Source organism: Ruegeria sp. CDSA021 (genome assembly GCF_059612325.1).
This window is the reverse complement of record NZ_JBXWQJ010000011.1, coordinates 112,245-168,143: the sequence shown is the minus strand read 5'-3', so window position 1 is coordinate 168,143 and position 55,899 is coordinate 112,245. Positions and strand designations below refer to the sequence as shown.

Genomic DNA, 55,899 nt, shown 5'->3' with positions numbered 1-55,899 from the left:
AATAAAGAGATTGCAGTATCCTTCACCCCGCCCGTGGTATTCTTGCCGGTGTCTCTTGCTCCGGTTTCAGAGGATTTTACCCCGCAAATTACGCAGGTGTCACTTTCAACCTCTGTTGCGCCACAGATTCTCAATCCCAATCACTTGAAAGAAAAAGATTTTTCAAACAAGACCCATGTGGTGTTCGACCCCCTGCCTCATGAAATCACAGTGTCGGCAACCCCACCTTATACTGAGGTTAAGCCACTGATATCGCAGAAGTCTTTTATAGACCTGGACGTGTCCCTGTTCGTGCCAGGCAGGGTCTCGGAGGACGTTAGCAATCGGGTGCTTGAACTATTGACCCGGAGCCAGGCGAACGTGGTTGCGACGGCACGTGTAGGGTATCGGGTCAGAGAAACTCAGGTCCGCTTTTATCACCCCGATGACGCTGAGAATGCCAGCCTTGCGGCCCAAGCGCTTGGTGGTGTTGCGCGGGATTTCACAGCATCGGGCAGCAAAACCCGCCCGGGTCGGATCGAGGTGTACCTTGCTGGTTCAGGCGGAGGTGCAAACCGTACTGCGCAGCAACAGCCAACCGGCATTGAAACCTTCATAGAACGCCTGCTGAACGAGTTTAGATAACGAATGAGGGAAGGCTCTGACGATGCAGAACCTTCCCTACCTCCGCGTGCTCCCTACTCACCACACGCGTATGGAAATGTCTGGTTCTGACCGTCCTGGTCACAGTTTGAACTTAGCCTGACCGCAGTCGGTGATTCAAACATCAAGTGCTTAAATTGCAATTCAAATACGAAGCGCCCGCCGTTGGATCGACGGGCGCTGCATCAATTCACCAAACAATTAACCGTAGACGGCTTCTTTACCGAAGTGCTTGGTCAGCATGTAATAGACCACAGCCCGGTATTTGTTACGTTCGGACATGCCATAGGTTTCCATGGCTTTGTTGATCCCCTCCATCAGTTCCGGACCATCGACAAGGCCCAGCTTCTTGATCAGGAAGTTGTTCTTGACGGTTTCCAGTTCGGACTCCTGGCTGGCTGCAACAGTTGCCGCATCTGCGTCATAGATCGCCGGACCGCAACCGATCGTGACCTTGGTCAACAGGTCCACATCGGGGTCCATCCCACACTTGTCCTTCAGGTCTTCTGCGTATTTGGCGATCAACTCGTCGCGCTTGCCCATGTCCCAATCTCCTTAATGCGTTAATCCGGTCCTTTTCACCGATGGCCGGAAGACTAGCCGCGCCCGAGTGTTTTCCAAAAGGAAAAAAAACTGCAATTCCTCCCCCCTAGTCAGAACCAGGCAGAAACGGGCGGATGTGTCTATCGGCAATACCCCCAACCGGGGCCTTGCAGGTGGAAGTGATCGGCGTGCAAACGGTTGAAATCAGGGCCAAGAACCACACGAAACCAATCGCAGGCACCATACCAGATCTGTCGCAGAAACGCGGCCTCTGGGTCGTTGCCCTGCCAGTCAACCAGCAAGGTAAGCGTCCGACCGTCAGTGGTATCCAGCCCAACGATATCAATCGAGTCTGCGCGGGCGTGGCTGCTCCACCCACTGTTTTCGCCTTGCGCAGTGCGCATACGGCGGCAATTGTAACTGCCAATGTGGCGTATTCGGGCAATTTCAGTCCCAAGATGATCCCGCGCGGCGGGTTGCACCACGTGGTTTTCCCACATGGCCAGACGCAAGGTGGTGGCGCAGCTGGTTTCAACAGGCTGCAACCGCGCCGTGACCAGTTGCGACAGCAAACCTCGCCCGCTGACGCCGCAGTTCTGGTCGACGATCAAATCCTCCATCGCCGGGAATCGAACACCGGCCTCTGCCAAGGCAGCCCGGCACTGCCCCTCATCCGCCAGTGCGCGATCCAACTGCCACTTTGTGACCGGCGTCACCGGTGCGCTGATTTCCAAATCGCGTAAGGGATTCCAATGAATAGGCACTGGCGTCTTGGGATGTGCCAACAGCCACCATCCTCCTCCACCCAGCAGGATCGCCACGACCGCCAGCCTGAAAATGAAAGACGCCGCCGAGTACAGAAATCGGCGGCGTCCAGAGGTCTGCGTCATCGTATTACAGCGCTTAGTAGCGGTAATGTTCCGGCTTGTACGGACCTTCCGGCTTCACACCGATATAAGCGGCCTGATCTGCATCCATCTGGGTCAGCTTTACGCCGATGCGATCCAGATGCAGGCGGGCCACTTTTTCATCCAGATGCTTGGGCAGGATATAGACGTCGTTTTCGTACTGATCACCCTTGGTGAACAGCTCGATTTGCGCCAGAACCTGGTTGGTGAACGAAGCCGACATCACGAACGAGGGGTGCCCGGTGGCGTTGCCGAGGTTCAGCAGACGGCCTTCGGACAGCAGGATGATGCGGTTGCCCGAGGGCAGTTCGATCATGTCCACCTGTTCCTTGATGTTGGTCCATTTGTGGTTCTTCAGGCTGGCGACCTGGATTTCATTGTCAAAGTGACCAATGTTGCCGACGATGGCCATGTCCTTCATCGCACGCATGTGCTCGATGCGGATCACGTCCTTGTTGCCGGTGGTGGTGATGAAGATGTCGGCGCTGTCGATTTCATCTTCCAGCAGGGTCACTTCAAACCCGTCCATCGCGGCTTGCAGCGCGCAGATCGGGTCAACTTCGGTGACTTTCACACGGGCACCCGCGCCGCGCAGCGAAGCGGCCGAACCTTTGCCCACATCGCCGTAACCGCAAACCACGGCAACCTTACCGGCCATCATGGTGTCGGTGGCGCGGCGGATGCCATCGACCAGCGATTCCTTACAGCCGTATTTGTTGTCGAATTTCGACTTGGTGACGCTGTCGTTCACGTTGATCGCCGGGAAGGGCAGTTGGCCGTCCTTAACCAGCTGATACAGGCGGTTTACGCCAGTAGTTGTTTCCTCAGAGACGCCCTGAATCTGGTCACGCATCTTGGTGAACCAGCCCGGCGATGCTTCCATGCGTTTGGCGATCTGCTTCTTGATCACTTCTTCCTCTTCCGAACCCGGAACAGGGATAATGTCTTCGCCCGCTTCCGCGCGGGCACCCAGCAGGATGTACAGCGTCGCGTCGCCGCCATCGTCCAGGATCATGTTCGGGCCGTCTGCGAACAGGAAGGATTTGTCCAGATAATCCCAATGCTCTTCCAGCGTCTGACCTTTAATGGCGAAGACAGGAATGCCAGCCTCGGCAATTGCTGCCGCCGCGTGGTCCTGGGTCGAGAAGATGTTGCACGATGCCCAGCGCACATCCGCGCCCAGCGCAACCAGCGTCTCGATCAGAACAGCAGTCTGGATTGTCATGTGCAGCGATCCAACGATGCGCGCACCTGACAAAGGCTTGCTTTCGCCGTATTCCGCACGCAGGGACATCAGGCCCGGCATTTCGGTTTCAGCAATATCCAATTCCTTGCGACCGAACCCGGCCAGTGAAATGTCCTTAACGATATAGTCCCCGGCCATCAGGCGCTCCATTTTTCCGGTTAAACTCAGTCCCGGCTGCCCCTAGCATTCCTTGGGGCAGGTGGCAATGTCGATGGCTTCGGATCGAAGGTTATGGGCCGCTGTCAGCTTGGGGTGCCTTCAATTTTTACTTTTGGTATCGCTTCGAAAAAATCTGTGCCGACGGCAACAATACAACTAATGCCGTTCGCATTGGTGACCAGTACGGTATAACTTCCGGTTTCTTTTGAGGTCCAGACCTCCATCACCGAATGCGCGCCACGCGTTTTTTGCAGGCCGCCAAAGGCCAATTCCTCGGCGTAATTTTCCTGCAATTTGGCGATAATATCGTCGCGCTCTGCGCAATTCTTGGCAAAGGCGGGCGGGGCTGTGGCAGCCATACCAAAGGTCAATGCAAGGGCGAACAAACGCTTGAACATGACAAACTCCTTTCATTTCGCGTTTCGCTTGTGAGAGGAGCACACCGGGAGAAGCATGTGCCCCCCTCGGTTTTTATGTCGGGATCGGATGATGTTGTTTCAAAGCACGAATGCTCAAGAAAACGTTGGCAGCAAGTGATCCTGACAGGTAGATCATACCATAAAATTACGATTTTAATGTGTTCGACTTCACAAGGCATGGCAAAATGGCAACACAACCCCGAGCATGGCAGAGGATGCTGTCAGGCCGCAGGCTGGACCTGTTGGACCCAACCCCGGTCGATATCGAGATCGAAGATATCGCGCATGGGCTGGCCTTTGTGGCCCGCTGGAACGGGCAGACAAACGGTGAATTCGCCTATTCCGTAGCCGAACATTCTCTGCTGGTCGAAGAGATTTTTGGCCGCATTGCCTCCAAAGCCCCCGCTAAATGGCGATTGGCAGCCTTGTTACATGACGCACCGGAATATGTGATCGGCGATATGATCTCACCCGTCAAATCCGCTGTAGGCCCGGACTATGGCGCACTGGATGACCGGTTGGCGGCGGCGATCCATATCCGATTCGGGTTGCCTGCTGAAGTGCCGAAGACGATCAAACGACAGATCAAGAAAGCCGACAAGATCAGCGCCTGGATGGAGGCCACCCAAATCGCGGGATTCTCTGAGCCAGAAGCGACCAAGTTCTTCGGTCGCCCGGATAAGGCGGTGATGGAGGGGTTGAGGATTACGCTGCGCCCGCCGGTCAAGGTGCGAGAGGCGTATATGGAACGACATGCGGCGTTAATAGCTTTTCTATAGAAAACCAATTTCAACCAATGTCCGGGTTGCACCCAAAGCTACCGAGATGATGCGGGGTAACGATTGACTGTGTTGACGATGTTGCAAGGGGATTCCATCAATACCGTCTAGGGTGATCTGTGGCACGAAGAGCACCACAGATCGTCAATTTCACGCCTAAGTGGCTGCGTTATGCAAACGGTTGGCGAACACGCCTTTGTCGGTCAGATCACGCAAGCTTTTCGCGCCTGCCAGAGCTGCCAGATCGGCCAACGGTTCGATCAGAATGACTAGCAGATACGCCACCCCAAAGCTGGTTACAGCTGTAAGGTTCTCGCTGCCGAAGCCTTGACCGTAAATCGCCCAGAAAGCCACCCAAGCCACAACACCACCCTGATAGACCGCTGACATCTTTAGTACGTCCAAGTACCGCAGATCGACATATGCAGTCGTCGATGGAATAACTTTCTTTGCCAGCGCGTCCACTGCAAAGAGCGGGAACAGCAGAGTGGAGATGTTCACAAAATACATTGGCAAATCAGTTGGGGCGAAAAGGAAACCCTGGATCGCCAAACCACCCGCAAGACCGAGGGCCGCAGGCCCGGAACCAAGTAGCAAAAACAGTGTCGTACCAAGGATTATGTGCACTTCGGAGATTCCAACAGCGAAGTGTGGCAAGATTTCAAAGAAGATGAACACCCCAAAAGCGGCAATGACAGACCGAACGCCAAATGAGACGACGGAGTGGGTTTGGAGATCATCATTGATCACTTTCAAGGAATAGCCCGCAGCGGCAGCAGCCGTCCCATAGGCGAGGGCCATTTTCGCGCCGTCAACGACGCCAGGTTCGATATGCATAGTAGAGTTCCTTTCGCGTCCACCCGACGCAGAAAAAGGGCCAGAAAATTCCGGCGGTTGCGTAAAGATGGTTGGTATCCTGACTCGTAGCCTTGAAAACTATGACTACTTACAGTTGCGGGGGCAGTCCGGGCTTTTACCTGGTTCCCAATTAAGACCTCCTCTCGAAGGTCACCATCGTCGCTACACTACACAAGCTAAGGTTCGGAGCAAGGCTTGATTGCGGCGCTTAGGCATTTGCCAGCGGCAGATGAAGCGGAAATTAGGTTGGTGAATATGAAAATCCGCTTTGCCCCGCAAAGCAGACTTAATCCGTGTCCTCAGAGCAGAATCTTGGTTCAGATTGAAACCAATTCGCCACTCGTCACCGCGGGCTACGCTTCGCCAAAATACGCTGCAACGTCCTGCGATGCATGTTCAGCCGGCGTGCGGTCTCCGACACGTTCCGGTCGCACAGTTCGTAGACCCGCTGAATATGCTCCCAGCGCACGCGATCCGCGCTCATGGGGTTTTCCGGCGGTGGCGGCAGTTCGTCGCCCTTGGCCAGCAGCGCATTGGTGATGTCGGTGGCATCGGCGGGTTTGGACAGGTAATCGGTTGCACCGATCTTGACGGCCGCTACGGCAGTGGCAATCGCGCCATATCCGGTCAGAACAACAACCCGGCTGTCGGGGCGCTTTTCCCGCAGCACTTCGACAACATCCAACCCGTTGCCGTCTTCCAGCCGCAAATCCACAACCGCGTAAGCGGGCGGGCGGGCGGTAGAAATGGCGCGGCCTGCGGCAACGGAACCGGCGGTTTCAACTTCGAATCCGCGCTTTTCCATGGCCTTGGCCAGACGTCTCAGAAACGGCTCGTCATCATCTACCAAAAGCAGGGACTTGTCAGGGCCGATATCAAGCTGAGAACTGTCTGCCATATGTTAGGTCTTTCCGTTATTTCATGCCTTTGGCTTGGGTATGAGTAATAGCAGCGCAGGAACAAAGGTCAAACAACCTTGTCACGATGCGGCCTGATCCAGAAAGCACCCAACCTTGTCCGCCATCTGCTCGGCCGTGTCATCGCGCTTGAAAAACTCAAGAAAACCGTGCTCGGGCGTGACCAGATAGGTGAAGGTGGAATGATCGACCAAATAAAACTCGTCGCTTTTGTCATGGGCCTTGTAATAGGTTTTGTAGGCTTTGCTAGCTGCTTTCACTTGCTCGGGCGAGCCGGTCAGCGCGATGGTTTTGCCGCCGAGGTTGAATGCATAGTCGGCCATCACTTCGGGCGTGTCGCGATCCGGATCAATTGAGATGAACAGCGGCGTCACCGATTGCCCGCGTTCAGCCAGAATATCGACGGCCTCGGCGTTGCGCGACATGTCGAAAGGGCAGACATCGGGGCAGAACGTATAACCGAAATAAACCAGCGTCGGTTCAGTGATCACGTCTGCGTCAGTGACCGTCTCACCCTTGCCGTTGACCAGCTCAAAGGGTCCGCCGATTGCTGCGGTTCCTCCGGCGATCTGGCTGGACCGGCACTGCGCGAACTGATCGCCAGTGCCACCACCACGCGTCAGAAGCCACATGGCCCCAAGGCCAATTACCAGTACAACAGCTGCAAGAATTGCGTATAGACGGGTCATTTCAGTTTTCCGGTCGCAAGGGGGTTGTTGATCGCTTCGGCTGGGACACCTATCAAGATGATCAGCCTTTGCAACAGGACATAAAGAACCGATGGCAGAATCCAATCAGACTTTTTGGCGCGGCCAGGAACGGAGCAGCTGGATTCGCCTGCGCACCCTGATCCTGTTGCGATGGGTGGCCATCATCGGCCAGTTCACTGCCATCACCGTTGCCCAGCAATATTATGACGTGCAGCTGCATCTGGGCCTGTGCTATCTGGCCATCGGCATTTCGGTCATGAGCAATTTTACGGCCATTTTGTTGTTCCCGCAGAACAAGCGCCTGACCGAGTTTGAAAATTTCTTGATGATCCTGTTTGATCTGCTGCAGCTGTCGATACTGCTGTATCTGACGGGGGGCTTGAACAATCCGTTTGCGCTGCTTCTGTTGGGGCCGGTTACAATTTCTGCCAATGTCATGAGCACCCGGTCGACCCTGATCGTTGGGGCTGTGGCGATTGTTCTGACCACGCTGCTGGCCGAGTTTCACCTGCCACTGCGCACCAATCTGGGGCTGGTTCTGGATATTCCGGATATTCTGCTGTTCGGCAATTGGGCCGCAATCGTCATCGCTATCGTTTTTATCGGAGCCTACTCCCACCGCGTCAGCTCTGAAGTTCAGTCCATGTCCGAAGCATTGGCTGCAACGCATATGGCGTTGGCGCGCGAACAGAAGCTTACCGACCTGGGCGGCGTTGTTGCCGCCGCCGCGCATGAGTTGGGCACTCCCTTGGCAACCATAAAACTGACCAGCGCGGAATTGATCGAGGAACTGGATGATCGCCCGGATCTGATAGAAGATGCCGCGCTGATCCGAGAGCAGGCCGACCGCTGCCGCGATATTCTGCGTGATATGGGACGGGCCGGTAAAGATGACCTGCACTTGCGGCAGGCGCCACTGTCGACCGTGGTGAACGAAGCCGCCGAACCACATGTGGGACGTGGCAAAGAGGTTCATTTCTCGGAAGGTCCGGTGCAGGACGGGGATGTGCAGCAGCCTTCGATCCTGCGAAAACCCGAAATCATTCACGGGTTGCGCAATCTGATCCAGAACGCTGTGGATTTTGCGCGGGCCAATGTCTGGGTCGAGGCCGAATGGACCGACAACAGGATCACCGTCAGCATCATGGACGACGGACGTGGATATCCGTCGCATATGATCGGACGCATCGGTGATCCCTTTATGCGGCGCAGGCGAGCGGAAACGGATCAGAAAACCCGCCCTGAATACGAAGGTATGGGCCTTGGCCTGTTCATCGCCAAAACCTTGCTGGAGCGCAGCGGAGCCGAATTGGAATTCGCCAATGGCTCGGACCCCTATCAACACCTGACCGACGACCCGGACCGCAAAGGCGCCATCGTCAAAGTGTCGTGGCCGCGCAACCTGATTGATGCACAAAAGGGCGATACCCCAGTTCCATCGGGTTCAAACAAGCGCATTCAGGTGTGAGTTAAGAGACCATTAACCAATCTTACCCATAGTCCAATCGGGCTTGGGTCTGCTTTGGGGAATTTGATGGCCGATTGGATCATTCTGGCCGCGATCAGCGTTGTATCAGGTTGCTTTGCGGTTCAATGGCTCTTGCCGCGCCGTACGCTGCGGGACCAGACCTTTGGCCTTTTTTCCAACACCTCTTTGTTCGACGCGGTGTTCCTGTTCGACGGAGAGCGGTTGATCAGTCATTCCGACATTGCTCTGGCCGGTTTCGAACATGTAGGAAACTGGACAGATCTGCGCCGATTGCTGCAAAGGGATTTCCCATCCTTTCCTGAAATTCCAGACAAAGTGCGCGATGAAGGCTTTATCGTGGTCTCACCGATAGATTGCACCGTTGAGCGTGATGTGATTTGCGAGTGGATTGATGGAATTGTCCGTGTGCGTCTGCGTGAAGCGGCCAAGACCAAACCCGTGGGATCAGAAGCGTCGATAGATCCCACCCGGCTGGCGATGGATCAAGCCCCGTATCCGGTGTGGTTGCTGGACCGAAACAAACGGGTGCAATGGTGTAATGCTGCCTATGTCACACTTGCCCGCAGGGCACGCGATCAGGACACTGACCTGACCGATCCTTTGTTCCCGGCCCTCGTTGAGGAACGATCCATTGGAAAAACCAGAGTATCGATCGATCTCGCTGACAGCAGCACCAAGCTGTGGTTCGATCTGACTCAGGTAGAGAACGAGGCTGGTCACTTGTGTTACGCTGTCGACATCAACGCCATTGTCGAAGCAGAAACTGCCCAGCGCAAATTCGTTCAAACCATGACCAAGACGTTTGCGCAGCTTTCGATCGGTCTGGCCATCTTTGACCGCAATCGACAACTTGCACTTTTCAACCCCGCTTTGATCGACCTGACCACCCTGCCCCCCGATTTCCTTAGTTGTCGCCCAAGCCTGAGCGGCTTTTTTGACCGTCTTCGGGATCAACACATGATGCCGGAACCCAAGAACTATCGCAGTTGGCGACGTCAGATGAATGACCTTCTCGAGGCGGCAGAAGACGGTAACTACCATGAAACTTGGTCTCTCCCGTCAGGCTCGGTCTATTCCGTCAGCGGTCGACCACACCCGGATGGTGCCGTGGCGTTCTTGTTCGAAGATATTACCGCCGAGATCACTCTGACGCGCCGTTTTCGATCTGAAATGGACCTGATGCAATCCATATTTGACAAGCTCGCAGATGCGATTGCCGTTTTCACCGATGATGGTTCTCTGGCCTTCACGAACTACGCCTATCAAGAGCTTTGGGGGGACACGCAAGACGTTGGGTTCCAGACTGAAACGGTCACAGACGTCACACGGTGCTGGCAAGATCTGTGCATTGCGACCCCTGTGCTTGGCGAAATCCGAGACTTTGTTGAAATGCGCGACAACCGGACCGAATGGACGGCTGAAATTCAGTTGAGATCCGGCATCGCGATCGATTGCACCATCACGCCAGTTCACAACGGCGCAACAATTGTCCGATTTGCAGTTTCTGAAACGCCCACAAAAAGCGCCGCCATCAAACAGATCAGCGCCTGAACCGGGTTGCAGCCCGTCAGGCGCGGGGCCATTGTGGCGCCATGACGACAATGCCCCTATCTCTGACCTTCAAGTCACCGGAAGAAACCACCAAATTCGCCGAGAACGTCGGTGCGATGCTGCAGCCAGGCGATGTTGTGCTGTTGGAGGGCGAGATCGGTAGCGGAAAGACGCATTTTGCGCGCGCGCTCATCCAGTCGCTTATGCCCGAGCCCGAAGATGTCCCCTCGCCTACGTTTACCTTGGTGCAGGCTTACGATACGCCAGCCGGTGAAATCTGGCACTGCGACCTCTATCGCCTGAGCATGGTGGAAGAGGTCGAGGAACTGGGGCTGATCGATGCGTTCGACACTGCAATATGCCTGGTCGAATGGCCGGCCAAACTGGGATCCCTTACGCCGGATGCCGCTTTGCAAATGATACTCAAAACAGACTCTAACAATGAGAATTTGCGCCATTTGACGCTGTCGTGGAACGATCCGAAATGGGAAAGAAAACTGGAGACCGCCAGATGACAAACAGAGCAGTCCTGGCCGAGGCGCTGATTGCACAAACCCCATGGGCCGATGCAGACCGCGCGCCTCTGGCGGGTGATGCTTCAGACCGTCGTTATGAACGGCTAACGGACCCGTCCAGCGGGCGAACTGCCGTTTTGATGGATGCGCCACCTGAAAAATGCGAGGATGTCGAAACATTTGTCCGCGTTGCGAACTACCTGCGATCCGTAGGCTTAAACGCACCCGAGGTTTATGCAGAGGATGCCGAATTTGGTTTTCTGCTGTTGGAAGATCTGGGCGATGACCTTTTCACCCGCGTTCTGGCCAAGGACTCCTCTAAAGAACGCTTGCTGTACGAGGCCGCAACAGATGTGCTGCTTCATCTGCATCAGGCCCCCACCTTGTCTTTGACCTCATTCGACCCGGCGCTGATGACAGAACTGACCACATTGGCCTTCACGAAATATGCGGCGGGCATATGGGGAGAGTTTGACGCGGATGCTTTGGACCGGTTTGAGCACAGGTTTGCGGATATTCTGCACCGTGAAACATCAGGGTCAAAAGCGGTCTCGCTCAGGGATTATCACGCGGAAAACCTGATATGGCTGCCAAATCGCGCAGGGATCAAGCGCGTTGGCCTGCTGGATTTCCAATCCGCGGTTCTGGCCCATCCCGCCTATGATCTGGTGTCTTTGCTGCAGGACATACGCCGAAAGGTCTCACCCGGGATCGAGATGCAGATGATCAATCGGTACATCGCAGCCTCCGGCGTGGACGACCACGATTTTCGAACCGCTTACAGCGTGTTGGGTGCACAACGAAATTTGCGCATTCTTGGTGTATTCGCGCGCCTTGCGACCGACTATGGCAAACCGCACTATGTGGATATGATACCGGCTGTTTGGGCGCATCTGATGCGCGATCTGGATCACCCGGCTCTGGTGTCGATAGCCCCGCTGCTGCACGAGTCTTTGCCCAGCCCAACGCCCGAAAACCTTGACAAGCTGAGAGTGCAATGACCGGATCGCCCTTTGCAGTGATGCTGTTTGCCGCGGGGTTTGGCACCCGTATGGGTGCTTTGACCAAGGACCGGCCCAAGCCGTTGATCAAGGTATCCGGGCGTCCCCTGATTGATCACGCGCTGGATATTGTTCATGAGCTCGACCCCGTGCGCATTGTGGCGAACGTACATTACCACGCAGATCAGCTGCATGAGCATCTCGACCCCAAAGGCGTGGTGATCTCACGCGAAGTGCCCGAAATCCTTGAAACGGGCGGCGGATTAAGGGCCGCCCTGCCCCTGTTGGGCACCAATCCTGTGTTCACGCTGAACACTGATGCGATCTGGTCCGGCCCAAACCCTTTGACCCTGTTGCAAAAAGTGTGGGATCCAACCCGTATGGACGCGCTTTTGATGTGTGTTCCAGTTTCCCAAACCACAGGCCACAATGGGGACGGAGATTTTACGGCCGACCCGGACGGGCGCATCACGCGCGGGCCCGGTTTGGTTTATGGAGGCGCGCAGATTCTCAAAACGGACGGATTACGCGCGTTTTCGCAGTCAGCTTTTTCGCTGAACCTGCTTTGGAACCAGATGCACGAACAAGGCCGCCTGTTTGCTGTCGAGTATCCGGGGCGCTGGTGCGATGTGGGACGTCCCGAGGGGATCACGCTGGCCGAAGGACTGCTGGCTGATGTTTGAACTCAGCGCCCTGCCCCGCGTATTCGCCGTGCTGCCTGGCACGGACTTCCCTAAGGCATTGGTCGATGGTCTGCGGCAGCGCTGCTCTGGCCCGCCTGAAACCTTGGCTCGGGTGGAATTGGTGCTGAACACGCGGCGTATGGAACGGCGCGTCCGCGAGTTGTTCAATCAAGGTCCGCCCTGCCTGCTGCCACGCCTGTCGTTGGTCACCGATTTGGGGGAAAGCGTTGATCTGGCGCAGATTCCCCCTGCCTTTCCACCGCTGCGGCGGCGTCTGGAACTGACTCAGCTGGTGGCCAAACTGCTGGAACAGCAACCGGATCTGGCAGCGCGTTCTTCGGTCTTTGACCTCTCGGACAGTCTGGCCGCGCTCATTGACGAAATGCAGGGCGAAGGTGTTTCGCCCGAGGCCATCCTGCAGTTGGATGTCAGCGACATGTCCGGACATTGGGCACGAGCGCAGGCTTTCATCGGCATTGCCGATCATTTCATCGACACTGGCGCACAGGCGATGGATGCGCAGGCTCGCCAACGTCGCGTTGTCGAAAACCTGATCGCGCGTTGGCAAGGGAATCCTCCGCAGCATCCGGTCATTCTTGCGGGCTCCACCGGTTCGCGCGGAACAACCCTGATGCTAATGGAGGCGATTGCACGCCTGCCACAAGGGGCGCTGGTCCTTCCGGGTTATGATTTCGACCAGCCCAATCATGTCTGGCAAGGTTTGGATGATGCGTTGACATCGGAAGATCATCCGCAATACCGGTTCCGCAAACTGATGCGCGCGCTGGAGCTTGCGCCCGATCAAATCACCCCATGGACAGACTTTTCCTCCCCCTCGCCTTCACGCAACCGATTGGTTTCACTCGCTTTACGCCCGGCGCCTGTAACAAACGCCTGGATGACCGAAGGGCCTAAACTGACCGACTTGGAAGGCGCAACCAAAGACCTGACCCTGGTCGAGGCACAATCGCCTCGAGCCGAAGCCCTGGCCATCGCCTTACGCTTGCGACAAGCTGCTGAAACCGGTCAAACCGCCGCCTTGATCACGCCGGATCGTATGTTGACCCGTCAGGTCAGCGCGGCGTTGGATCGGTGGAACATCCTGCCGGATGACAGTGCGGGCTTGCCTCTGCAACTCTCACCGCCCGGTCGTTTTCTGCGCCATGTGGCCAACCTGTTCACGCGCCGCCTTGAGGGCGAAGCGCTGCTGACCCTGTTGAAACACCCGCTGTGTCATGACGGAGGTGAGCGCGGCAATCACCTGTTGCATACACGTGATCTGGAACTGGACCTGCGCCGCAACGGTCCACCATTCCCGGACAGCATCAGCCTCACGGAATTTGCAGTCCGCAAGGAGGCGCCGGAAAGCTGGGTTAGATGGGTCGTGCATCACTTCTGCAATCAACAGGTCAGTGGCGAATTGCATCTTTCGGACTGGGTGGAACGGCTGACAGCACTGGCCGAGGCGATCTCGGCCGGCAGCACCGGTGAAACCGGCACGCTTTGGGACAAGAACGCAGGTCAAAAGGCGCTGGCGGTGGTGAACTCTCTCAGGGATGAGGCGCAGCATGGTGGCCCGATGACGGCCCATGACTTTGCCGACCTGCTGGGTGCTTTGCTTGCGGGCGAAGAGGTTCGTGATCGCGACGCACCGCATCCGCACATCATGATCTGGGGTACGCTCGAAGCCAGGGTACAGGGGGCCGATCTACTGATTCTCGGGGGGCTGAACGAAGGAAGCTGGCCCGAGGCCCCGGCACCCGACCCCTGGCTGAACCGTCAGATGCGCGACAAGGCGGGGTTGCTGCTGCCTGAACGCCGGATCGGCCTGTCTGCGCATGATTTCCAGCAGGCCATCGGCGCGCCCGAGGTTTGGCTGACCCGCGCGACCCGCTCGGATGATGCGGAAACGGTGCCGTCGCGTTGGCTGAACCGCCTGACAAACCTGCTGCAAGGCTTGCCGGGGCAGGGTGGCCGTGACGCTCTGGAAGGGATGCGCGCCCGCGGTCAGCGCTGGCTGAACTGGTCTGAGGTTCTGGAAGATGCACCGCACATAGACCCGGCGCCACGCCCGTCGCCACGCCCCCCGGTCGCCGCGCGCCCACGTCGTCTGTCAGTGACCGAGATCAAACGGCTGATTCGTGATCCTTATGCGATCTACGCCAAACATGTGTTGCGGCTGAAACCGCTGGACCCCTTGGTACAGGCCCCCGATGCTTTGCTTCGGGGCATCGTGATCCATGAAATCCTTGAACATTTCGTCAAAGACAGCGTGTTGGACAGCGCATTGTTGACGCGTGAGAATTTCCTGAAACGGGCGCACACCCTTCTGGATCAACATGTCGCCTGGCCCACCGCCCGCAAACTCTGGCTGGCCCGGCTGGAGCGGATCGCGGATGACTTCCTGGGTGCCGAACTCTCGCGCCGGGGTGATGGTGGGCCTGTGGCGTTTGAGGCGGCGATGAAACTGGTGCTGGACCCTCTGGATTTCACCATTGTCGGACGTGCGGACCGGATCGATCACAACAGCCGGGGGTCACTGCGGATCATCGATTACAAAACCGGTGCGCCACCGACGGAGAGTCAGCAGTCCAAATTCGACAAACAGTTGCTGATCGAAGCCGCCATGGCCGAGCAGGGCGGTATCGAGAGCATTGACCCGATAGACGTGGCCGAAGCCATCTTCATCGGGATGGGCGGCAGTTACAAAGAGGTCGTGGCACCCTTGGTCAAGGAGCCAACCGACAAAGTTCTTGCCGAGCTGAAAGAGCTGATTTCAGCTTATTTAGAGCCTGATCAGGGGTTTTCTTCGCGTCGGATGCTGCACAAGGATACGGATATCGGTGACTATGATCATCTGGCGCGGTTCGGCGAATGGGACCGCACAGCCGATACTTGCCCCGAGGACCTGACATGAGCCCGCGCAACGATGCAACCGAACGGCAGGTGCAGGCCGCCCGCCCTGACGCCTCGACCTGGCTGGCAGCCAACGCAGGGTCGGGCAAAACACGGGTTCTGACCGACCGCGTGGCGCGTTTGCTGCTGGGTGGGGTGCAGCCGCAGCACATCCTGTGCCTGACTTACACCAAGGCCGCCGCCAGCGAGATGCAGAACAGATTGTTCAAGCGCCTTGGTGAGTGGGCAATGCTGGATGATGATTCTCTGCTAGAGCAATTGACCGATCTGGGCGTTCCCGGCGACATCAACCTGGACAGGCTGGCGCAAGCACGCACCTTGTTTGCTCGCGCCATCGAAACGCCGGGCGGTCTGAAAATCCAGACCATTCACTCGTTCTGCGCTTCATTGCTGCGGCGTTTTCCGCTGGAGGCCGGGGTCAGCCCGCAGTTTTCCGAAATGGAAGATCGCGCGGCGGCCCTTCTGCGAGAGGAGATCGTCGAGGATTTTGCCCAAGGCACGCAGGCTGGGTTGATTGAAGATGCGGCTCGGTTTGTCACCGATACGGGCTTTGACAAATTGACCGCTGCGATCACGCAAAAGCGCAATCTGTTCGCGCAGCCACTGGAGTGGTCGGAACTGTTGACACGGTTCGATCTTCCGCACGGTTTTGACGAAACCCATCTGTTTGAGCGTGTGTTCCTTGGTGGCGAAGTCGAGTTGATCCAGTCTATGCTGCCCGCTTTGACGGAAAGCGGCGGTAACAATGCCAAGGCCGCGGCTAAGCTGGTCGGGTTCACCGAATCCCGGTTGGCGCATTTGCCCATGTTGGAAAGCGTGTTGCTGACCGGAAAAGGAGCAAAAGAACCGTTCACCGCCAAACTCAACAGCTTTCCGACCAAAGCCCTGCGCGAAGGCGCTCTGGCCGACCGGATTCCACAATTAGAAGCCTTGATGCTGCGGATTGAGGCGGCGCGCGAACAACGTCTGGCGCTGGTCGCTGCGCAGAAAACCACAGTCCTGCACCGCTTTGCTGCCGCTTTCCTGCCCGAGTACGAGCGGCGTAAGCAGCTGCGGGGCTGGTTGGATTTCGACGACCTGATCTTGCGCGCGCGGCAAGTGTTGAATGACCCGGCGGTGGCCGAGTGGGTGCTGTATCGGCTGGACGGAGGCATCGACCATATTCTGGTGGATGAAGCGCAGGACACCAGCCCGGACCAGTGGGACGTGGTCGAGAAACTGGCCCAGGAATTCACCAGTGGGGAAGGAGCGCGATCCGGGGTTGAGCGCACGATCTTTGTGGTCGGCGACAAGAAGCAGTCGATCTATTCCTTCCAGGGCGCCGACCCACAGGCGTTTGACAGAATGCAGGAAGAGTTTGGCCGAAAACTGGCTGAATCAGACTCTAAATTGTGGGACATGACGCTGGAATACTCGTTTCGATCCTCCAGCGCCATCCTGTCTTTGGTCGATTTTCTGTTTGAAAACCGGATCGATGCCGGATTTCACAAGGACAGCCAGCATCGTGCGTTCAAGGCCGATCTGCCGGGCCGGGTTGATCTTTGGCCCGTCGTGGAAAAAGTCGAAGATTCCGAAGAAGGCGACTGGACCGATCCGGTGGATCGCCCCGGTGCGCGACACCATACCGTCATTCTGGCCGAGCAGGTTGCGCAGTCGATCAAGGCCATGATCGAACGGGGTGAAACGATCCCGGAGGATGGCAAATCCGACACATTCGTACGTCGGAAAGTGAAGCCGGGGGATTTCCTGATCCTTGTCCAGCGCCGTTCGGACCTTTTTGCCGAGATCATCCGCGCCTGCAAATCTGCCGGTCTGCCGATCGCGGGCGCTGACCGGCTGAAAGTGGGTGCTGAACTTGCGGTCAAAGACCTCGCCGCGCTTCTGAGCTTTCTGGCCACGCCCGAAGACAGCCTGTCACTGGCGACGGTTCTGAAATCCCCTTTGTTCGGATGGTCCGAGCAGCAGCTTTTTGATCTGGCGCACCGGCGACAGGAACAGTTCCTTTGGGCTGCGCTGCGTAACCGGGCTGATGAATTTCCCGAAACGCTCGCCATATTGAATGATCTGCGCAGCCAAATCGACTTTCTGCGCCCCTATGACCTGATCGAACGTATTCTGACCCGCCATGACGGGCGGCGCAAACTGCTGGGTCGTCTGGGGGCCGAAGCTGAAGACGGTATCAACGCCTTGCTGTCTCAGGCGCTGGCGTATGAACGAACGGATATTCCCAGCTTGACCGGGTTTTTGGTCTGGATGCAGACCGATGATCTGGAAATCAAGCGGCAGATGAGCGGTGTCGGCAACATGATCCGGGTGATGACAGTGCACGGTTCAAAGGGCCTTGAGGCTCCGATTGTGATCCTGCCGGATACTGGCAAACGCCAGCCACCACGTGATGCCGAGATTATGGTGGCCGATGGCACCCCGCTGTGGAAAGTGTCAGCAGATGTCTCGCCCAACCTGATCTCGCAAGCACGGGAAGTGGCGCGCAACCGCGAGGAAAATGAACGGCTGAGATTGCTGTATGTGGCTCTAACACGGGCTGAAAAATGGTTGATCGTGGCCGCAGCCGGCGACTTGGGCAAAGACGGCAACAGCTGGTATCAAATGGTCGAAGCCGCGATGGAGAGAGCCGGGGCCGCACAGGTAGCGGGCTCCGACGTCCGCCGCCTGTCCCACGGGGATTGGGACGCACCGCCTTTGACCGACCAGCCACAAACGGTCGCTGACCAGGTCGATCTGCCGGATATGTTCCAGCACCCGGCACCCGAACCGATTGACCCTGTAAGCGCGCTCAGCCCTTCGGATCTGGGTGGTGCCAAAGCGTTGCCCGGGGATGCCGGTTTGGATGAAGACGCTGCAAAACTGCGCGGAACGCGTCTGCACCTGTTGCTGGAACACCTGCCGACAGCCGCACCGGACATCTGGCCCGAGCTTTGCGCCCGGTTGCTACCGGATATGCAGAACGCAGACCGTCAAGACCTTTTGACCGAAGCCACCCAAGTGCTGACGACGGAGTCTCTCAAACACATCTTTGCACGCGAAACTCTGGCCGAAGTGCCGGTAACCGCAGATTTGAACGGACAGCGGATGCACGGAATCATCGACCGGCTGATCGTATCAGATGTGGACGTACAAGTGGTTGATTTCAAAACAAATGCGACCGTCCCAAACCGGATAGAAGATTGCCCCGAAGGACTGTTGCGCCAGATGGGGGCCTATGCTCAGGCGCTGGCACAGATTTATCCTGACCGCAGCATCCGAACCGCCATTCTGTGGACCCGGACTGCAAACTTGATGTGGCTGCCACACGATCTTGTGACGGAAGCCTTGGCCCACGCCCGGATGTCTTGACCTTACCCGGCGTGGCACCTACGTTCTGTTCCCGAGCTTACCCCATTCAGGAGACAGAATATGTCGACCGTAGCCGTTACTGACGACACCTTTGACGCCGAAGTCAAAAACTCGACCGTTCCCGTGGTCGTGGACTTCTGGGCTGAATGGTGCGGCCCCTGTAAACAAATCGGCCCCGCGCTGGAAGAACTGGCCGCCGAGTATGGCGACAAGGTGAAAATCGCCAAGGTCGATGTGGACAGCAACCCGAACGCGGCGGCCGCAATGGGCGTGCGCGGTATTCCGGCACTGTTCATCTTCAAGGACGGTCAGGTTGTATCCAACCGTGCAGGTGCGGCCCCCAAAGCTGCGCTGCAAAGCTGGATCGACGAATCCATCTGATCTGGCCCTAGCAGATTGTTCCAAAGGCGCCTCAGATCGGGGCGCCTTTTTGCTTAAGACAGCCAGAATTGGCAGCTTGTCCAAAAACTATTTGACAGATTTCTACACATGGAGTCTAACGGTAGTTGCAAATCCTGATTCGCGACGCGTTTCAGAAAAAAAGCGCCACGTCAATAACTTGATGTGGCGCTTTTTTATTTTCTCTTAACAAGTGGCGAATATCCCATCCTTTTCCCGATACCGCTACATATTGTGGTTCACGCAATATACCTGTTGACTCATTGAATATGGCACAATTATGTTCACGATACCTGCAAGTCTTGTAGGTGGAGACGCGTTGCGAATCAGGATTTGCAACCTTGTGGCGCGTCTCCGTACTCAAGCTATGGAGAATGGCCATGAATTATCATGCCAGAAAAAAACCTATTGGAACAACTTCGCGGACTGGGGAAAAGTGCCCGGAGAGCGGGGTTTGGAAGTCGTTGGATACTCCATCGACCACAGCCCCGATCGCAAAAGGTAACGTAATGCCACCACACAACCGGAAGGCTGTTACCTGGAAGCTTATCCAGCACGCATAAGTTGCTTCAGAACTCCAAAGGCGCCTCAGATCGGGGCGCCTTTTTTGTTGCATATGTCGGAGAAACCAATGGCAAAAACGCGGGTTCTTGTAGAGTTCGGGATGGGTACCTCCCTGCGCCGAATGGACTATACCGAGGCATCGTTGCGAGCGATCAAGGATGCGCTGTGGCACAACTCGGTCAATATGGCTGAACTGTTTGGATTCCCCAAAGAGGCAATGATCATTGATGCTGAAATCGGCGTCCAGCAGCCGGATCAGGTGGATACCGAAGCGCTCAAAGCCATCTTCCCTTATGGTCAGCCGAATATCACGGTCACAAAAGGCGGGTTGGATATCCACAAACCACATAGTGACGGGTGCACGGTCATAGCCAACGCCGCTCTGGTCGTTTCTTTTGACATGGAGCCCACGCAATGAGTGAAAAACGCATCATCCTGGAAATGGGAACAGGCAACGACCTGTACGGTCAGGACTATACCAAAGCGGCCCGACGTGCGGTGCAGGACGCACTGCATCATTCATCGATCACACTGTTTTCAAAACTTGGAATTGATCATTCCGAAATGCGCGTCAGCGTCACAATCGGCGTACAGGATCCCAAACAGGTGGATTGCGATCTGGTTGCTGCCGACCTGCCAAGGGGCAGGGCCGAAGTCCGCGCAGTCAAAGGAGGTTTGGATGTTGTTGATGAAGCGGCTGGCACCAAACATGTGGTTGCAACTGCTGCGATCGAAGCTTTTCTGCCTGACCTTGCCGGAAAATTCGTGCAGAACTGAGCAAAGAAAAAGCCGCTCGGAATCCCGGGCGGCTGTTTCGAATTGGTGATCCGTCAGAAGGATCAGAGTTTGGCGATATCCTCGCGGATCAGACCAATGTCGTCCAGCTGAGCGTCGCTGAGCTTCGACAGAAGGATCCGTGTTTTACGTGCGTCGTTCCAGTTGACAACAGATTTGACGACGTTGGTGAAAGTGTCCGCCACGTGCAGGATGGTAGCTGCTCCGAGCGGCGCATGGATATTAGCGGTGGTTGCCATGAGCGCAGTCCTTTTTGAAGAAACAGCCGACCCGTTGTCGGTTGTGAGCCTCATGTAGTACCTCTGTGCCGGACTCACAATTGCTGGTCTGGTAGACCCGAATTGCATTTCTTGCATATCTTTTGGGCGGTTTCGGAACGGGTTGCGTCAACACCGCGCCCAGCCCATATATAGCGCCAGTGAAAACGGAGACGATCATGGCAGATAACGACTTTCCCGGTTGGCACGGCACGACGATCATTGGCGTCAAAAAGGGCGGTCAGGTCGTGATAGCCGGTGATGGTCAAGTCAGTCTGGGCCAGACGGTGATTAAGGGAACGGCCCGCAAAGTACGCCGCCTGTCACCCGGCGGGTTTGAAGTTGTGGCTGGATTCGCTGGATCGACCGCGGATGCCTTTACGTTGCTGGAACGTCTGGAATCCAAGCTTGAGGCCACACCCGGCCAACTGGCCCGCGCCTCGGTCGAACTGGCCAAGGACTGGCGCACTGATAAATACCTCCAAAAGCTTGAGGCGATGCTGATCGTCACCGACGGCAAGGACCTTCTGGTGATCACCGGGGCAGGGGACGTGCTGGAGCCAGAACACAATGTGGCTGCCATCGGGTCAGGCGGAAACTTTGCCCTCGCCGCAGCCCGCGCGATGATGGACGGCGACAAAGAGGCCGAGCAGGTGGCGCGTGAGGCCATGGCAATTGCCGCCGACATTTGCGTCTATACCAACGGCAATCTGACGGTTGAGTCGATTTCAGGCTAACAGCGCCTTAATCTCTTTCCCCTTCCAGCGGCGGTGCATTCCGATCAGGCCCAAGATCGCGGCGAATACCACGATGTAGTAGGGCACGCGGATGTCGATACTCATCAGCCCGCCGCCGATCAGGGACATGATGCCTCCGGCCAGACAGAAGACAGCGGTTGTCACGCCCATGACCCAGCCTTGATCCGTCTCACTGACGCTGGAGGAAAACAGGCCCAGCATCGTCGGATAAGCAACTCCGAACAGGAAGTAGAAGAAAAAGACCGGCACATAGCTGAAGACGCCGCTTGGGCTGAAGGCGAAAGCAAGTCCGCAAACCACCATGACCACAAGTGATGTGTAGATAATCGCATGTTTGCTGAACCTCTCCTGCGCGGGTTTCACAAGGAAGGTACTGGAGAAGGCCAATGCCACACCAATGACAACCATCGCCATACTGCCTCCGATGACTCCGTACCCGAAAGCACTGGTCAGGAAATTGTCGACGAACACGTAGAAAGTAACGTTTGCAATCATGAAGAACGAATAAACAGGCAGGATCTTCAGCACCATCGGGTGACCTCGTACCGCGACCAGGCTGTCTGCAATGTCACGGGGCCGGAACACAAAAGGCGCACGATCTATTCGGGTATCCTGGAAGAAGAAAAACACCAGAAAGATAGCGATCAACACCAAAACGAAAGCGCCATAAAACGGGGTTTTCAGCGTCGCGAAACTGCCCAACAAGGCAGCATCTGACAAAACCGCTCCGATAATCGGGCCACCAACAAGGCCAAAGCTGACGCCCGTTACAATATAGCCCATGTTGCGGTCTCGATCCGCGGCGTCAGCACTGCCATCTATCATCGCGGCTTGAGCAATGGGCTGGTTGCCCGCAGTAAATCCGGTGATCGAACGCCCGACAATCAACAGAAGAAGGCTGTTCAGGTAAAGAGCGGCAATGGTCAGAGCATATCCGGCCAATGCCCCACAAAGACACACGAGCAAGGCGTTCTTGCGTCCGATCGAATCCGACACTTTCGAGACGTAGACAACGCCCAGAAACCAAGACAGGAAGAAGCACCCGATTACCAGCCCATAATAGAAATGGCGGCGACCTACCGACGTGCTGTCAGCCAGGAAGCCAGATTTGGTTTCCATGATCAGGGAATTGATGATCGGAAAGACCAATCCTTGCCCGATCAGATCAACAAAAACTACAAAAAGTAGCGTGATCTTGGCAATTTTAGTCATAAAACGCCCCCGGTTCCAATGCCTTGGGGCGAGTGTAACAGACAGTTGCCCTGTTACCTAGCTGCGCGTCAGAGGCCGAAGCGCTCGGCCTCTGACGATCGTGATTACTTCAGTGTTGCCACACCCAGCGGTACACCGGCGACCTCGCACCAGATATAGACTTCGTTGTAGCCCGACACATCCATTGTCGGCGGTACAGCATAAGATTGCTTGCCCGTCAGATGCAGCAGCGCACCCAGCTTGCTGTCAGAAGCGTATTTGCCATCTTTGCCGAAGGCCACGCGCGGGTCGGGACCACCGTCCAGCGAAAAGTCGTCGCCCAGCTCAACGATGTAACGGTCGCCTTCCTTGACCAGTTTCACCGACCCGGTGGTGATGTGGTTCGAGCGGCCCTCGAACGAGCCTTTCTTTTTGGCGCCGCCTGCCACAGCAGCGGTGGTGCCGGCCAGGGTCAGCGCCGCGCCAGTTGCGGCGGCTTTCACAAAAAGCGAACGACGAGTCATCATGATGAGGTATCTCCATTTGTAAATTCAGGCTGGTTTGCCTGTTGTGAAAATCTATGCCTCACATGCCGTAGGTGTGACGATTCACATCACATCGATTTTTCGTGTGCTCGTGGTGAGTTGGCGTGAGATTTTCGCGATCAGCTTGTGTTTTCGCGTCGTATGATTAGGTTCCGTTGCGAAACAACGGATAGAATACCTATGACAGACCTGACCCCGCGCGAGATTGTCTCGGAACTGGACCGCTTCATCATTGGCCAGAAAGATGCCAAACGTGCGGTGGCCGTTGCCCTGCGCAACCGTTGGCGACGCAAGCAGTTGGCTGATGACATCCGGGATGAAGTCTATCCGAAGAACATCCTGATGATTGGCCCCACCGGTGTGGGCAAGACCGAAATCAGCCGCCGTCTGGCCAAACTGGCCCGTGCGCCGTTTATCAAGGTCGAAGCCACCAAGTTTACCGAGGTTGGGTATGTCGGGCGCGACGTGGAACAGATCGTCCGTGATTTGGCAGACGCAGCGATCCTCCAGACCCGCGAATACATGCGCGAAGACGTCAAAGCCCGCGCCCATCAGGCCGCCGAGGATCGCGTGATCGAAGCGCTCGCCGGAACGGATGCCCGTGAAGCGACACGTGAAATGTTCCGCAAAAAGCTCAAATCGGGCGACCTGGACGATACGGTAATCGAACTGGAGGTTTCCGACAGCGCGAACCCGATGCCGATGTTCGACATTCCGGGCCAGCCCGGCAGCCAAATGGGAATGATGAACCTAGGCGATATTTTCGGAAAGGCGTTTGGCGGTCGTACCGTCAAAAAACGCCTGAGTGTCGCCGAAAGCTATGACGTGCTGATCGGAGAAGAGGCCGACAAGTTGCTGGATGACGAAACCGTCAATCGGGTGGCGTTGGAGTCGGTCGAACAGAACGGCATAGTCTTTCTGGATGAAATCGACAAGGTTTGTGCTCGTTCGGACGCGCGCGGCGGTGATGTCAGCCGCGAAGGGGTTCAGCGTGATTTGCTGCCCCTGATCGAGGGCACAACTGTCTCGACCAAGCATGGCCCAGTGAAAACCGACCATATCCTGTTCATCGCGTCAGGGGCGTTCCACATCGCCAAACCTTCGGACCTGTTGCCGGAATTGCAGGGCCGTCTGCCAATCCGCGTGGAACTGCGTGCCCTGACAGAACAAGATTTTGTGCGCATCCTGACCGAAACGGACAACGCACTGACCCGGCAATACACCGCGCTAATGGGCACCGAAGAGGTAGCAGTCAGCTTTACCGAAGACGGCATCGCCGCGCTGGCGAAAATTGCGGCAGATGTAAACCAAAGTATCGAAAACATTGGCGCGCGGCGGCTTTACACGGTCATGGAACGGGTTTTCGAAGACCTGTCCTTTGCGGCCCCCGACAAAGCCGGAACAGAAATCACCGTCGATGCGCAGTTTGTCAGCGACAATCTTGGAGAATTGACCAAGTCCACCGACCTCAGCCGTTACGTTTTGTAACGGGGCAGGCCGGATTTCGCCGTTGTTTTTGCTCGGCCCTGCTGGACGCTGGGCGAGAATAAGATAGCGTATGCACGAACCACCCCGAGGGTTGATCCGTGCTGCGCTATTTCATCATTTTGTTCGTATCTCTTTCGCTCAGCGCCTGCGTTGACCGGACGGTGTCCGAGGTTGTGCCTGCTGCTGCAAGTATCGGCACACCCGAAACCATCTTTGCCAGCACGACCCGAGCGCGTGAGGCTGACGGATCATATGGGTTCCGACGTGGCGAAACGTTAAGGTTTTTGGAAACTACGGTTTCGATTCCGCCGACACATACTCCGGGTACACTCAAATTCTCCTACGCGAACCCTAATCCGCAAAAAGAATTTGTTCTGGCAGATGTGACAGAATTGGACGGCCCTAAAGGGCTGCGCGAACATCTACGAGGTCAGGATGACGTCACCATTTTTGTGCACGGCTACAACTCGACCCAGACCGAAACGATCTTCCGCGCCGCACAGCTGACGCATGACATCGGCCTTCCGGGATCGACGCTGGTGTATTCTTGGCCAAGCCGTGCGACGGGCTACGGATATGCCTACGATCTGGACAGTATGTTGTTTGCCCGCGACGGGTTGGAGCAAACCATCCGCGAACTGAAATCCATGGGTGTGAAACGCGTTATTCTGATCGCGCATTCTATGGGTGGGGCCTTGTCGATGGAAATGATGCGGCAAGCTGAATTGCAGGAACCCGGTTGGGCCAAACGAAACATCGAAGGCGTCGTGCTGATCTCACCCGACCTGGATCTTGATCTGTTCCGTTCACAAATGAAGCGGATCGACAACCCCCCCGATCCATTCCTTGTAATGGTGTCCCAAAAGGACAAGATTCTGAACATCTCGGCCCGCCTTCGCGGCACGCATGAGGGGCAAAGGCTGGGAAACATCAGCTCGATTGATCCGCTTGAGGAATTCCCGATCAGCGTCATCGATACAACAGCATTCAACAGTGACGCGGCGTCCTCGCATTTCGTTGCGGCGACATCCCCGGCATTGCTGTCGATCCTCAACTCGTTGCGGCGCGTCAACAGTACCTTCGGACGTGAGGACCGACCGGCAATCGACATTCTGGTGCCACCCTCCGAGCGCAATCCTGATGGTGCAACTGGAATTGTACTGACAGAAACAGGGCAGGCGGAGGTCGGCTCTCCGTGACGCGGTTCAACCTGCGTCAGTATCTGCTGGACAACGCAACCTGGCTTGGTGCCGGCGTTCTGCTGACTTTTCTGTCCAGTTTTGGACAAACCTTTTTCATTTCGATCTTCGCTGGCGAGATTCGCGCGGAATTTGGCCTCAGCCATGGTGCCTGGGGCGGGCTATACACATTGGGCACAACCCTGTCGGCCATTGTGATGGTTTGGGCCGGGGGGTTAACGGACATCTTCCGGGTCCGGGTATTGGGCCCTGTGGTTCTGGCAGGATTGGCCTTGGCCGCCATTGCCATGTCACTGAACACCTGGTTGCTGGTGTTGCCAGCAGTGATCTTTCTCCTGCGCTTGTTTGGTCAGGGAATGAGCACACATCTGGCCGTTGTCGCAATGGCGCGGTGGTTCACCGTTACGCGGGGCAAAGCGCTCTCCATTGCCTCAACGGGTTATGCGATCGGCGAAGCTTTGCTGCCGCTGATCTTTGTCGCTGCGATGGTTTACCTGGACTGGCGGTGGCTGTGGATTGTTGCTGCGGGTGTCACGTTGTTGGGCATACCCATGCTTATGCGCTTACTGCGTGACGAACGAACACCGCAAAGCTTGTCCAGCGAATCCTCTGCCACAGGCATGCAGGACCGTCACTGGAGCCGCCGCGACGCCCTGTTCCATCCTCTGTTCTGGTTCATGGTGCCATCGGTCCTGGGACCATCGGCATTCATCACCGCGTTTTTCTTCCACCAGGTTTATCTGGCTGATGTTAAAGGCTGGCAGCATATCCAACTGGTAGCGTTGTTTCCGGTCTATACCGGAGTATCGCTTTTGTCCCTGTTTGCTGCGGGCTGGGCATTGGATAAATGGGGCACCGCGCGCATCATGCCCTATTACCAAATCCCCATGGCGATCGGATTTGTCATTTTAGGCATGACCAATTCTATTTCAGGAGCAACGATTGGATTGATCTTTCTGGCTCTGACCGTTGGGGCGAACAGTACATTGCCCAGCGCTTTCTGGGCAGAATTCTATGGAACCCGGCACATCGGAGCCATCAAGGCAATGGCGGCAGCAGTCATGGTACTGGGGTCGGCCATTGGTCCGGGCCTGACCGGGCTTCTGATTGACGTTGGTGTATCGCTGAACACCCAGTTTATCTGGGTAGGCATGTTCTTCGTACTGGTATGCGGTCTGGTTTGGGTCGGAATTTCCCGCGCCCGTCGTGATCTTTAGCGCACGCGCCTGAGATACACATAGTAAGCCCCGTCGCCGCCATGGCTGATATGGGCGGGCGTGACCTGCATCACCGCCTGTGACAGTGGCGGGATGGACAGCCAGTGCGGCACCTGATTGCGCAGGACACCGCGTGGTGTAGGGATCGGGCCGGGCTCGTCCCGATCCTTGCCCTTACCAGTCACAACCAGAACCAGCCGCTTGCCCTGCGCCTGCGCCGTCAGGACAAAACGGATCAGCGCAGGATGCGCCGTGTCGACCCGCATACCGTGCAGATCCAGCTTGCCTTCGGGTTTCAGCTTGCCCCGCTTCATCCGGCCGAAGGCTTTGGTATCCATCTGAACCGGCAAATTGCGCAGCGTATCTGTGACCGATGGTTTCAAATCGTTCAGTTTCGGTTTGGCCTGATGGACCTGACCCATTTCAAACGCTTCTAACCGGGGTTTCGGCGTTTTCTTGGGCTTGGGTTTCGGCAAAGAGGTCGGATGGACCGTCTGCGGGATTTCCGGGTGCATCCGCTCGGCCTGTTTGGCGACCTTGCGCCACAGCTCGATCTCTTCGCTCGTCAGTTTGCGCCGGGTCATCAGAATTCATCCGGCAACAAAGCATAAGCACGCTGGATTGGTAACAAAACGACCATCCGGCCCGGATCTTTCAACCTGCCCGCCGCTTGTCCGGCTTCGTCACCCGTTCCGAAAAAGATGTCTGCCCTTTGCGCGCCTTTAATGGCCGCACCTGTATCCTGCGCGATCATCAGGCGCCGCATCGGGTCCTTTCCGTCTTTTTCAACCCAGACCGGAGCCCCCAACGGGGTATAGGCCGGATCCGCCGCAATGCTGCGCATCGTAGTGATCGATCGGTTCATGGCGCCCAGCGGCCCAAGCTCGGGCGCAACGCGCGAGACTTCGCGGAAGAATACATAGGAAGGGTTGTGGAACAGCAACTCGGCACCAGCTTCTGGGTTCTTGCGCACCCATGCTCGGATCATCTGGGCGCTCACCTCATGCGCACCTAGGACCCCGCGTCGTACCAATTCAACTCCTATGGACCTGTAGGGGTGGCCATTGGCACCGCCATAACCGACGCGCAACGCACCACCATCAGGCAACCGGACACGCCCCGAGCCCTGGATCTGTAGGAAAAACAGTTCAACCGGGTCATCGACCCAGGCAATCTCAAGCCCGCGTCCCTGCATCACATCACCGGTCAGGATTTCCCGACGGCTGAGCCATGGCCCTTTCCGCGCTTCGGGGGGCATTTTGTAAATAGGGTACTTGAAGCGATCAGTCCGGCTACGCGCGCCATCAAGTTCAGGCTCAAAATACCCTGTAAAAAGGGCATCCTTGCCATCCTCGACCAGAACCGGGCGGAAGAAGAGCTCAAAAAACGCCTGCGCAGCATCCGCGTCATATGTCGCCGCTACTCCGCATAACGCGCGCCAATCCGGGTCCTTCAGATCACCACATGTGTTCAGAAAAACGGCAAGGGCTGCACCGTGGTTATCGTCGGCCCAGCCCTGCAGATCGTCGAACGTCAGAATGGATCGCGTTGCCTCGGCCCCGGCAGCGCTGGCAGCGGTCATCGCAGCCACCAGAAAAAGCGACCGGAGCGTAGCAATCATGCGTCCGTGGCAACAAGCAACCAGTTCGGATCGTCCTTGCCCATCACACGGGCAAAGGTCCAGCTGTCCTTTTGGCGTTTCACGGTGTTCGGGCTGCCTTCAATGATGTCACCACCGCGATCCCGCACAACCGAGGTCAACTCACCCACAAACTTCATAGTGATTTCGGCCTCATTGGTATCCTTGTCGAATTTCACATCCGACAGGGCAGTCTCTCGGACGCCGATAAATTCGGCCTCGATGGTCAGTCCCTGATCTTCGCGTGCGGCCACGCCAGCAACGAAGGATTCAAAAACCTCTTCCGACAGGAACGGCTGGATTTCGTCCAGATTTCCCTTTTCGAACCCCATCACGATCATTTCATACGCACCACGTGCGCCATGAACAAATTCACCGACCGAAAAACTGGGCTCCACTCGTTTCATGGCGGCCAGGGTTTGCGCCTGCTCGCTGTCTTCTGCGACATGGTCAGTGATGTCATGATCCGGGCCGCCTTCGATCACCTCGAAATCGCGGCGCGACTTGTGCGCTTCGGGCTGTTGTTGCACAGGCGGTTTTTCAAAACCTTCACGCGTACCCAATACGCTTTTGAGGCGCAGGATCAGGAAAACGGCAATTCCGGCCAGGACCAGTAGCTGGATCATGGGTTCGTTCATTTCATCCTCTTTTCAGAACCGCGACTTTGTATACGCGGCCTCATGCTACTATGTAGGTGAGCGTGGGTGGCAAGTCCACAGCCCGGCCTTAGGGAAAGGATAACGTAAATGTACCTGTTCTTGGCATTTTTGTTGGTGCCTATCATCGAGATTGCGCTGTTTATTCAGGTTGGTGGCCTGATCGGGCTTTGGCCAACCCTTGCTATCGTTGTGCTAACCGCTGTCTTGGGTACGGTTTTGGTGCGGACACAAGGTCGCATGGCGCTGGGGAATTTGCAGCGTTCGTTTGCTGAACTGGATGACCCGACCGAGCCCTTGGCCCATGGTGCGATGATCCTGCTGTCCGGTGCACTATTGCTGACACCGGGGTTTTTTACCGACGCCGTGGGATTTGCATTGCTGGTTCCGGGCGTTCGTGTTGCTGTATTTCGTTATCTCAGGTCGAAAGTCACCGTGGCTCATTTCCAGATGGGGTCGGGAGCCGGATTTCAGTCGCGCGAGAATCCTTTCGGGCAAGGGGACATCATTGACGGGGAATTCAGCGAAGTTCGCCCGAAAAAAGAGCCTTCAAAGCCGTCGAAATGGGTGGAAGGCCCCCACCAGCATTGAGGTGCCGCGCCCAACTTGCTAAGCAGTGGCGAAGTTTAATTTTGGAGTAGATCCATGGCCGAAGAAAACGCTGCAGAAAACACTGCGGCCCAAGCCACCCCGCAGGTTCAGATGCGTGTTCTGGGGCAGTTCATCCGTGACATGTCCTTTGAAAACGTGATGGCGCAGAAGGGTGTGTCAGGCGACGTGCAGCCGGAAATTGCGGTTCAGGTGAACCTGGACGCCAAGAAGCGCAGCGCCGACCATCAGTTCGAAGTGTCCATCAAGCTGAACCTGACATCAAAGGCCAAAGGCCTGGATGACGTGCTGTTCATGTGCGAGCTGGACTATTGCGGTCTGTTCCACGTGGAAGGTGTGCCGGAAGATCAGCTGCACCCGTTCCTGATGATCGAATGCCCGCGGATGCTGTTCCCGTTCCTGCGCCGTATTGTCAGCGACATCACCCGTGATGGCGGTTTCCCGCCAGTGAACCTGGACAACATTGATTTCGTGGCTCTGTATCGCAACGAATTGATGCGCCGTCAGGCCGAACAGGCCCAGAAAACAGACGCCTAAGGGTTTGACCCGTGCCTGAACTGATCAGGCGCGGGTCCACAGGGCGCTTTCGCCCAGTTTTCCAACAAATGCTTCGTGTGCTGCGCGTTCATCCTCGGTGATCCGGGATGGCAATGGTATCGCGCGCGGTGTTGGTCGCCAGTCATCGCTGCCGCCCGCCGCAGAAGACGCAGAAGCCGAAAGGCCGAAATCTGGCTGCCGCCCACCGATCAGCTCCAGATACACTTCGGCCAGAATTTCAGAGTCGAGCAAGGCGCCGTGCAGAACGCGGTTCGAGTTATCGATGTTGAAACGACGACACAGCGCATCCAGTGACGCCGGAGAGCCGGGAAACCGTTTGCGGGCGATTGCCAGCGTATCCAGCGCTTGCTCCATCGGGATTAACGTCGCGCCCATCCTTTTCAGTTCGGCGTTCAGGAACTTCATATCGAACGACGCGTTGTGGATCACCAGCCGCGCATCCCCAACAAAGTCACGAAACCCATGACCAACCTTGGCAAAAACCGGCTTGTCTTTCAGCGTCACCTCACCCTTTTCAGGTGGACGCGGGTTGTCCAACAGGTCTGGACCAATGCCATGCACGCCAAACGCCTCATCCGGCATACCCCGTTCAGGGTTGATATAGACGTGATACGTCTCACCCGTGGCGACGTGGTTCCACAGCTCAACGGCACCGATTTCAACGATCCGGTCCCCGCTTTCGGGGTCGAACCCGGTGGTTTCGGTATCGAGTACAATCTCACGCATTGGCCATCCCCGCCCGTATCTGCCTGACCACATCCTGCACCTGCGCGCGGGCGTGGTCCAGAGTGTCTGTCACGATCACAAAATCCGATCGCGCGCATTTCTCTTCATTTGGCATCTGCTTGGAGCGGATCTGTTCGAATTGCGCCTCGGTCATTGTTCCACGCTTCAGGACGCGGCGCTTTTGTTCATCTGCCGGGATCGAAACACATGCTATCGCATCCATCGCTGCATCTCCGCCGGTTTCAAACAAAAGCGGAATGTCGAACACTGAAATATCGGTTGATGTGCTTTCGCGGAATTCCGCGCGGTCAGCAGCGACCAAGGGATGAACAATGGCCTCAATAACCTTCAACACATCAGCATCAGCGGCAATAATCTGTTTCAACCCATCCCGGCTGACAGCTCCGTCAACAATCGCGGCAGGGAAGGATGCACGCATAGGTTCAACCGCTGCGCCTCCGGGCGCATACAACCGATGCACTGCTGCATCCGCATCCCACAAGGCGCAACCTTCTTCGACAAACATCTGCGCCGTGGTGCTTTTCCCCATGCCAATGGAGCCGGTAAGGCCAAGGGCAAAGCTCATGCCAAAGCCGCCTTGCGCGTTTCCGCGTCTACTTCGGGGCGGACACCGAACCAGCGTTCAAAGCCGGGAACTGCCTGGTGCAGCAACATGCCCAAACCATCGACCGTGGTGCAGCCAGCCTCTTCTGCGGTTTGCAACAGATGTGTTTTCAAAGGGGCATAAACCAAGTCTGTGACAACGGCGCCGGGCTGCAACCCATCCAGGGGAACCCGTAACTCGGGCTGGCCCTGCATGCCCAATGAGGTTGTGTTCACCACCAGTTCCGCGTTTTCGATGACATTCCCGGCCTGAACCCAGTCGACAACACGGATACGCTGACCGAACTCTTCTTTCAGATGATCCGCACGGGCGCGCGTTCGATTGGCCAGCAGGATTTCCGGCACGCCTGCATCGGACAAGGCTTGCAGAACCGCACGTGCCGCCCCTCCGGCGCCGAACACTACGGCTGGTCCGTCTTTGGCATTCCAGTCCGGCGCTCCGCTGCGCAGGTTTTCCATGAAACCGTACCCGTCGGTGTTATCCGCGTGGATCGAGCCATCTTCACGGAACACCAGTGTATTCGCAGCGCCAATCACTGTCGCGCGGTCGGATACGTGGTCGGCAATCTTCAAAGCTGCTTCTTTATGGGGAACGGTAACATTCGCCCCAACAAAACCTGCTTTGGGTAGAGTGCGCAGCACAGTCTCTAGGTCCGCGGATGCAACATCCATAGGAACGTAATGTCCGGCAAGGCCGTAGGTCTTCAGCCAATGGCCATGCAGTTTCGGGGAACGGGAGTGTCCGATGGGATGTCCGATCACCCCGGCCAGAGGAACCCGGTAGTCCGTCATTGATCGATCACCCCTTTGACAGCCAGAAAGTTGAGAAGCTCCAACAGGGGCATACCCAAAACGTTAAAATAGTCGCCGTCAATGGTGGCGAACAGGCGGACACCTTCTTCTTCCAGCTTATATGCGCCGACCGCATGACGGATACTGTCCCAATTCCGCGAAACATAGTCCTTCAGATAGGCATCAGAACTGGCCCGCATCCGCAATCGCACCTGTCCCACATGCCGCCAGATCGGTTCGCCATCCTGATAGATCACCGCGGCAGACAAAAGCATGTGCCGCTTGCCACGCATGGCTTTCAGCTGAGCCATTGCCTGTTCAGGAGTTTCGGGCTTCGACAGCAGCTGACCGTCAAAGTCCAGAACCTGATCACAACCCAGAACCATAGCACCAGGGTTCTTGTCACTGACCTTGCGGGCTTTCATTTCAGCAAGCGTATCAGCAATATCCCGTGGTGATGCGTTTTCGGCCAGTAGGGCGCGTTTGGCCATCTCTTCATCCACGCGTGCAGTTTGAACCGTGAATGGAACACCTGCGTTCTTGAGCAGCTGCGCCCGAATGGCAGATCCCGAGGCGAGAAGAATGGGGACAGACATGTGGAAAACCCCGTGTGCAAGTCGATGAGAGTTATGGAGTGCTTTGTATGGTTTTCCGGTTGACACGCAACCCCGGGATATTCGCAACAAAGATCCTCGAGTCGCTCAAACCCCATCCAGCCGGGACAAGGATAACTTAGAAAACCGGGATAACCTGATTATCCCATGATACCCAAAGAGTTATCCCCAAATCCCACCTTAGTATCCGCATCATAAGATATTGTTTTTAAAGTATAGTTTTTAATTTCAACAGAATCGCCCTAAATTTCGAATGCTCTGTCCACATGGGGAAAACACTTGTGTAAAAAAGTAATCCACGGAATTTGCCTACCCTACAAAACCATCATCCTTTTTCTTTTCTTATTTTTTTATTAGGGAGAGTCCCGAACAACGCCCGGAGCCGAAATGACAGATCTTCTTTTCACGCTGTACCCGTGGGTGAAGTCACTCCATATCATGGCTGTGATCTCGTGGATGGCAGGTCTGTTCTATCTGCCTAGACTATTCGTCTATCATGTTGAGAAAGCGCAATCAGTCGAAGGTGCGCAGGATATCTTCTTTGAAATGGAAGAAAAGCTGCTGCGTGTGATCATGCGCCCTGCGATGATCGTGGCTTGGGTCTGTGGCCTGATCATGGTGTTCACGCCGGGCATTGTTGGATGGGATTGGGCGTGGCCCTGGGTAAAGGGTGCCGCAGTAATCGGCATGACCTGGTTTCATCACTGGCTGATGGTACGGCGCAAAGATTTTCTGGAAGGGCAAAACAAGCTCACTGGGCGGCAGTATCGCATGATGAACGAGGTTCCCACCATTCTGATGGTTGTCATCGTTCTGGCGGTCGTTCTGAAGTTCTGAGGGCCTATTTGACTCCGAACGCTGTCGCGCTTATGTAAGAACCAACACGCCCGTCCGGGCGGCGTATCTTCCGTACTGAAATTCCACTTCGTGCCGCAAACTCAGCGGTGAAGGTTTGTATCATGACAACAGAATCTCTGAATCTGGCCGATCTGAAAGCCAAAAGCCCCAAAGACCTTTTGGCGATGGCCGAAGAGCTGGAGATCGAAAACGCCTCGACCATGCGAAAAGGCGAGATGATGTTCCAGATCCTGCGTGAACGCGCGGATGAAGGCTGGACCGTTGGCGGCGATGGCGTGCTGGAGGTTCTTCAGGACGGTTTCGGTTTCCTGCGCTCGCCCGAGGCGAACTATCTGCCGGGTCCGGACGACATCTATGTCTCGCCCGAGATGATCCGCCAGCACTCGTTGCGGACCGGGGATACGGTTGAAGGCGATATTAAAGCTCCGGACGAAAATGAGCGCTATTTTGCACTGATCAAAGTTACAAAGATCAACTTTGAAGATCCTGAAAAAGCCAAGCACAAGATCGCCTTTGACAACCTGACACCGCTCTATCCCGATGAGCGTCTGAAAATGGAGGTTGAAGATCCCACCATCAAGGATAAATCCGCGCGTGTCATCGATCTGGTGTCTCCCATCGGTAAGGGCCAGCGTTCTTTGATCGTGGCGCCACCGCGGACCGGTAAGACCGTGATCCTGCAAAACATCGCCAACTCGATCGAGAAGAATCACCCTGAATGCTATCTGATCGTCCTGCTGATCGATGAACGCCCCGAAGAGGTGACTGACATGCAGCGCTCGGTGAAGGGTGAGGTTGTATCCTCGACCTTTGACGAACCGGCAACGCGCCACGTAGCCGTGTCAGAAATGGTTATCGAAAAAGCCAAGCGTTTGGTCGAACATAAACGAGATGTTGTTATTCTTCTCGATTCGATCACAAGACTTGGTAGGGCGTTTAATACTGTGGTCCCATCCTCGGGTAAAGTTCTGACCGGTGGTGTGGATGCCAACGCCCTGCAACGGCCCAAGCGGTTCTTTGGTGCCGCGCGGAACATTGAAGAGGGCGGTTCGCTGACCATTATCGCCACCGCGCTGATCGACACCGGCAGTCGGATGGACGAGGTGATTTTTGAAGAATTCAAAGGCACTGGTAACTCGGAAATCGTTCTGGATCGCAAGATTGCAGACAAGCGCGTGTTCCCGGCCATCGACATCCTCAAATCCGGCACCCGGAAAGAGGACCTGCTGGTCGACAAGGGTGATTTGGCCAAGACTTTTGTTCTGCGCCGTATTCTCAACCCGATGGGAACGACCGACGCAATCGAGTTCCTGCTGTCGAAGTTGAAGCAGACCAAGACAAACTCGGAATTCTTCGATTCAATGAACACCTGACGCCGAACCGGTTCTGACGCGGGGGCTATTCATGGATACGATATTTGCCCTGGCCAGCGCGCAAGGCAAAGCTGGAGTGGCGGTTATACGCCTCTCGGGCCCGGACTCGCATTCTGCGGCGGCGCGATTGACAGGTGGCACGCTACCTGAGCGTGGAATGGTTCTGCGTACCCTGCGAGATCAGGGCGGAGCACGTCTGGACGACGGATTGGTCCTCACATTCCAGGCTCCGGCCAGTTTCACCGGCGAAGATGTGGCAGAGCTCCAGGTCCATGGCAGTACTGCGTCCGTCAACGCTGTGCTGCGATGCTTGTCGGATACTGATGGGCTGCGTATCGCGGAACCGGGTGAGTTCACGCGCCGGGCGCTTGAAAATGGTAAAATGGACCTGACGCAGGTCGAAGGTTTGGCCGATCTGATCGACGCCGAAACCGAGGCGCAGCGCAAGCAAGCACAAACCATTTTGGCTGGCGAGCTGGGCACTTTGGCAGAACGGTGGCGTCAGGATTTGATACGGGCTGCGTCCTTGTTGGAAGCTGTTATCGACTTTGCTGATGAAGAGGTTCCAACAGATGTAACGCCTGAAGTCCGTGAACTGATCCAGGGTGTCACGTCTGACCTTCGCCGCGAGGCAGATGGTGTGAAAATCGCCGAACGTATACGCACAGGGTTTGAAGTTGCAATCGTGGGGCTTCCGAATGCAGGTAAATCTACTCTTTTGAATGCCTTGGCCGGTCGAGAGGCCGCAATTACCTCAGAATATGCTGGGACCACGCGTGATGTGATTGAAGTTCGGATGGATCTTGCTGGATTACCAGTGACTTTGTTGGATACGGCCGGGTTGCGAGAAACCGAAGACCATGTCGAAAACCTGGGCATCGAGCTGGCGCGCAGTAGAGCGGAGGCTGCCGACCTACGTGTTTTCCTGTCAGATACACCGGAAGAACTTGGTGTTGGGAAGCAAGAGGGTGATATTCATGTTCTGCCAAAGGCTGACCTTCGAGGTGAAAGAAGTCATGGTGTATCTGGAAAAACAGGGCAGGGACTCGATGCGCTTGTAGACCAGATTTCGTATGAACTTAGTAAAAGAACCACTACCCATGGTATTGCAACACGGGAACGCCATCGCGTTGCAATCAATAGGGCGTTGGATTCTCTCCAGTCGGCGATCTCGGTTCTGGAATCAGGCCCGAACCTGTATGATATCGTGGCAGAAGAACTGAGAACCGCCATACGGGCTCTTGAATCTCTGGTTGGCAGAATAGATGTCGAAACACTGCTGGATGAAATCTTCTCTAGCTTCTGTTTGGGAAAGTAAGGAGTGTTTCACGTGAAACATTCGAAGTTTGATGTCATCGTAATTGGCGCAGGGCACGCCGGGACCGAGGCCGCTCATGCCTCTGCGCGGATGGGCGCTAGTACCGCGTTAGTAACCCTATCAGCGTCAGACATAGGTGTTATGTCTTGTAACCCAGCGATTGGGGGCTTGGGGAAAGGCCACCTGGTTCGCGAGATTGACGCGCTTGACGGTGTTATGGGACGTGTCGCGGACCAAGCGGGCATTCAATTTCGTTTATTGAACCGCCGAAAGGGACCGGCAGTGCAGGGTCCCAGAACACAAGCAGACCGCGCCCTCTATCGGGCAGCGATGCAGAGAGAAACGCAGAATCAGATCAACCTGTCTGTTATCGTCGGTGAAGTTGTCGACTTTCTCATGGATGGATCGCGCGTTTCCGGCGTGCTACTTTCGGACGGATCAGAGATTGCTGGTCGCGCAGTTATACTGACATCTGGGACATTTTTGCGTGGCGTCATTCATATCGGTGACGTGTCCCGCCCTGGTGGACGGATGGGTGACCGCCCCTCTGTCAAGCTTGCCGAACGTCTGGATAGTTATGATTTGCCGTTGGGACGTTTGAAAACAGGTACGCCACCTCGCCTGGACGGGCGGACAATCGACTGGTCCGACCTAGAGCGTCAAGACGGGGACGAAGAGCCAACACTGTTCTCGTTTCTGTCTACGGACGTAGTCGCACCGCAGATTTCCTGTGGAATCACACATACCAACGCAAAAACACATGAGATCATCGAGGCCAATCTTTCGAAGTCAGCAATGTATGGCGGCCATATTGACGGCATAGGCCCTCGATATTGCCCCTCTATTGAGGACAAGATCGTACGATTTGCAGACAAGGAATCGCATCAGATTTTTCTGGAACCCGAAGGGGTGAACGATCACACGATCTACCCCAATGGTATTTCGACGTCGCTTCCTCAAGACGTGCAGTTGCAGTATGTCCGATCCATAAAAGGCCTTGAAAGCGCAGAGATTTTACAACCGGGTTATGCTATTGAGTATGACTACGTCGATCCTCGTGTTTTAACTGGAACTCTGTCGCTTCCCGATGTTCCGGGACTGTATTTGGCGGGTCAAATTAATGGAACCACAGGGTATGAGGAAGCGGCCGCGCAAGGTATGGTTGTCGGCCTCAATGCCGCGCTGGAGGTGCACGGTCGTGATCCTGTACATTTTACCAGATCCGACAGCTATATCGGAGTTATGATAGATGACCTGACAACACGCGGCGTGGCTGAACCCTACCGGATGTTTACCTCGCGGGCAGAGTTTCGTCTTTCCCTTCGCGCAGATAACGCAGACCAACGCTTGATGCCAGTCGGGATAGAGCTCGGATGCGTTGGGTCTCACCGCCGGGCACATTTTGAAGACAAAATGAACCAGCTTGATGAGGTGAAGGCTAAGCTGACTAAGCGAACCTACACACCAAAAGAAGTGCTTTCCGCTGGGATAAACGTCAACCAAGATGGGAATCGCCGCGACGGGATGGCGATCCTGGCCTTTCCGGACGTATCTTTTGATAACTTGCTGCCTTTGATCCCGGATCTGCAAGATGTAGATGAAAAAATCAGGCTTCAGGTCGAACGTGATGCACTTTATGCAAACTATATTGCTCGCCAGAAACGCGATGTGGAAGCAATGAAGCGGGATGAATCATATGTTATTCCACGCGACTTCGATTATTTCTCTTTGGAAGGCTTGTCATCGGAGATGAAGCAAAAGCTATCGCAGGCGAAACCTTCAAATATCGCCCAGGCAAGTCGGGTCGAGGGGGTTACACCTGCTGCGCTGACGCTTGTGCTCGCAAAGCTCCGCCGTGATGACAGGGCGCGACGGGCATGACTGCAGAATATTCCACATTTGAGCGTTTGAATGTTTCACGTGAAACATTCGAGCGATTGGAAGTCTATGTTGATCTCGTAAAACGCTGGAATCCCAAGATCAATCTTGTGTCCCGCAATAGTCTGGAGCACATCTGGGATCGCCATATCCTCGACTCCGTGCAAGTTTATAAATGCGCCGATCAGTTCGAAAACTGGGTGGATATCGGAAGCGGAGGCGGGTTTCCGGGGATGGTGTGCGCTTTGATTGCGGCTGATCAATCACCGGATTCCAAGTTTTCCTTCGTTGAAAGCGATCAAAGAAAGTCCGCTTTCTTACGTAGTGTTGCACGGGAATGTGGAATTAAGTGCACTGTGGTTTCAAAACGAATCGAAAGCGTTGATCCTTTGTATGCAGATATCCTTTCTGCCCGCGCACTGGCAGAATTGCGGGTTTTATTGTCCTTTTGCGACAGGCATTTAAGCAAGAATGGTACCGCTTTGTTGCCCAAAGGCGTAAACTGGAAAAAAGAGCTGTCAGAGGCTCAAGAAGAATGGAAATTCGATGTCGAGCCGATTACAAGTTTAACTGAACCTCAGGCCGTTATCCTTAAAATCAAAGGAGTATCACGTGGTTGATCTGTCCCGACCTTCAGGACCTCGGATAATAGCGGTCGCCAATCAGAAGGGCGGGGTAGGGAAGACAACGACGGCAATCAACTTGGCAGCGGGTTTGGCGGAATCCGGTTGCAGGGTTTTGGTGGTTGATCTTGACCCTCAGGGGAATGCGTCCACCGGTTTGGGTGTAGAGGATCGGGATTGGACAACTTATGATCTCATCCTTGACGATGCTCCGTTGGAGGCCGTCGTTCAGGAAACGGAAATCGAAAATCTTCTGGTTGTTCCGGCTACAGTCGATCTGAGTTCGGCTGACATTGAATTGATTTCGAACGAAAAGCGTAGTTATTTGCTGCATGATGCGCTGCGGCAGACTGCGGTTGATGTCTACAACCTGGACTTTATCCTTATTGATTGCCCGCCGTCGTTGAACCTGTTGACCGTCAACGCGATGGTGGCGGCGCATTCGGTCCTTGTGCCGCTGCAAAGTGAGTTCTTTGCTCTGGAAGGTCTCTCTCAGCTGATGCTGACGATCCGGGAAGTTCGACAAACCGCGAATCCTGACCTGAGAATCGAAGGTGTTGTGTTGACCATGTATGACAACCGCAACAACTTGTCCCGTCAGGTCGAAAAGGATGCGCGTGACAATCTGGGTGAGATGGTCTTTAAGACAAAGATACCCAGGAATGTGCGGGTCAGTGAGGCACCGTCGTATGCGCTGCCTGTCTTGCAATACGACTCGGGTTCGCTTGGTGCGATGGCTTATCGGCATCTGGCCCGCGAGATCATGCACAAGAACAACAAGACCGCTGCTTAGGCGGAAGTGAGGAGGGCGGCATGAGCGCCAAGAAAGCAAAATCCAGAGGGTTGGGGCGCGGGCTGTCCGCTCTTATGGCAGATGTAAATCCCGAAACGGAAGGGCGAGTACTGACCGAAGCGCGTCGGCCTGATCTGAAGGTTCCTGTTGAAAAGCTGAAGGCCAACCCCAATCAGCCCCGCCGCACTTTCCTGCCCGAACAGCTGGACGAGCTGGCCGCTTCGGTTAAGGAAAAGGGCATTATCCAGCCTTTGATTGTGCGTTCAACCGGGGTCGATGAATATGAGATCGTTGCAGGTGAACGCCGTTGGCGCGCGGCGCAAATGGCTCAGCTGCATGAAATTCCGGTCATTGTGCGGGATTTCGACGACACCGAAGTTCTGGAAGTTGCAATCATAGAAAACATCCAGCGTGCGGACCTGAACGCCGTGGAAGAAGCCGCTGGCTATAAGCAGCTAATGGATCGCTTTGGCCACACGCAGGAAAAACTTGCCGAGGCCTTGGGTAAAAGTCGTAGCCACATCGCCAACCTTCTGCGTCTTTTGTCTTTGCCGTTGGATGTTCAAGATCTTGTTATTGAAGGGAAAATATCGGCAGGACATGCGCGGGCGCTGATTACGGCCGAAAACCCTTCGGAGTTGGCGAAGCAGATCATCCAAGGGGGTCTGTCGGTGCGTGCAACCGAAGCTTTGGTTAAGAAGCAGCAACAATGTGATGCTGGGCGTCCTACGCCGCGATCCAGAAACCTGGACGCGGGCAAGGATGCGGATACACGGGCGTTGGAAAAAGATCTGTCTGCAATTCTGGCGATGAAGGTCTCGATCAATCACAAGGCTGGAACTGAAACGGGTCAGGTTGTCCTGACGTATGAGAACCTAGACCAGCTTGACGATCTGTGTGCCAAGCTCAGCCGTTAGGTCGCGTCCAGATAAAGGCCATTACACCGCCCAGGACGACGGCTTGAATGGCCAGAACGAAATTCGGGGCGGACATCCAAATTGAGAGACCAAAAACGGAGGCGACTGAAACAGTCGCCGCCTTTTTTGCCGCAGGTCGAATAGCGCCAGAGCTCTGCCAGTCTTGTATCAACGATCCGAACAGTTGATGAGTCAGCAGCCAAGTGTGCAAGCGTGAAGAAGATCGGGCAAAGAAAAATGCAGCCAATAGCAGGAATGGAACAGTAGGCAGAAGGGGAAGGACTACCCCAACCGTCGCCAGCGCAACACATAAAAGTCCCAGTCCGGCCCAAAGGTAATGCATGGTTAGCTCAAAAGCTCCCGAATGACGGCGTTCAGTACGGCACGACCGTCAGCTGTTGCCCGAAGCCTGCCGTTTTCATGTTCAATCTTTTTGATCCCGATCAGGTGGTCAATGGTATCTTCTGAGAGTTTTCGACCCGCTAAGCGCTCCCACCTATCTATATCTAGACCTTCTGAAATCCTCATACCCATCATAAGGTATTCATTGGCCTGATCTTCAAGAGATAGCGCTGTTCGCCCCTTCTCTCCGCTGCTGCGCGTAGCCGCATCAAGCCAGCGCTGTGGATTCAGGTAGGTCTCGGTCGCGTATTTCTGTTCGTTCAGAGTAAGTCGCCCATGGGCACCGGGACCAATGCCCACATAGTCTCCGTAACGCCAATAGATCAGGTTGTGTTGCGATTGCGCGCGCGTGCGCGCGTGGTTGGACACCTCATAAGCGGGTAACCCATGTGCTTCACAAATTTCCTGCGTGATCAGATACATGTCGGCGGCGCTGTCGTCCTCTGGCAGACCACGTAGTTTTCCAACGGCATAGCGGTCGCCAAAGGCAGTTCCGTCTTCGATCGTCAATTGGTACAGCGACAGGTGGTCCACGGCCATCGACAGGGCTTCGTTTAGTTCCGCACGCCAGGCTTCGGGTGTTTGGTGCTGTCTGGCATAGATCAGATCAAAACTCACGCGATCAAAGCAGGTCCGGGCGATGTCAAAGGCGGCGCGGGCCTCGGCAACTGAATGAATGCGGCCCAGGCGACGCAAATCTTCGTCATTCAGGGCCTGAACCCCCATCGAGATTCTATTGACGCCTGCGTCCCGATAGGCCGCAAACCGGCCAGCCTCGACCGATCCGGGATTGGCCTCTAGCGTGATTTCCATGTCGTTGGAGGGGCGCCAGAGCGCGCGCGCCTCATCAATTACCGCAGAAACGGTTTCCGGGTCCATCAGGGAGGGGGTACCACCCCCAAAGAAGATCGTGTTCAGTACCCGACCTGGCGTTTCAGCGGCAGAGCGTTTCAGCTCGCTCAGATAAGATTCAAGCCATTGTTTTTGATCAATTTTATTCGAAACATGGCTGTTGAAATCGCAATAGGGGCATTTGGCCTCGCAAAAAGGCCAATGGACATACAGGCCAAAGCCCCCGTTGCGCCAATCATCCGCCAAAGCAGCCTTTCACGAACTTCTCAACCGCGCGGCCGCGGTGGCTGATCTTGTTCTTTTCCCAGCGATCCATCTCGGCAAATGTAATGTCGTATCCGTCAGGAACAAACATCGGGTCGTAGCCAAATCCGCCTTCACCACGTATGGGCCAGACCAAGTGGCCGGGGGCGATGCCTTCGAACACTTCATCATGGCCGTCGGGCCAGGCCAGCACCAGAGTACTACGGAATTGCGCGGTGCGGGGGTGTGGGGCGTTTTTTGCCTCCAACTCATCATGCGCGCGGGTCATGGCCATCAGGAAATCGCGGCCGTTGCCGGTTTCCGCCCAATCCGCAGTGTAGACACCGGGCGCGCCGTCCAGCGCATCAATGGTGATCCCGGAATCGTCCGATAGGGCAGGCAGACCCGTGGCATTGGCGGCGGTGTGGGCTTTGATCCGCGCGTTGCCTACAAATGTGTCCTCGGTTTCTTCCGGCTCGGGCAAGTTCATATCCCCAGCACCCACAACAGTGACACCAAATGGCTCGAGGAGATGCGTCACCTCTTCAAGTTTGCCTTTGTTATGGGTGGCGACCAGCAGCCTGTCCCCATCGAACGTGCGGGTCATGCCGTTGCGGCTTTCTGGGCAGCAGCCAACTCGCCGACACCCTTTTCGGCCAGATCCATCAGCTGATCCATTTGCGCACGACTAAAGACAGAACCTTCGGCACTCATCTGCACTTCGATCAGTTTACCCGATCCGGTCATGATGAAGTTGCCATCGACACCGGCTTCGCTGTCTTCGGGATAATCCAAATCCAGCACCGGCTGACCGGCATAAATACCGCAGGACACAGCCGCAACAGGGTCTACCAAGGGATCCGAGATCACGTCGCCCGTTTTCATCAGCTTGTTCACAGCCAGGCGCAGGGCCACCCATCCGCCGGTGATCGAGGCGCAGCGCGTCCCACCATCTGCTTGAATCACATCGCAGTCGACGGTGATCTGACGCTCACCCAGCGCAACGCGATCCACACCGGCACGCAGGGCACGGCCGATCAGACGCTGGATTTCCACGGTACGACCGCCTTGTTTACCGCTGGCAGCTTCGCGCCGCATCCGGGTGTTTGTGGCGCGGGGCAGCATACCGTACTCTGCTGTGACCCAGCCCAGGCCCGAACCCTTGATAAAGGGCGGCACGCGATCCTCGATCGTTGCAGTGCACAAAACGTGTGTGTCGCCCATTTTGATCAGGCAGGAACCTTCGGCATGTTTGGTGAACCCCGTTTCGATTGAAACGGCGCGCATTTCGCTTAAATCTCTTCCAGAGGGTCGCATCGGAATTCCTTTGTTTGCTGGGTTGGGGATAACGCCCCGCAGCGTTACGATGCAACCCCGATTGACCTTTCATTTGCCTGCTATTTAATGACGGATGAGCAGGGGAAGACGCATGAGCGAAGCAAGCAAGATTCTGGACGAAATGAACACCCGGTCACGGGAAGTGTTCCGGCTGATTGTCGAGAGCTATCTGGAAAGCGGTGAACCCGTCGGCAGCCGTACGTTGACGCGTACCTTGTCCGAGAAAGTAAGCGCCGCCACCGTTCGCAATGTGATGCAGGATCTGGAATTCCTGGGCCTTTTGGACAGCCCTCATGTCAGTGCCGGTCGAATTCCAACGCAGCAGGGTCTGCGGATGTTTGTGGACGGGTTGCTTGAGGTCGGAGATCTGGGCGCGGATGATCGGCAAAAACTGGAACAGACTTTAGGCTCTAATACGGGCGATGTTGGCGGGATGCTCGACCGTGTGGGTTCGGCTTTGTCACACGTGACACAAGGGGCCTCGCTGGTTTTGACGCCCAAGCATGAATCGGAAATCAAGCATATTGAATTCGTATCGCTGGGCCATGATCGGGCTTTGGTGGTTCTGGTTTTCTCGGATGGTCATGTGGAAAACCGTCTGTTCAGCCCGCCACCCGGACAAACCCCCAGTTCAATGCGCGAGGCCGCGAACTTCCTCAATGCGCTCATCGAGGGGCGGACGCTTAGCGAAGTGCGCCGGCAGATGCAGACGCAGATCGATGCACGCAAGCAGGAAATCGACATTCTGGCGCGTGAGATGGTGGAAAGCGGAATGGCTGCCTGGGACGGAGATGGTAGCGACTCGGCCCGTTTGATCGTGCGCGGGCGAGCGAATCTGTTGAACGAACCGGGTCAGGCCGAGGAACTTGAACGGATTCGGACCCTGTTTGATGATCTGGAACGCAAGCGGGACATCGCAGAATTTCTTGAATTGACCGAAGATGGCGAAGGTGTGCGCATTTTTATTGGGTCTGAGAACAAACTTTTCTCACTTTCGGGTTCCTCTTTGGTGGTGTCTCCATATATGAACGCTGATCGAAAGATAATCGGTGCGGTCGGGGTCATCGGACCCACGCGTCTGAATTATGGACGGATCGTGCCGATCGTGGATTATACGGCGCAACTGGTCGGAAAACTGATATCCGACCGGAGCTAGAGGGTAAGAGATGGCAGAGCCCAAGAACGAAGATTTTCTGGACGATATCGCAACCGCCGAAGCGGAAGAGCTGGCCGAAGAGCTGATGGACATCAGCGAAGAAGAACTGGAGCTGGACGCGCTGCGTGCCGAGCGGGACGACTACAAAGACAAGTTCATGCGCGCATTGGCAGATGCCGAGAATGCGCGCAAACGTGGCGACAAGGCGCGTCGCGATGCGGAACAGTATGGCGGGTCGAAACTGGCCCGCGACATGCTGCCGGTTTACGACAACATGAAACGTGCGCTTGAAGCCGCGACGGATGAGCAGAAAGAAGTTGCCGCCGGTCTGCTGGAAGGCGTTGAGCTGACGATGCGTGCGTTGAAGGATGTGTTCCAGAAGCACGGGATTGAGGTGATCACACCTGAGGTTGGCGACCGGTTCGATCCCAATGTGCATGAGGCGATGTTTGAGGCACCGGTGCCGGGCACCAAAGCGGGCGATATCATTCAGGTATCTGCCGAAGGCTTCATGTTGCACGACCGTTTGCTGCGCCCGGCGCAGGTTGGGGTATCATCGACACCTGCGGGCTGATTGGCCTCTGCGAGGCCTAGCCCTCCGGCGGGAGTATTTTTGAAAAGATGAAGGGGCGGTCAGGATCTGGCCGCCTCTTTCAGTTTGTAGATCAGGTCGAGCGCTTCGCGGGGGCTGAGTTCGTCGGGCAGGACATCGTCCAACATATCAGTTACAGGAGATGCCTTTGGGGCAGGTGGCGGAGGTGGCGACACGGCTGAAAACAACGGCAGATCGTCGATCAGGGCCTTCTGCTTGCCGCCTTCCCGCTCGGTTTTCTCGAGTTGATCCAATACGATACGGGCTCGTTCCACGACCGACGTGGGCAGGCCGGCAAGCTGTGCAACTTGCACACCATAAGATCGGTCGGCGGCGCCTTTGTGGACCTCGTGCAGGAAGATCACCTCACCTTCCCATTCCTTGACCGCAACGGTTGCGTTGTCCACGCCTTCCAGTTTACCAGCCAAAGCCGTAAGCTCGTGATAGTGTGTGGCGAACAGAGCGCGGCATTTGTTGGTGGCGTGCAGATGCTCCAGAGTCGCCCAGGCAATGGACAAACCATCATAAGTTGCTGTTCCACGCCCGATTTCGTCGAGGATAACCAGGGCGCGGTCATCGGCCTGGTTTAGAATTGCAGCGGTTTCGACCATTTCGACCATGAAAGTCGAGCGTCCTCGGGCCAGGTCATCCGACGCGCCGACCCGGCTGAACAATTGGCTGACAACACCGATATGGGCTTGTTCAGCAGGCACATAGCTACCCATTTGTGCCAGCAGAGCGATCAGGGCGTTTTGGCGCAGGAAGGTCGATTTACCAGCCATGTTGGGGCCGGTCAGCAACCAGATGGCCGCGCCGTCATCTGCGCTGAGATCGCAGTCGTTGGCGATAAAGGCATCGCCGCTTTGCTGCCGCAGGGCGTGTTCAACGACCGGATGTCGACCGCCCTCCACGCTGAACGTGCGCGATGTGTCCACTTGTGGTCGGCACCAGTTTTCCCCGCGCGCCAAATCGGCGAGCGCAGCGGTCAAATCCAGTTCCGCCAACCCACGGGCGGCTTGATTAAGTCGCGCCGCAAGGGCCAAAATATCATCAGAAAGCCCTTGATAGAGCCGCTTTTCGATCTCAAGTGCCAGATTCCCGGCGTTTAGGATACGGGTTTCGATCTCAGAGAGTTCGACAGTGGTGAACCGCACCTGATTGGCGGTGGTCTGACGATGAATATAGGTCTCGCTGAACGGTGGGTTCAGCATTTTCTCGGCATGGGTTGCCGTGGTTTCGATGAAATACCCCAGCACGTTGTTGTGCTTGATCTTAAGCGAGGTGATACCCGTGTGTTCCGCGTATTTCTGCTGAAAGCCGGCGATGACCGAGCGGCCTTCGTCGCGCAGGGTGCGGGCTTCGTCCAGTTCGGCTTCGAAACCGGGGGCGATGAAGCCGCCGTCACGCGCCAGCAGGGGCGGTTCCGCAACCAGCGCTTCGTCCAGAAGGGTCAAGAGGTCGTCAAACCCGGTCAGGTTTTGAACGGCGGTTGATAGCAATACTGGCAACTCTTGAACACTGCACAAGCTGGCAATTGCGGCCGCTTGCTCCAACCCGTTGCGGATGGCAGCCAGATCGCGCGGACCACCCCGTTCCAGCGACAAGCGAGACAAGGCGCGGTCCAGATCCGGTGTTTTCCGCAGTGCTTCACGCAGGTCTGACGCAATCAGGCTGTCTTCTGCTGCGAAGCTTACTGCATCTAGGCGTGCGTGGATCACGTCCAGATTTCGGGACGGGCTGGACAGGCGTTGTTCCAGCAATCGTGCTCCGCCCGGTGTCACGGTGCGATCGACCACGGACAACAAAGACCCGGCGCGACCACCAGAGAGAGACCGCGTCAGTTCCAGATTGCGGCGCGTGGCGGCATCGATCTGCACGACGCGGTCTTCTGATTCCTTGAGAGGGGTTTGCAGCAGGGGCAATTTGCCTTTTTGCGTGATCTCAAGATAGTCGATCAGTGCACCCATCGCCGAAACTTCGGCGCGACCGAAATTCCCGAACGCATCCAGCGCACCGACGTGAAACAAACCGCAAATGCGCTTTTCCGCCGCTGCGCTGTCAAAGCTGGCGCGTCCCACAGGCGTCAGAGAAATCCCCAGATCCCGAACCGGTTCATTGATCTTGTCTTGCACTCCGTCGGCCACGATCAACTCGGAAGGGGCCAGCCGTGCCAGTTCGGGGCTGAGGCGCGCGCCGGTCAAAGGCATCACGTGAAACGCGCCGGTCGAGATGTCGGCCCAAGCCAGCGCGGCTTCATCCCGCACCTCGGCATAGGCGGCCAGAAAGTTGTGACGGCGGGCCTCCAGCAGGGCGTCTTCGGTCAGTGTTCCGGGCGTGACCAGACGCACCACATCTCGCTTTACGACTGATTTAGAGCCTCTTTTTTTGGCTTCTGCGGGGCTTTCCATCTGTTCGCAGACAGCGACACGAAAGCCCTTGCGGATCAGAGTTAGCAAGTAACCTTCGGCCGAATGCACCGGCACGCCGCACATCGGAATGTCTTCGCCGTTGTGCTTGCCGCGCTTGGTCAGGGCGATGTCCAGCGCTTCGGCTGCATTGACGGCATCTTCAAAGAACATCTCGTAAAAGTCGCCCATGCGATAAAACAGCAGGGCATCGGCGTGGGCCTTTTTAATTTCGAGATATTGCGCCATCATCGGCGTGACTGTGGACAAAAGCGGCCCCCTTTTGGCGTATTCCGGGCGCGACCTTACAAACCCGGCCCCCGCGACGAAAGGCGAAAACGTATTCTCGTTGAGGCGCGCCGTTGCCTGCGCTATCACGCACAAGTCCCGCAGTTGTAAAGAAACGACCTATTCCATGCCCAAAGCGAAGATCACCAAAGAAGAGGCGCTGGCCTTTCACCTGGACCCCACCCCCGGCAAGTGGGAGGTGCAGGCCACCGTTCCCATGACCACGCAACGCGATCTGTCGCTGGCCTACAGCCCTGGTGTGGCTGTTCCATGTGAAGCAATCGCGGCAAATCCCGAAACGGCTTATGACTATACCAACAAGGGCAACTTGGTGGCCGTGATTTCAAACGGAACCGCGGTTCTCGGTCTTGGCAACCTTGGTGCACTGGGCTCGAAGCCGGTGATGGAGGGTAAATCGGTCCTGTTCAAACGGTTCGCCGATGTGAACTCGATCGATATCGAACTGGACACCGAAGACCCGGATGAGTTCTGTCGCGCCGTGCGCCTGATGGGACCGACATTCGGTGGTATCAACCTTGAGGACATTAAGGCGCCCGAATGTTTCATCATCGAACAGCGCCTGAAGGAAGAGATGGACATCCCAGTCTTCCACGATGACCAGCACGGTACGGCGGTGATCTGTGCGGCGGGCCTGCTGAACGCCCTGCATATCTCGGGCAAAAAGATCGAGGATGTGAAAATCGTCCTGAACGGTGCGGGTGCCGCGGGGATCGCCTGTATCGAGCTGCTTAAGTCCATGGGTGCGCGGCACGAGAATTGCATCGTCTGTGACACCAAAGGCGTGATCTATCAGGGCCGGACCGAGGGTATGAACCAGTGGAAGTCCGCCCACGCAATCACCACGGATCTGCGCACGCTGGAAGATGCCATGAAAGACGCGGATGTGTTCCTGGGCGTGTCGGTCAAAGGTGCAGTCACGCAGGAGATGGTCGCCAGCATGGCCGATAATCCGGTGATTTTCGCGATGGCGAACCCCGATCCCGAGATCACACCAGAAGAAGCGCACGAAGTCCGCGTTGATGCCATCGTGGCGACCGGGCGCAGCGACTACCCGAACCAGGTGAACAACGTTCTGGGCTTCCCCTATCTGTTTCGAGGCGCCTTGGACATCCACGCCAGGGCTATCAATGACGAGATGAAAATTGCCTGTGCCCATGCGCTGGCCAATCTGGCGCGCGAGGATGTACCGGATGAGGTTGCCATGGCGTATGGCAAATCGCTGACCTTTGGGCGCGACTATATCATCCCGACGCCGTTTGACCCGCGCCTGATCCACCGTATTCCTCCAGCTGTTGCGAAAGCCGGGATGAACACAGGCGCCGCACGCCGTCCGATCATTGACATGGAAGCCTATGAGTTGAGCCTCAAATCCCGGATGGACCCGACGGCCAGCATCCTGCGTGGCTTGAACGCGCGCGCGCGTCAGGCGCAAAGCCGCATGATCTTCGCCGAGGGCGATGATCCCCGCGTGTTGCGTGCAGCAGTCATGTATCAGCGTTCGGGCTTTGGCAAAGCGCTGGTGGTTGGCCGAGCCGACGACGTCAAACTGAAGCTGGAAGAAGCGGGATTGGGCGATGCCGTGCGCGAGTTGGAGGTGGTGAATGCCGCCAACACGGCGCATCTCGAGACCTATTCGAATTTCCTCTACGAACGCCTGCAGCGTAAAGGTTTTGATCGCAAGGATATTCACCGCCTGGCGGCGCGGGATCGGCACGTATTTTCGTCGCTGATGTTGGCGCATGGTCATGGCGACGGCCTGGTCACCGGAGCAACGCGCAAGTCTGCACATGTGCTTGACCGGATCAACCACGTGTTTGACGCGGATGCCGCTCATGGCGCTGCTGGTGTGACGGCATTGTTGCACAAGGGTCGGATCGTTCTGATTGGCGACACGCTGGTGCATGAATGGCCGGACGAAAACGATCTGGCCAACATTGCCGAGCGTTCCGCAGCCGTCGCCCAACACATGGGCCTGGAGCCCCGGGTGGCATTTGTCAGTTTCTCTACCTTTGGCTATCCGGTTTCGGAGCGCGCTGAGAAAATGCACCGTGCGCCAGCGGTTCTGGACCAACGCGGCGTTGATTTCGAGTATGAAGGCGAGATGACCGTGGATGTGGCACTGAACGTGGATCAGCAGGTTGCCTATCCGTTCTCGCGTCTGACCGGCCCGGCAAATATCCTGATCGTTCCGGCGCGGCACTCGGCGTCGATCTCAACTAAATTGATGCAGGAAATGGGTGGCGCGACCGTGATCGGTCCGATCCTGTCGGGCATCGACAAACCGATTCAGGTCTGTTCGACCGTGTCGACCGCCAACGATATTCTGAACATGGCCATTCTGGCTTCATGTGACATTGGATAAGTCATGACAATCTGGAACCTCGGCTCAATCAACGCGGATATGGTCTATGATTTGCCGCATCTGCCCGCGCCGGGGGAAACCCTGGCTGCCCTTGGACTGGATCGGTTTCTGGGCGGCAAGGGGGCCAACATGTCGGTGGCGGCAGCTCGGGCCGGATCGCGTGTCAGCCATATTGGCGCTGTTGGCCAGGATGGGCGCTGGGCGAAAGATCGATTGACGGAATATGGCGTGGATACGCTTTTTATTTCTGAGGTGGATTTGCCTACTGGGCACGCGATCATTGCGGTGGATGCTGAGGGTGAGAACCTGATCATCCTTTATCCAGGTGCCAACCACGCGTTGGATGTCAGCCATCTGGGGCAGGCGCTGTCATCGGCAAACACGGGTGATCTGCTGATCTTGCAGAATGAAACCAACGCGCAGGTGGAAGCTGCGCAATTGGGGCACCGGTTGGGATTAACCGTGTGTTATGCCGCAGCGCCGTTTCAGGCACAGGCGGTGAAGGCGGTTCTGCCCTATTTGGATTTCCTCATCCTCAACGAGGTCGAGGCTGAACAACTGCGTCAGGAAACCGGGTTGAGCGCATCTGATATGCCGGTTCGGCACGTCATCGTCACGCTGGGCTCAAAAGGCGCGCGGTATTTGCAGCAGGGCAGCGACCCGGTCGAGTTTGCGGCACATAAGGTGCAGGCCGTGGATACAACTGGGGCGGGCGATACATTCACCGGTTATGTTCTTGCAGGTATGGATCGCGGGATGCCGATGGAGCAGGCCATTTTACAAGCAAACCGCGCCGCAGCCCTAATGGTGATGCGGCACGGAACGGCTGATGTAATTCCTGATCTCAAAGAAGTTCGCGACGCGTCCTTCGATTAAGACCCGACAAATGGCGCATCTGTGCCCCAAAGCTGTTTGACACGCGCGTCACGGCCGCAGGCTTTGCGGTAGGCTTTGTAGGCATTGTGCTGTCGCTTGGGGCCGAACCGCGTCAAGATCAGTTTATTCCCCTTGTAGTAGTCCTGATGATACGCCTCAGCAGGATAAAAGGTGCCCGCGTTCAGGATCGGAGTAACAACGGCTTGGCCCAAGGCCCGCTGCGCATCAGCTTTTGCTTCCGTGGCCAAAGCCTTTTCCCCTGTGTTAGAGACGAAAACCGCAGTGCGATAGCTGTCTCCACGGTCGCAGAACTGACCTCCGGCATCTGTTGGGTCGACCGAGCGGAAGAACATGTTCAGAAGCGTTTCGCGTGAGACCTGACCCGGATCAAACGTGATCTGGACCGCCTCATAGTGGCCGGTTCCCCCTTTTGAGACCTGATCATATGTGGGATTTGCCGACTTGCCGCCGGTATAGCCTGAAACTGCTTCGATGACGCCCGGCACGGATTCAAAATCCGATTCCACGCACCAAAAACATCCACCGGCCACGGTCAGCGTTTCGGTTCCTGCCGCCGGTGCCGGAAGCGCGCGCAGAATTGCAACCAAGGTGATCAGCGTGAAAAGAAGGGCTGGTTTGAGCGTGTCGAGATAAGCAGTCCGTGTCATATCAGGTCTCCTTTTGGGACCAAGGTGACCCGAGATCGACCAACTTGCAATTGCCTGACATCTCATGTCACGCGCTGGTGAGACGAGTTTATCGACAACGGTCATGTCTGAAGAAACCTTGTGTATCGGTAGTAAAAGAACTCTTCTGAAATTTGGTGAAGCAAGGTTGGGATCAGGATCGATGGTTCAGGAGGCGCAGGTATCAACCCGTTTGTTGGTCATTGTTGCACCCAGCTTCAACATGGCGGCGACCATGGGGTTCATTGACCCGTTTCGGGCCGCGAACTATCTGGACGGAAAGCCTTATTTCACATGGGAGTTCCTGTCCGAAACGGGGGGCTTCTGCGTATCCAGCAATGGTGCGGGTATCGAGACTCGGGCGCTTGATAAACAACGTTTGACCGAAGCTGACATTGTCATTGTGTCCTCAAGTTGGACGCCAGAGCGGCACCTGACATCTAAACTGGGAACAGTTTTGCGACAGCTTGCACGAAGCGGTGCGACTTTGGGCGCCTTGGATACCGGCGCTTTCATTCTGGCGCAAGCCGGTCTGCTGAATGGACGGCGCGCGACTGTCCACTATGAGCACATTGATGCATTGCAAGAGCTTTACCCGGACATAGAAGTTGTCGAGAACCTGTATGTCATGGACGGCAATCGGCTCACTTGCTGCGGTGGATCGGCGGCAATCGACTTTGGGCTGCAAATTCTTCAGGGGATACATGGCAGCGCCCTTGCCAACGCAGCAGCCAGATACGTGTTTCATGACCGGTTGCGTGGCCCGGCGGAACAACAGCAGCCGCAAGGTACTGAGCCTTTGGGAACAACGGCGCCAACCAAGCTCAAAATGGCGATTCAGGTGATGGAGGCCAACCTGGAGGAAACTGTACCCGTTCCCGAGATTTGCAGGCGTGCTGGGATTTCTCATCGTCAGCTGGATCGGTTGTTCGCGACGTATATCAAGAAAACACCTGCGCTTTACTACCGTGACATTCGGCTGGATCGGGCCCGTGGTCTGGTCACACAGACTGAGCTTCCTATTGCAGAAGTCGCTTTGGCCTCAGGCTTTTCCAGCCCCGTGCATTTCAGCCGCACATATAAAGAAAGGTTTGGCTTGCCTCCGACGCGCGACAGGGTCGAGGGCAGGGTCCCGTTCGAATTCCGCGCCTGGCCGATGCATCGCAAGCCCAAAGTCTGACGCAGTGGTATTTATCAAGTTGGCTAAAAATGAATATAGTGCGGCGAAAAAAGTAAAGAGTTTAGCTGAGACTCAGAAGATCATACGCGTCACACGTCAATCATTGGGGCAGAGCTGCCCCTGAGCTGTGGAGCCACCCATGAACCAGCTGCCGTCCAAAACCCAGTTCAAACGGATTTCTGATGGTTTTAGCACCGATCCTTTCAACACCAGTTCCCTGAAGGCCGAAGCCTATGTTGACCCGGCCTGGTATCAGGTCGATCAAAATGAAATCCTGGCCAAGACATGGCAATGGGTCTGTCATGTCGAAAAGCTGCGCGCTCCGGGCTCTTACACGACAGTTGAAATTGCCGGGCGACCAATTGCGGTGGTGCGCGACCGCGAGGGTGTACTTCGCGCTTTTTACAACGTGTGCAAACACCGAGCCCATCATCTGCTGTCGGGCGAAGGCGAAACCACCCGTATCATGTGCCCATATCACGCCTGGGTCTACAAACTGGACGGCCAACTGGTACGCGCGCCAGAGACCGAGGATCTGGCCAACTTCAATACGTCAGATATCTGCCTCGATCAGGTGCAAGTCGAAGAATTTGCGGGCTTCATCTATGTTAATCTAGACTCTAATGCAGCACCTTTACGGGACGTTTCCGGAAATCTGAAAACCGAAATCCGCCACTGGGCACCAGATATCGAGCAGCTGACATTTGGTCATCGCCTGACCTATGACATCAAGTCGAATTGGAAGAATGTCGTCGACAACTTCCTTGAATGCTACCACTGCCCCACCGCCCACAAGGACTTCTGCGATCTGGTTGATATGGACACCTACAAGGTGACCACATACGGCATATACTCCAGCCATATGGCCGAGGCGGGTAAGGGTGCCAACACGGCTTATGACGTTTCCAACGCCTCTGTGCGCACCCATGCTGTTTGGTGGCTGTGGCCCACCACATGTCTGATGCGCTATCCGGGGCGGTCTTCGATGATCGTGCTGAACATCATCCCGATTGGTCCTGACCGGACGCTCGAGACCTATGATTTCTTTCTCGAAACCCCTGAACCAGACGAGGCCGAGCTGGAGGCCATCCGCTACCTCGATGAGGTTCTGCAACGCGAAGACATCGACATTGTTGAAAGTGTTCAACGCGGGATGAGCACCCCGGCCTTTACGCAAGGCCGGATCGTGCATGACCCGAATGGATCGGGCAAATCGGAACATGCGGTACATCACTTCCACGGGCTTGTTCTGGACGCCTACGCAAAGGCCGCACCGTGACACGACCCAACATCGTTGTGATCATGGCCGATCAACTGGCGCCGCATTTTTGCGGCGCTTACGGCCATCCAACGGTCAAGACCCCTCATATCGACGCACTTGCTGCGCGCGGGATGCGATTTGATGCGGCCTATTGCAACTCGCCCCTCTGCGCACCTTCACGGTTTGCGTTCATGTCCGGGCAGTTAATCAGCCGGATCGCGGCCTATGACAATGCCAGCGAGTTTCGCGCCTCGGTCCCGACCTTTGCGCATTACCTCAAATCGCTGGGCTATCGCACCTGCCTGTCGGGCAAAATGCACTTTGTTGGACCGGACCAGAAACACGGGTTTCAAGACCGTGTGACCACCGACATTTACCCCGCCGATTTCGCCTGGACCCCGGATTGGGAAGCCCCGGACGAGCGGATCGACAAGTGGTATCACAATATGCAAACGGTTAAGGAAAGTGGCGAGGCGGTCGCCACCTTCCAGACAGACTATGACGACGAGGTCGAGTTTGCGGCGCGCCGCTGGTTGATCGACAGGGGCCGAGACCGGGCGGCTGGGGAGGAAGCTCCGTTCTGCATGGTGGCCAGCTTTATCCATCCGCATGATCCTTATGTGGCCAAACCGGAATGGTGGAACCTGTATTCCGACGCAGACGTTCCGATGCCGGAGTTCACTCTGACGCCTGAGAAACAAGACCCGTTCTCGCGCCGCGTCATGGATGGGATTGAGGCGAGCTATGTCCCTTTGGCCGAAGAAGAAATCCGACGAGCGCGACGTGCCTATCTGGCAAACGTCAGCTTTTTCGACAGCAAGGTTGGCGCGATGGTGAAGGCGCTGGAAGATATTGGAGAATTGGACAACACCATCGTCATCGTCACCGCAGACCACGGCGATATGCTGGGTGAGCGAGGTCTTTGGTACAAGATGAACTTCTTCGAGCACTCAGCCCGTGTTCCGTTGATCCTGGCAGGCCCGGGCGTAGCCAAAGGTTGCGCTTCCAACGCCTGTTCCTTGCTTGATCTGTTGCCGACATTTGTGGACATCGCCGGAGGCTCTGATGCGATCTACGGCGAACCGATTGACGGTCGATCCCTAATGCCTCTTGCGCGCAGAGAAACCGACCCAGTGGATGAAGCCATCGGAGAGTA

The 55,899-nt window shown here is 56.2% G+C and carries 56 protein-coding genes and 1 riboswitch (2 of these 57 running past the window's edge); of the genes, 32 read left to right on the top strand and 24 right to left on the bottom strand.

Features of this window, described 5'->3' with window-relative positions; translation table 11 throughout:
• Positions 1-624, top strand: partial view of a hypothetical protein gene (locus AC2FLD_RS15690; protein WP_496670258.1) — the 3' portion only. It extends 552 nt beyond the left edge of the window; 624 of the gene's 1,176 nt are visible here — the last part of the coding sequence; its start codon lies beyond the left edge, outside the window; it ends in the stop codon at positions 622-624.
• 219 nt (positions 625-843) lie between these two features.
• On the opposite strand, the gene AC2FLD_RS15685 is transcribed toward AC2FLD_RS15690, so the two are convergent.
• The 4 genes from AC2FLD_RS15685 to AC2FLD_RS15670 form a co-directional block, all read right to left on the bottom strand.
• Complete coding sequence (locus AC2FLD_RS15685) at positions 844-1,185, bottom strand: DUF2853 family protein (protein WP_496670256.1); 342 nt, start codon at positions 1,183-1,185, stop codon at positions 844-846.
• Between the two features lie 140 nt (positions 1,186-1,325).
• Positions 1,326-2,075: an extensin-like domain-containing protein gene (locus AC2FLD_RS15680; protein WP_496670253.1), complete on the bottom strand. Its 750-nt coding sequence runs from the start codon at positions 2,073-2,075 to the stop codon at positions 1,326-1,328.
• A gap of 13 nt (positions 2,076-2,088) precedes the next feature.
• Positions 2,089-3,477 carry an adenosylhomocysteinase gene (gene ahcY, locus AC2FLD_RS15675; protein ID WP_496670251.1) on the bottom strand — a complete coding sequence of 463 codons (1,389 nt, stop codon included), beginning with the start codon at positions 3,475-3,477 and terminating at the stop codon, positions 2,089-2,091.
• A gap of 104 nt (positions 3,478-3,581) precedes the next feature.
• The gene (locus AC2FLD_RS15670; RefSeq protein WP_496670250.1) at positions 3,582-3,896 is read right to left on the bottom strand and encodes a hypothetical protein; all 315 of its coding nucleotides are present in this window, start codon (positions 3,894-3,896) and stop codon (positions 3,582-3,584) included.
• A 206-nt stretch (positions 3,897-4,102) separates the two neighbouring features.
• On the opposite strand from AC2FLD_RS15670, the gene AC2FLD_RS15665 reads away from it, so the two are divergent.
• Positions 4,103-4,696, top strand: a complete 594-nt coding sequence (locus AC2FLD_RS15665) for an HD domain-containing protein (RefSeq protein ID WP_496670249.1) — start codon at positions 4,103-4,105, stop codon at positions 4,694-4,696.
• A 156-nt stretch (positions 4,697-4,852) separates the two neighbouring features.
• Here the strand turns inward: AC2FLD_RS15665 and AC2FLD_RS15660 are convergent, their stop codons facing one another.
• The 3 genes from AC2FLD_RS15660 to AC2FLD_RS15650 form a co-directional block, all read right to left on the bottom strand.
• A complete protein-coding gene (locus AC2FLD_RS15660) occupies positions 4,853-5,533 on the bottom strand; it encodes an energy-coupling factor ABC transporter permease (protein WP_496670248.1) in 681 nt (226 codons plus the stop codon).
• A 52-nt stretch (positions 5,534-5,585) separates the two neighbouring features.
• Positions 5,586-5,727: riboswitch (cobalamin riboswitch) on the bottom strand.
• A gap of 170 nt (positions 5,728-5,897) precedes the next feature.
• On the bottom strand, positions 5,898-6,452 hold the full coding sequence (locus AC2FLD_RS15655; RefSeq protein ID WP_050604676.1) for an ActR/PrrA/RegA family redox response regulator transcription factor: 555 nt from the start codon (positions 6,450-6,452) through the stop codon (positions 5,898-5,900).
• Positions 6,453-6,533: 81 nt separating this feature from the next.
• Complete coding sequence (locus tag AC2FLD_RS15650; RefSeq protein ID WP_496670247.1) at positions 6,534-7,160, bottom strand: SCO family protein; 627 nt, start codon at positions 7,158-7,160, stop codon at positions 6,534-6,536.
• Between the two features lie 91 nt (positions 7,161-7,251).
• Between AC2FLD_RS15650 and regB the strand changes: the two genes are divergently transcribed.
• The 8 genes from regB (at position 7,252) to trxA (ending at position 19,071) form a co-directional block, all read left to right on the top strand.
• Positions 7,252-8,649, top strand: a complete 1,398-nt coding sequence (gene regB / locus AC2FLD_RS15645; RefSeq protein WP_496670246.1) for a sensor histidine kinase RegB — start codon at positions 7,252-7,254, stop codon at positions 8,647-8,649.
• Between the two features lie 66 nt (positions 8,650-8,715).
• A complete protein-coding gene (locus tag AC2FLD_RS15640) occupies positions 8,716-10,221 on the top strand; it encodes a PAS-domain containing protein (RefSeq protein ID WP_496670245.1) in 1,506 nt (501 codons plus the stop codon).
• 41 nt (positions 10,222-10,262) lie between these two features.
• The gene (gene tsaE, locus AC2FLD_RS15635; RefSeq protein ID WP_496670244.1) at positions 10,263-10,736 is read left to right on the top strand and encodes a tRNA (adenosine(37)-N6)-threonylcarbamoyltransferase complex ATPase subunit type 1 TsaE; all 474 of its coding nucleotides are present in this window, start codon (positions 10,263-10,265) and stop codon (positions 10,734-10,736) included.
• The gene (locus AC2FLD_RS15630) at positions 10,733-11,737 is read left to right on the top strand and encodes an aminoglycoside phosphotransferase family protein (RefSeq protein WP_496670243.1); all 1,005 of its coding nucleotides are present in this window, start codon (positions 10,733-10,735) and stop codon (positions 11,735-11,737) included. Before tsaE ends, AC2FLD_RS15630 begins: the two co-directional genes overlap by 4 nt.
• Positions 11,734-12,420: a nucleotidyltransferase family protein gene (locus AC2FLD_RS15625; RefSeq protein WP_496670242.1), complete on the top strand. Its 687-nt coding sequence runs from the start codon at positions 11,734-11,736 to the stop codon at positions 12,418-12,420. Before AC2FLD_RS15630 ends, AC2FLD_RS15625 begins: the two co-directional genes overlap by 4 nt.
• Positions 12,413-15,337 carry a double-strand break repair protein AddB gene (addB, locus tag AC2FLD_RS15620; RefSeq protein ID WP_496670241.1) on the top strand — a complete coding sequence of 975 codons (2,925 nt, stop codon included), beginning with the start codon at positions 12,413-12,415 and terminating at the stop codon, positions 15,335-15,337. The genes AC2FLD_RS15625 and addB overlap by 8 nt, the downstream gene beginning before the upstream one ends.
• Positions 15,334-18,690, top strand: a complete 3,357-nt coding sequence (gene addA, locus AC2FLD_RS15615) for a double-strand break repair helicase AddA (protein ID WP_496670240.1) — start codon at positions 15,334-15,336, stop codon at positions 18,688-18,690. The genes addB and addA overlap by 4 nt, the downstream gene beginning before the upstream one ends.
• 60 nt (positions 18,691-18,750) lie before the next feature.
• Positions 18,751-19,071, top strand: coding sequence for a thioredoxin (gene trxA / locus AC2FLD_RS15610; RefSeq protein ID WP_050604667.1), 321 nt, complete (start codon positions 18,751-18,753; stop codon positions 19,069-19,071).
• A 151-nt stretch (positions 19,072-19,222) separates the two neighbouring features.
• Here the strand turns inward: trxA and AC2FLD_RS15605 are convergent, their stop codons facing one another.
• A complete protein-coding gene (locus AC2FLD_RS15605; RefSeq protein WP_496803723.1) occupies positions 19,223-19,471 on the bottom strand; it encodes a hypothetical protein in 249 nt (82 codons plus the stop codon).
• 249 nt (positions 19,472-19,720) lie between these two features.
• On the opposite strand from AC2FLD_RS15605, the gene AC2FLD_RS15600 reads away from it, so the two are divergent.
• Positions 19,721-20,071, top strand: coding sequence for a Lin0512 family protein (locus tag AC2FLD_RS15600; RefSeq protein WP_496670239.1), 351 nt, complete (start codon positions 19,721-19,723; stop codon positions 20,069-20,071).
• Positions 20,068-20,430: a Lin0512 family protein gene (locus tag AC2FLD_RS15595; RefSeq protein WP_496670238.1), complete on the top strand. Its 363-nt coding sequence runs from the start codon at positions 20,068-20,070 to the stop codon at positions 20,428-20,430. Before AC2FLD_RS15600 ends, AC2FLD_RS15595 begins: the two co-directional genes overlap by 4 nt.
• A 62-nt stretch (positions 20,431-20,492) precedes the next feature.
• Here AC2FLD_RS15595 and AC2FLD_RS15590 read toward each other — a convergent pair whose 3' ends face one another.
• The gene (locus tag AC2FLD_RS15590; protein ID WP_496670237.1) at positions 20,493-20,687 is read right to left on the bottom strand and encodes a DUF1127 domain-containing protein; all 195 of its coding nucleotides are present in this window, start codon (positions 20,685-20,687) and stop codon (positions 20,493-20,495) included.
• Positions 20,688-20,884: 197 nt separating this feature from the next.
• On the opposite strand from AC2FLD_RS15590, the gene hslV reads away from it, so the two are divergent.
• A complete protein-coding gene (hslV, locus tag AC2FLD_RS15585; protein WP_050604663.1) occupies positions 20,885-21,442 on the top strand; it encodes an ATP-dependent protease subunit HslV in 558 nt (185 codons plus the stop codon).
• On the opposite strand, the gene AC2FLD_RS15580 is transcribed toward hslV, so the two are convergent.
• Complete coding sequence (locus AC2FLD_RS15580) at positions 21,434-22,675, bottom strand: MFS transporter (RefSeq protein ID WP_496670236.1); 1,242 nt, start codon at positions 22,673-22,675, stop codon at positions 21,434-21,436. The two genes, hslV and AC2FLD_RS15580, sit on opposite strands and share 9 nt — an antisense overlap.
• Before the next feature lie 104 nt (positions 22,676-22,779).
• Positions 22,780-23,181: a DM13 domain-containing protein gene (locus AC2FLD_RS15575; protein WP_050604661.1), complete on the bottom strand. Its 402-nt coding sequence runs from the start codon at positions 23,179-23,181 to the stop codon at positions 22,780-22,782.
• A gap of 198 nt (positions 23,182-23,379) precedes the next feature.
• Between AC2FLD_RS15575 and hslU the strand changes: the two genes are divergently transcribed.
• The 3 genes from hslU (at position 23,380) to AC2FLD_RS15560 (ending at position 27,103) form a co-directional block, all read left to right on the top strand.
• On the top strand, positions 23,380-24,687 hold the full coding sequence (gene hslU / locus AC2FLD_RS15570; RefSeq protein WP_496670235.1) for an ATP-dependent protease ATPase subunit HslU: 1,308 nt from the start codon (positions 23,380-23,382) through the stop codon (positions 24,685-24,687).
• Between the two features lie 98 nt (positions 24,688-24,785).
• Entirely contained in the window at positions 24,786-25,886 is a 1,101-nt protein-coding gene (locus tag AC2FLD_RS15565; protein ID WP_496670234.1) for an alpha/beta hydrolase, read from the top strand.
• A complete protein-coding gene (locus AC2FLD_RS15560; protein ID WP_496670233.1) occupies positions 25,883-27,103 on the top strand; it encodes an MFS transporter in 1,221 nt (406 codons plus the stop codon). Before AC2FLD_RS15565 ends, AC2FLD_RS15560 begins: the two co-directional genes overlap by 4 nt.
• Here the strand turns inward: AC2FLD_RS15560 and AC2FLD_RS15555 are convergent.
• From AC2FLD_RS15555 to AC2FLD_RS15545, 3 genes are read right to left on the bottom strand one after another with little or no spacing between them, the layout of a single operon-like run.
• Positions 27,100-27,687, bottom strand: a complete 588-nt coding sequence (locus AC2FLD_RS15555; RefSeq protein ID WP_496670232.1) for a Smr/MutS family protein — start codon at positions 27,685-27,687, stop codon at positions 27,100-27,102. The genes AC2FLD_RS15560 and AC2FLD_RS15555 overlap by 4 nt on opposite strands.
• Entirely contained in the window at positions 27,687-28,724 is a 1,038-nt protein-coding gene (gene mltA, locus AC2FLD_RS15550) for a murein transglycosylase A (RefSeq protein ID WP_496670231.1), read from the bottom strand. The genes AC2FLD_RS15555 and mltA overlap by 1 nt, the downstream gene beginning before the upstream one ends.
• Entirely contained in the window at positions 28,721-29,380 is a 660-nt protein-coding gene (locus AC2FLD_RS15545) for a Tim44/TimA family putative adaptor protein (protein WP_496670230.1), read from the bottom strand. Before AC2FLD_RS15545 ends, mltA begins: the two co-directional genes overlap by 4 nt.
• A gap of 108 nt (positions 29,381-29,488) precedes the next feature.
• Here AC2FLD_RS15545 and AC2FLD_RS15540 point away from each other — a divergent pair, with 108 nt between their 5' ends.
• On the top strand, positions 29,489-29,989 hold the full coding sequence (locus AC2FLD_RS15540) for an FxsA family protein (protein ID WP_496670229.1): 501 nt from the start codon (positions 29,489-29,491) through the stop codon (positions 29,987-29,989).
• Between the two features lie 54 nt (positions 29,990-30,043).
• Positions 30,044-30,544 (top strand): protein-export chaperone SecB, encoded by a 501-nt coding sequence (gene secB, locus AC2FLD_RS15535; protein WP_496670228.1) that lies wholly within the window; start codon positions 30,044-30,046, stop codon positions 30,542-30,544.
• A 24-nt stretch (positions 30,545-30,568) separates the two neighbouring features.
• Here the strand turns inward: secB and dnaQ are convergent, their stop codons facing one another.
• The 4 genes from dnaQ to AC2FLD_RS15515 are packed head-to-tail and all read right to left on the bottom strand — an operon-like array spanning position 30,569 to position 33,303.
• A complete protein-coding gene (gene dnaQ / locus AC2FLD_RS15530) occupies positions 30,569-31,291 on the bottom strand; it encodes a DNA polymerase III subunit epsilon (RefSeq protein WP_496670227.1) in 723 nt (240 codons plus the stop codon).
• A complete protein-coding gene (gene coaE / locus AC2FLD_RS15525) occupies positions 31,284-31,877 on the bottom strand; it encodes a dephospho-CoA kinase (RefSeq protein WP_496670226.1) in 594 nt (197 codons plus the stop codon). Before coaE ends, dnaQ begins: the two co-directional genes overlap by 8 nt.
• On the bottom strand, positions 31,874-32,707 hold the full coding sequence (locus tag AC2FLD_RS15520) for a shikimate dehydrogenase (RefSeq protein WP_496670225.1): 834 nt from the start codon (positions 32,705-32,707) through the stop codon (positions 31,874-31,876). The genes coaE and AC2FLD_RS15520 overlap by 4 nt, the downstream gene beginning before the upstream one ends.
• A complete protein-coding gene (locus tag AC2FLD_RS15515) occupies positions 32,704-33,303 on the bottom strand; it encodes a Maf family protein (protein WP_496670224.1) in 600 nt (199 codons plus the stop codon). The genes AC2FLD_RS15520 and AC2FLD_RS15515 overlap by 4 nt, the downstream gene beginning before the upstream one ends.
• Positions 33,304-33,708: 405 nt before the next feature.
• Between AC2FLD_RS15515 and AC2FLD_RS15510 the strand changes: the two genes are divergently transcribed.
• The 7 genes from AC2FLD_RS15510 (at position 33,709) to AC2FLD_RS15480 (ending at position 41,081) form a co-directional block, all read left to right on the top strand.
• Positions 33,709-34,158 (top strand): CopD family protein, encoded by a 450-nt coding sequence (locus AC2FLD_RS15510; protein ID WP_496670223.1) that lies wholly within the window; start codon positions 33,709-33,711, stop codon positions 34,156-34,158.
• A 122-nt stretch (positions 34,159-34,280) separates the two neighbouring features.
• Complete coding sequence (gene rho, locus AC2FLD_RS15505; protein WP_050604648.1) at positions 34,281-35,552, top strand: transcription termination factor Rho; 1,272 nt, start codon at positions 34,281-34,283, stop codon at positions 35,550-35,552.
• A 31-nt stretch (positions 35,553-35,583) separates the two neighbouring features.
• Complete coding sequence (mnmE, locus tag AC2FLD_RS15500; protein WP_496670222.1) at positions 35,584-36,870, top strand: tRNA uridine-5-carboxymethylaminomethyl(34) synthesis GTPase MnmE; 1,287 nt, start codon at positions 35,584-35,586, stop codon at positions 36,868-36,870.
• A 12-nt stretch (positions 36,871-36,882) separates the two neighbouring features.
• Positions 36,883-38,751 carry a tRNA uridine-5-carboxymethylaminomethyl(34) synthesis enzyme MnmG gene (mnmG, locus tag AC2FLD_RS15495; protein WP_496670221.1) on the top strand — a complete coding sequence of 623 codons (1,869 nt, stop codon included), beginning with the start codon at positions 36,883-36,885 and terminating at the stop codon, positions 38,749-38,751.
• Positions 38,748-39,368, top strand: coding sequence for a 16S rRNA (guanine(527)-N(7))-methyltransferase RsmG (gene rsmG / locus AC2FLD_RS15490; RefSeq protein WP_496670220.1), 621 nt, complete (start codon positions 38,748-38,750; stop codon positions 39,366-39,368). Before mnmG ends, rsmG begins: the two co-directional genes overlap by 4 nt.
• Positions 39,361-40,164, top strand: coding sequence for a ParA family protein (locus AC2FLD_RS15485; protein WP_050604645.1), 804 nt, complete (start codon positions 39,361-39,363; stop codon positions 40,162-40,164). Before rsmG ends, AC2FLD_RS15485 begins: the two co-directional genes overlap by 8 nt.
• A 20-nt stretch (positions 40,165-40,184) precedes the next feature.
• Entirely contained in the window at positions 40,185-41,081 is an 897-nt protein-coding gene (locus AC2FLD_RS15480) for a ParB/RepB/Spo0J family partition protein (RefSeq protein WP_496670219.1), read from the top strand.
• Here AC2FLD_RS15480 and AC2FLD_RS15475 read toward each other — a convergent pair.
• From AC2FLD_RS15475 to rph, 4 genes are read right to left on the bottom strand one after another with little or no spacing between them, the layout of a single operon-like run.
• Positions 41,071-41,424 carry a YbaN family protein gene (locus tag AC2FLD_RS15475; protein WP_496803722.1) on the bottom strand — a complete coding sequence of 118 codons (354 nt, stop codon included), beginning with the start codon at positions 41,422-41,424 and terminating at the stop codon, positions 41,071-41,073. The two genes, AC2FLD_RS15480 and AC2FLD_RS15475, sit on opposite strands and share 11 nt — an antisense overlap.
• Before the next feature lie 2 nt (positions 41,425-41,426).
• Positions 41,427-42,581, bottom strand: coding sequence for a radical SAM family heme chaperone HemW (hemW, locus tag AC2FLD_RS15470; protein WP_496670217.1), 1,155 nt, complete (start codon positions 42,579-42,581; stop codon positions 41,427-41,429).
• Positions 42,571-43,185: an RdgB/HAM1 family non-canonical purine NTP pyrophosphatase gene (gene rdgB, locus AC2FLD_RS15465; RefSeq protein WP_496670216.1), complete on the bottom strand. Its 615-nt coding sequence runs from the start codon at positions 43,183-43,185 to the stop codon at positions 42,571-42,573. The genes hemW and rdgB overlap by 11 nt, the downstream gene beginning before the upstream one ends.
• On the bottom strand, positions 43,182-43,895 hold the full coding sequence (gene rph / locus AC2FLD_RS15460; protein ID WP_050604640.1) for a ribonuclease PH: 714 nt from the start codon (positions 43,893-43,895) through the stop codon (positions 43,182-43,184). The genes rdgB and rph overlap by 4 nt, the downstream gene beginning before the upstream one ends.
• A gap of 112 nt (positions 43,896-44,007) precedes the next feature.
• Here rph and hrcA point away from each other — a divergent pair, with 112 nt between their 5' ends.
• Together hrcA and AC2FLD_RS15450 are read left to right on the top strand one after the other, a co-directional pair.
• Entirely contained in the window at positions 44,008-45,072 is a 1,065-nt protein-coding gene (gene hrcA, locus AC2FLD_RS15455) for a heat-inducible transcriptional repressor HrcA (protein WP_496670215.1), read from the top strand.
• A 10-nt stretch (positions 45,073-45,082) separates the two neighbouring features.
• Positions 45,083-45,646, top strand: coding sequence for a nucleotide exchange factor GrpE (locus AC2FLD_RS15450; protein WP_496670214.1), 564 nt, complete (start codon positions 45,083-45,085; stop codon positions 45,644-45,646).
• Between the two features lie 59 nt (positions 45,647-45,705).
• Here AC2FLD_RS15450 and mutS read toward each other — a convergent pair whose 3' ends face one another.
• Positions 45,706-48,321: a DNA mismatch repair protein MutS gene (gene mutS, locus AC2FLD_RS15445; protein ID WP_496670291.1), complete on the bottom strand. Its 2,616-nt coding sequence runs from the start codon at positions 48,319-48,321 to the stop codon at positions 45,706-45,708.
• 163 nt (positions 48,322-48,484) lie between these two features.
• Here mutS and AC2FLD_RS15440 point away from each other — a divergent pair, with 163 nt between their 5' ends.
• Complete coding sequence (locus AC2FLD_RS15440) at positions 48,485-50,740, top strand: NADP-dependent malic enzyme (RefSeq protein ID WP_496670213.1); 2,256 nt, start codon at positions 48,485-48,487, stop codon at positions 50,738-50,740.
• Between the two features lie 3 nt (positions 50,741-50,743).
• Positions 50,744-51,616 carry a ribokinase gene (locus AC2FLD_RS15435; RefSeq protein WP_050604635.1) on the top strand — a complete coding sequence of 291 codons (873 nt, stop codon included), beginning with the start codon at positions 50,744-50,746 and terminating at the stop codon, positions 51,614-51,616.
• On the opposite strand, the gene msrA is transcribed toward AC2FLD_RS15435, so the two are convergent.
• Positions 51,613-52,284, bottom strand: coding sequence for a peptide-methionine (S)-S-oxide reductase MsrA (gene msrA, locus AC2FLD_RS15430; protein WP_496670212.1), 672 nt, complete (start codon positions 52,282-52,284; stop codon positions 51,613-51,615). The genes AC2FLD_RS15435 and msrA overlap by 4 nt on opposite strands.
• A gap of 103 nt (positions 52,285-52,387) precedes the next feature.
• Between msrA and AC2FLD_RS15425 the strand changes: the two genes are divergently transcribed.
• From AC2FLD_RS15425 to betC, 3 genes are all read left to right on the top strand, one after another.
• A complete protein-coding gene (locus tag AC2FLD_RS15425; RefSeq protein ID WP_496670211.1) occupies positions 52,388-53,482 on the top strand; it encodes a GlxA family transcriptional regulator in 1,095 nt (364 codons plus the stop codon).
• A gap of 139 nt (positions 53,483-53,621) precedes the next feature.
• Entirely contained in the window at positions 53,622-54,761 is a 1,140-nt protein-coding gene (locus AC2FLD_RS15420) for an aromatic ring-hydroxylating oxygenase subunit alpha (protein ID WP_496670210.1), read from the top strand.
• Positions 54,758-55,899, top strand: partial view of a choline-sulfatase gene (gene betC, locus AC2FLD_RS15415; protein WP_496670209.1) — the 5' portion only. The gene runs 394 nt beyond the window's last position; the window shows 1,142 of its 1,536 coding nt (coding positions 1-1,142); its start codon is at positions 54,758-54,760; its stop codon lies beyond the right edge, outside the window. Before AC2FLD_RS15420 ends, betC begins: the two co-directional genes overlap by 4 nt.

Coding starts and splice junctions, on each gene's coding strand:
- addB (WP_496670241.1), top strand. CDS start 12,413: ATGTTTGAACTCAGCGCCCTGCCCCGCGTATTCGCCGTGCTGCCTGGC.
- ahcY (WP_496670251.1), bottom strand. CDS start 3,477: ATGGCCGGGGACTATATCGTTAAGGACATTTCACTGGCCGGGTTCGGT.
- AC2FLD_RS15515 (WP_496670224.1), bottom strand. CDS start 33,303: ATGTCTGTCCCCATTCTTCTCGCCTCGGGATCTGCCATTCGGGCGCAG.
- AC2FLD_RS15450 (WP_496670214.1), top strand. CDS start 45,083: ATGGCAGAGCCCAAGAACGAAGATTTTCTGGACGATATCGCAACCGCC.
- AC2FLD_RS15600 (WP_496670239.1), top strand. CDS start 19,721: ATGGCAAAAACGCGGGTTCTTGTAGAGTTCGGGATGGGTACCTCCCTG.
- AC2FLD_RS15670 (WP_496670250.1), bottom strand. CDS start 3,896: ATGTTCAAGCGTTTGTTCGCCCTTGCATTGACCTTTGGTATGGCTGCC.
- msrA (WP_496670212.1), bottom strand. CDS start 52,284: ATGACACGGACTGCTTATCTCGACACGCTCAAACCAGCCCTTCTTTTC.
- AC2FLD_RS15655 (WP_050604676.1), bottom strand. CDS start 6,452: ATGGCAGACAGTTCTCAGCTTGATATCGGCCCTGACAAGTCCCTGCTT.
- AC2FLD_RS15425 (WP_496670211.1), top strand. CDS start 52,388: ATGTCTGAAGAAACCTTGTGTATCGGTAGTAAAAGAACTCTTCTGAAA.
- secB (WP_496670228.1), top strand. CDS start 30,044: ATGGCCGAAGAAAACGCTGCAGAAAACACTGCGGCCCAAGCCACCCCG.
- AC2FLD_RS15520 (WP_496670225.1), bottom strand. CDS start 32,707: ATGACGGACTACCGGGTTCCTCTGGCCGGGGTGATCGGACATCCCATC.
- rho (WP_050604648.1), top strand. CDS start 34,281: ATGACAACAGAATCTCTGAATCTGGCCGATCTGAAAGCCAAAAGCCCC.
- AC2FLD_RS15555 (WP_496670232.1), bottom strand. CDS start 27,687: ATGACCCGGCGCAAACTGACGAGCGAAGAGATCGAGCTGTGGCGCAAG.
- AC2FLD_RS15595 (WP_496670238.1), top strand. CDS start 20,068: ATGAGTGAAAAACGCATCATCCTGGAAATGGGAACAGGCAACGACCTG.
- AC2FLD_RS15665 (WP_496670249.1), top strand. CDS start 4,103: ATGGCAACACAACCCCGAGCATGGCAGAGGATGCTGTCAGGCCGCAGG.
- AC2FLD_RS15540 (WP_496670229.1), top strand. CDS start 29,489: ATGTACCTGTTCTTGGCATTTTTGTTGGTGCCTATCATCGAGATTGCG.
- AC2FLD_RS15590 (WP_496670237.1), bottom strand. CDS start 20,687: ATGGCAACCACCGCTAATATCCATGCGCCGCTCGGAGCAGCTACCATC.
- mltA (WP_496670231.1), bottom strand. CDS start 28,724: ATGATTGCTACGCTCCGGTCGCTTTTTCTGGTGGCTGCGATGACCGCT.
- mnmE (WP_496670222.1), top strand. CDS start 35,584: ATGGATACGATATTTGCCCTGGCCAGCGCGCAAGGCAAAGCTGGAGTG.
- coaE (WP_496670226.1), bottom strand. CDS start 31,877: ATGAGCTTTGCCCTTGGCCTTACCGGCTCCATTGGCATGGGGAAAAGC.
- AC2FLD_RS15625 (WP_496670242.1), top strand. CDS start 11,734: ATGACCGGATCGCCCTTTGCAGTGATGCTGTTTGCCGCGGGGTTTGGC.
- AC2FLD_RS15650 (WP_496670247.1), bottom strand. CDS start 7,160: ATGACCCGTCTATACGCAATTCTTGCAGCTGTTGTACTGGTAATTGGC.
- rph (WP_050604640.1), bottom strand. CDS start 43,895: ATGCGACCCTCTGGAAGAGATTTAAGCGAAATGCGCGCCGTTTCAATC.
- AC2FLD_RS15605 (WP_496803723.1), bottom strand. CDS start 19,471: ATGGCCATTCTCCATAGCTTGAGTACGGAGACGCGCCACAAGGTTGCA.
- AC2FLD_RS15680 (WP_496670253.1), bottom strand. CDS start 2,075: ATGACGCAGACCTCTGGACGCCGCCGATTTCTGTACTCGGCGGCGTCT.
- trxA (WP_050604667.1), top strand. CDS start 18,751: ATGTCGACCGTAGCCGTTACTGACGACACCTTTGACGCCGAAGTCAAA.
- AC2FLD_RS15480 (WP_496670219.1), top strand. CDS start 40,185: ATGAGCGCCAAGAAAGCAAAATCCAGAGGGTTGGGGCGCGGGCTGTCC.
- hslU (WP_496670235.1), top strand. CDS start 23,380: ATGACAGACCTGACCCCGCGCGAGATTGTCTCGGAACTGGACCGCTTC.
- hrcA (WP_496670215.1), top strand. CDS start 44,008: ATGAGCGAAGCAAGCAAGATTCTGGACGAAATGAACACCCGGTCACGG.
- tsaE (WP_496670244.1), top strand. CDS start 10,263: ATGACGACAATGCCCCTATCTCTGACCTTCAAGTCACCGGAAGAAACC.
- dnaQ (WP_496670227.1), bottom strand. CDS start 31,291: ATGCGTGAGATTGTACTCGATACCGAAACCACCGGGTTCGACCCCGAA.
- AC2FLD_RS15475 (WP_496803722.1), bottom strand. CDS start 41,424: ATGCATTACCTTTGGGCCGGACTGGGACTTTTATGTGTTGCGCTGGCG.
- AC2FLD_RS15440 (WP_496670213.1), top strand. CDS start 48,485: ATGCCCAAAGCGAAGATCACCAAAGAAGAGGCGCTGGCCTTTCACCTG.
- hslV (WP_050604663.1), top strand. CDS start 20,885: ATGGCAGATAACGACTTTCCCGGTTGGCACGGCACGACGATCATTGGC.
- rdgB (WP_496670216.1), bottom strand. CDS start 43,185: ATGACCCGCACGTTCGATGGGGACAGGCTGCTGGTCGCCACCCATAAC.
- AC2FLD_RS15510 (WP_496670223.1), top strand. CDS start 33,709: ATGACAGATCTTCTTTTCACGCTGTACCCGTGGGTGAAGTCACTCCAT.
- AC2FLD_RS15545 (WP_496670230.1), bottom strand. CDS start 29,380: ATGAACGAACCCATGATCCAGCTACTGGTCCTGGCCGGAATTGCCGTT.
- AC2FLD_RS15420 (WP_496670210.1), top strand. CDS start 53,622: ATGAACCAGCTGCCGTCCAAAACCCAGTTCAAACGGATTTCTGATGGT.
- AC2FLD_RS15580 (WP_496670236.1), bottom strand. CDS start 22,675: ATGACTAAAATTGCCAAGATCACGCTACTTTTTGTAGTTTTTGTTGAT.
- AC2FLD_RS15685 (WP_496670256.1), bottom strand. CDS start 1,185: ATGGGCAAGCGCGACGAGTTGATCGCCAAATACGCAGAAGACCTGAAG.
- AC2FLD_RS15630 (WP_496670243.1), top strand. CDS start 10,733: ATGACAAACAGAGCAGTCCTGGCCGAGGCGCTGATTGCACAAACCCCA.
- rsmG (WP_496670220.1), top strand. CDS start 38,748: ATGACTGCAGAATATTCCACATTTGAGCGTTTGAATGTTTCACGTGAA.
- AC2FLD_RS15435 (WP_050604635.1), top strand. CDS start 50,744: ATGACAATCTGGAACCTCGGCTCAATCAACGCGGATATGGTCTATGAT.
- regB (WP_496670246.1), top strand. CDS start 7,252: ATGGCAGAATCCAATCAGACTTTTTGGCGCGGCCAGGAACGGAGCAGC.
- AC2FLD_RS15640 (WP_496670245.1), top strand. CDS start 8,716: ATGGCCGATTGGATCATTCTGGCCGCGATCAGCGTTGTATCAGGTTGC.
- addA (WP_496670240.1), top strand. CDS start 15,334: ATGAGCCCGCGCAACGATGCAACCGAACGGCAGGTGCAGGCCGCCCGC.
- mutS (WP_496670291.1), bottom strand. CDS start 48,321: ATGATGGCGCAATATCTCGAAATTAAAAAGGCCCACGCCGATGCCCTG.
- AC2FLD_RS15660 (WP_496670248.1), bottom strand. CDS start 5,533: ATGCATATCGAACCTGGCGTCGTTGACGGCGCGAAAATGGCCCTCGCC.
- AC2FLD_RS15575 (WP_050604661.1), bottom strand. CDS start 23,181: ATGATGACTCGTCGTTCGCTTTTTGTGAAAGCCGCCGCAACTGGCGCG.